Source organism: Gordonia sp. 135, from assembly GCF_009720185.1.
Taxonomy (GTDB): Bacteria; Actinomycetota; Actinomycetes; order Mycobacteriales; family Mycobacteriaceae; genus Gordonia; species Gordonia alkanivorans.
Genome location: NZ_CP046257.1, coordinates 1 through 57,671, shown reverse-complemented (window position 1 = coordinate 57,671; position 57,671 = coordinate 1). Strand labels below are relative to the sequence as shown.

The following is a 57,671-nucleotide window of genomic DNA, read 5'->3' as shown; positions in this document are numbered from 1 at the left end:
GCCAACTTGCGTACATTTGCTACGGCCGCGGGCAGGATCGTGGATCCGGAGTACTCACGCATCAAGGAGTCGGTGGCCGCGATCGCCCCGGTGATCGCGTCGATCGCCAACTCCGACATTTACTCGAAGTCCGTCACGGAGCAGGCAACGCGCGTCATCCGCGACAAACTCATTCCATTCGTGGGGTCGCCTGACATCAACCTCTCGGACATCTCCATCGATGGTCGGGACCTGGCGCGGCGTGACGCCGAATCGTTCATTACCGTGTTGAAATCGATCGGAATGATGCCGTGAACCGCAGCAGCAGCACGCTCATATCGATGGTGGCTTTGGCCGTCGTGTTCGTCGCAGGGCTCGGCTACCTCGTCGTCGGCGTGGCACGCGTCAACCCCACCCGCTCCGAGTACTCGTTAACCGCCTTCATCGACAGCTCAGGCGGTCTACTGGACACGTCGCCGGTGATGGTGCGGGGGATACCCGTCGGAAAGGTGGCCTCCATCAACGTCGTGGATTCGGCACTTAAGGTCGAGATGGCGATCGATTCCGATCACAAGATCCCCCAGGACAGCGTGATGTCGATCCTGAATCTGTCGATCGCGGGGGAACAGTACATCAACTTCGTGCCCGGGGGCACGGCCACCGGCGGGTACTTTGACAACGGAGACGTGGTGCCCGCTGAGGCGGTGCACGTGTCGCAATCGGTGCCCCAGGTGTTGCCGAAGATGGCTGCGGTGGCAGATGGGCTCGACCCGGCTTCGATCGAGTCCATCAACAAGACCGTCGCCGAGGCCGTCGCAGGACGGCAGGGAGACCTCGACATGATCGGCGACATGATGCACCGTCTAGTCGATTTCGTCGGCAAAGATGGGTCCGTCCGGGTGACCGCGGACAACGCCGAGTTCCTGCTCGGCCTCATGTCCAATGTCGGGGACGTCCTCAGTACGGCAGCTGTGCGTACCCCTGACGCCGTGAACGGATTGGCGCGAATTCAGCGGGCGTTCATCGAGTTCACAACCACCTCGTACGACAAGTGGCCTCCCGTGTTGAAGCTTGTGGACAAGCTCAGTGGCTATATCCAGATCCTGCAGCCTGATCTGGTGACGATCACCCGGGCGGTGAAACCGGCGACAGAGAAGGTCGCGGACACATACGTCGACTTCGGATCGATCGGCGACCTCCTCGCCCGAACCTTCCCGACGTCGCGACCAGGTCGCGCCGAGGTCCCCATCACCGTGTCGCAATCACCAAGATGACGGCTTGTCCGCAAGCGACTGTCACCAGCAAGTACACAGAAGGCCCCAGATGACAAATGACGAGCAGACCAGACCGCCTACTGAGGCCACTGAGGTCGAGGGCGGCGCGGCAGCAGCGACGACGGATGGCGATCTGCTGGTGGACGAGAACGCCAAAACCGCTTCCGTAGCCGCGACGGGGGTTGACGACAGCGACGTCGACTCCCCCTCGCCGAGTGGGCGTCGCTGGTCAGTATGGCCGCGATCACGTGCTGCCGTGGTCGTTTCGGCCGTGATCGTGGTGCTCGCTGTGCTCGTCGGCGTGTTCGCCTACCTCTACCTCGAGGCCGACGACGCGAAGTCGGTATTGGAAAACGACGCCGCGCAACGGGCTGCGGCGGCGGAGGCCGCCTCGGATTACACGACCAAGTCCCTGACCTACAGCTATCAGAACACCGACGCCTTTTTTGCGGCGGTCAAGGAGAACGCAGGTGAGGCGCTCGTCAAGCGTTACGACGAGGTTCGACCGACGCTGACGCAGATCATGCAGCAGGCCCAGGTGCAGGCGTCGGGACGCGTGCTGGCCACCAGCGTCACTGGTGAAACCGACGGCGAGTACACGGTGATGGTCTTCGCGAGCCAGAAGACGCAGAACGTGCAGAACCCGCAACCGAGTGAACTGCCGACGTTGTTGAAGGTGGTCGTGTCGAAAACGGCTGGGGGCTGGCAGATCCAGGACTATGGCCCAGCAGAATAAGGCGGCTGTGCCGCAGAAGGAGTATTCATGAAGAGCACGATGCAGGACGTACCTTTGACGGTGTCGTCGATCCTTCGCCACGTCGCGACGAATCACGCCGGAAGGCAGGTGATCACCTACGGCGGCGCCGAACCGGCTCGAACCACGACTTACGGGCCCCTTGAGGAACGCTGCGGTCAGCTGGCCAATGCTCTGCGTCGTGCCGGTGTGGGCGACGATGACCGTGTAGCTACTTTGCTGTGGAACAATCAGGAGCACCTAGAGGCGTACGCTGCGGTTCCCGCCATGGGTGCCGTCCTGCATACCCTGAATCTGCGGTTGTCTGCGTCCCAACTGTCGTTCATCGCGAATCACGCTGAGGACCGGGTCATCATTACGGATAGTTCGCTGGTGCCGTTGTTGGCACCGGTGCTGCCGGGCCTGTCGACCGTACGTGTCGTGTTCGTCGCCGGCGGTGGGGAGGTGTCGGCGCTGGAGGGCAACGGCGTCGAAATCATTCGTTATGAGGACGCGCTCGCTGCGGAGTCCCCGGCCTTTCCGTGGGCAGAACCCGATGAGAGATCGGCGGCGGCTATATGCTACACCAGCGGAACCACGGGAGACCCCAAGGGGGTTGTCTACAGCCACCGTTCGATGTTCCTTCACTCGATGGCAGCCTGTACCGGCAATGCGCTCGCCGTGGAGGAGGGTGACCGAGTCCTGCCGGTGGTGCCGATGTTCCACGCCAGTGCCTGGGGTCTTCCCTATGCGGCCCTTATGGCGGGTGCCGACTTGCTTCTGCCCGACCGATTCCTGCAGGCGGCGCCTCTGGCGGACATGATTCAGACACATCGGCCCACGAAAGCGGGTGCCGTTCCGACCATCTGGAACGATCTGTTGCAGTTTGGGTCATCGCATCCCGATGTGGATCTGTCGTCGATCAGTCTGGTCGCCTGCGGGGGTGCGGCGGTGCCGCAGTCGTTGATCGAGGGATTCGCGGACAGGTTCGGCGTCCCGATTATCCAAGCGTGGGGGATGACGGAAACCTCGCCACTCGCCGCGGTGAGTCGACCACCGGCCGGTGTCGCACCGGAATCCGATATGACGTATCGCAAGCGTCAGGGCCGTGCCATCTGTGGCGTCGAGATGCGTCTCACCGACGAGGCCGGTATGCCGGTTCCACGTGACGACAGGTCCGTGGGGGAACTGGAAGTGAGGGGGCCGTGGATCACCGGTGGCTATTATAATATGGACGAAGACAGCGACAAGTTCCGTGACGGCTGGCTGCGGACTGGCGATGTTGGCCACATCAGCCCGGACGGCTATCTGACGCTCACCGATCGAACGAAGGACGTCATCAAGTCCGGTGGCGAGTGGGTCTCATCGGTGGAGCTCGAGAACACCATAATGGGCCATCCTCAGGTGGCCGAGGCTGCCGTGATCGCTATCCCCCACGAGCGATGGCAGGAGACGGCCCTAGCCGTGGTCGTCCGGACGCACGGCAGCGACGTTACCGCCGATCAACTCGGCCAGTGGTTCCTCGAGAATTGCCCCGCCGAGATCCCTCGTTGGTGGATTCCCAAGAACTGGGCGTTCGTGGACCAGGTGCCACGCACCAGCGTGGGCAAGTTCGACAAAAGAGCTTTGCGTGCCCAACATGCCGACGGGGATCTCGTCGTCGTGCCGAACTGAACACATTCTCGCTGACGGCGGCGGTTCGCTGAACCGCCGCCGTCTGGTGTTCACCGCCTCGGCTGATGCTCTCAGAAGTGCTCAGGCCAGGCAGTCCGCAGCGATGACTCACACTGCGACCGAGCATTACAGCACGGGGTGTAGCGAAAGCGTTAGCGCGAATGGGCAATTGATCGTGGGGCCGTTTCACAGCAGGAACCGAGAGTTCCTGTCAACCCTCGCGCGCCTGATGTAGATTCACCCCGCCATCAGCGATTAGACGTCGTCAAAGGTCCTCTGGCATAGGGTCCTACCTCGGTGGAATCCCGGCTCACGGCCGCGCGGTGCAGCCGCCCTGGCCACCAGCTCGCCTCACCGAGCAATGCTGCCAGCGCAGGGACGACAATCGTGCGGACGAGAAAGGTGTCCAGGAGTAACCCGATACCGATGATGAAGCCGATCTGCACCATCACGTCGATCGATCCCAGCATGAGTCCGAACATGCTCGCCGCGAAGATCAAACCGGCCGAGGTGATGACCGAGCCGGTGTATGCGACGGTGCGTAGAACTCCGAGCCGGATATTGGCCACCGATTCCTCTCTGAGCCGGGAAACCAACAGCATGTTGTAGTCGGCCCCCACTGCCACTAGAACGATGAAAGACACCAGCGGGACCGGCCAGGCAATTTCATTGCCGAAAATGTGTTGCAGAACTAGGACACCGATGCCCAGAGCGGCTGCGTAGTTGAGAACGACAGTGGCCAGTAGATAGATCGGTGCGACGATCGCCCTGAGTAAGAGCATTAGGATCAGGCCGACTATCAGGATCGTTCCGAATCCGAGTAACTTGAAATCGTACGCCAGAAGTCGTTGGATGTCGGCGTTGATCGCCGGGAACCCGGCGACAGATGCGCGCGCACCCTGCAGCGTGGTGTTCGGCATGGCGTCCTCGGCCACCTTCGACAGACTGTTCGCCAACGTCATGGCATCCGCGGTATACGGATCGTAGGCGGTCTGCACTACAAAGCGAGCAGTCTTGCCATCCGGCGAGATGAACTGGCGCGCCACTTGGCTGAACTGTTGATCCTTGAACGCGTCGGCGGGTAGGTAGAACCCCGTTGCCGAGTCAGTGTTGCCGATGTCCCGGGCGGGCGCGCGTAGCTGGGCGGCCACTTGAGACAGGCCCGCCAGCAGCTGTACGTTGCTGTCCACCAATGCGCTCACACCGCCGGACAGCTGTCGGGCCCCGTCGGCGAGCGCTCGGACGCCCGTCTGGAGCTGTGACAACCGACTGCCGAGGTCCTGGCCGTTGATCGTCTGCAGAGCGGAGTCGAGGACGTTCAATGAGCTCTGCAACTGCGCGAGGTCCGCCGTTCCCGGGCCCTCGACTCCACCGAGCTGGGTAGCGAAGTCCGCGATACGACCGAGGGACTGGTTGTCGGCCAATGCGCGGATGTCCGAGGTCTGTGTCTGCAAGGCCGAACACTGCGGGATCTGGACGCACCAGGGAGCATCGAGTGCACTCAACGCCGGTGCGACGGCGTCGGCAGCCGACTGTGCTTGTCGTGCCACTCGAGACAGCTCGGGAGCTTGTTGGGAGAATTCATCAAGTGCGGGCGCCGCAGCAGCCAGCTGATCGACGAGCGGACGATACTGGCTGAGCTGCTCGCCGGCCGACGAGGCCTGCTCGAGCAACCCCGACAGCGGCGCGAGGTTGGTGGTGACCTGCTCGTTCAGCAGAGCAAGACCGTCGGCGAGTTGTGATGACCCGGTCTTTAGTAGGTCCAGGTCGCCCTTCCGTGACTGTGCGTCATCGGTCTGTTCGGTGATACCACTACCGATCTGGTCGTTCTGCCATGACAACTCAGCCTGCTCGAGCTTCTCGCCCGTCGGGCGGGTCACCCCGATGACGCGGGTGACGCCGGGCGTCTGCGCGACGCGCGACGCCATCTGTTCAAGATCGGCCAGTCCCTGGCCGGTGCGCATGTCTTCGTTCGACTCCACCAGAAGGAATTCGGAGATGATGGTGTCTTTGGGAAAGTGCCGGTTCAGCAGCGCGTATCCCTCGTTGCTTCCGGTGTCCGGCGGCTGACCTTCCCGATCGTCATAGGTGATTGTCATGGTGGTCGCGATGAGGCCGAGAGCGATCAGTGCCACCAGGCTCACCGCGAGCAGCGGGACCGGCCGCCGGATCACCCCCGTTCCCACCCGATGCCAGTACCGTCTGGTGAGGTCACGACGAGGTAGACCCGCGCCACGCTTTGCCGCGAACGACAGCACGGGGGGCAGCAAAGTGACGGTTGCCAGGAAGCCGAAGGCGATAGAGATCGCGCACGCCGGGCCGAGCGTGTTGAACACGCTGAGTTTGGCGAACGCCATCGCTAAGAAAGCAAAGGCAACTGTCGCTGCGGACGCGAGCACCACGCGACCGATCGTTGCGGTGGCGTTCGCAATGGCCACGTCAGGGGTATCGCCCGCCCGGATGCCCTCGTGATACCGGCTTATGAGGAATACGGAGTAGTCGACTCCGGCGCCGAAGATGATTACCGTCATGAACATCGAGGTGAATTGAGACACGGGCATGCCCAATTCGCCCAGACCCGAGAGCACCCCGCGGCCCACTGCCAGGCTCATGCCGACCACCAGCAGCGGCATGAGAGCGGTGAAGATCGATCGGTAGACGATCAGCAGGATCCCGGCGATCAACAGCACCGTGGCGAGCGTGATCACGACCAGATCGGTCTCACCCACCGCGAGCTGGTCGGTGAACGTGGCAGGTGGACCGGTCACCCGAACAATTGTGTCGGTACCACTGAAGATTTCGTTCGCGGTGTCACGGACCGCTTCCACGGCGTTGGCAGCGTCCGGTCCGCCCAACGTCCCGGTGACACCGATAGGCAGATACCACGCCTTCTTGTCTTTGCTCAGCGCCTGACTCTCCGTGAGCGGGTCGCCGAGCAGGTCGCGGACTGCGATGACGTGTTCCGTGTCCGCACGCAGTGCGGTCACCAATTCGTCATACCTGGCGCGGGTGGTGTCCGAGAAACCCCTGTCGTTCTCCATGGCGACGAAGACGGTGGTCTTGGCCCCCTTCTCATTGAACGCCTCACCCATCCGGTCGAGCGTCTGAAATGACGGTACGCCCGCGGGTATCGGGTCCACCGACTGCTGTCGGATCACGGACTCCAGCTGCGGGAATAGCACCGCTAAGCCGACCGCAACCACGACCCAGACCGACGCCACGAATCCCTTGCGCCGCAGCGTGAACCAGGCGACCTTTTCCAGTTGAGCGCTGTATTCACCGGTGCCGGCAGAACGCCTTGATGGACGGTTGTGAACGATCGACGACCTGGCCACGTACGAATTTCCTCTCGGACTCATTGGATTGGGGGAACGCCCCACAGGCGGCTCCGTGCGGGTCGGTCAGCTGTGATGTTCACTCTCTGCTATCGACTCCACGTCTTCGAGCGTGGTGGGGATGTGGTACGGCGGCCTGCTCGTGCCCGTAATGCGATAGCGGTCCCAGAAATCAGGATCGCCCACGACGCACTCGGCGCGGCCCTCTGGTGTCACGAAGACAGCAACCGTGCGCCTGCCCGCGAGGAGGGCGTCGAGCGCATCATTTTTGTCGATCCTGCCGTACCAGGTGTACAAGCCGTTGAGGGGCTGGAAATAGCCTTTGATTTTCACCCGGACAGCAATCTCCTTGCCGCGGCACACCAAGGTGCCCTCGCCGGAGTAGTCGAGATCGTGGTCGTCAGACACGTAAAGCTCACTTTCTTCACATCAAGCGTTGACAAAAGAACACACTGGCAGTGACACTAGCAGTATCGGGTACCCAGAGTATCGGGTATAGAGACGAGACTCAGCTCGGCCCGGAACACAACGGAGGTGTCACATGACCGTTCAGAATGTTGAGATCAAGCCCGACGTTTCGACGGAAGGGGTGTCGCGCGTCAGTGCCCGCAAGCCCGTCGACATGCAAAGGTCTGCCGGCCGACTCCTGCGGGCGGCGGCCGAAAAGTTCTACGACGCGGAGATCGACATCGATTGGGACTCGCCCTGGGAGGAGGGAAAGTACTTCCTGCCCGAGCATCGTGTCTCGCTCTACGGCACCAAGCTGTGGGAGAAAATGAGCGATGAGCAGAAGGTGGAACTCGGGCGCCATGAAATTGTCAGCATTCTCAGCTTCGGTATCTACGCAGAGAATCTGCTCAGCTCAGCGCTGCTCCGAATGTCTGCCAAAGGTGCCCTGACAGATCAAAGGGCCCTCTACGCCCTTAACGAGATCGGCGACGAGGCACGTCACTCGACGATGTTTGCCCGGTTGATCAACAAGACGGGACTGGCGCCGTACAAGTTGCCGAAGGGATTCTTGGGCTTCGCGAAGATTCTGCATTTTGTGCCTCTCGGCCCGTCTGTATCCGGCGCGACATTGCTCATCGAAGAGATACTCGACCGCGCTCAGCGTGAGGCGATGAATGACCCGAAAATGCAGCCGCAGCTGCGCCAGCTCATGAAGATCCACGTTCTCGAAGAGGCCCGCCACATCACCTTCGCGCGGCTGGAAATGGTGGAGGGGATGCAGCGTCGCGGACGCATCTCGCGCGCTTGGCATCGAGGCACGCTGGCGGTCATTGCGAACTTTGCGTACCCGTTGCTCATCAATCCGAAGGTGTACCCCGCTGTCGGAATCAACCGTCTGCGCGGGCTGTGGGCGCAGCAGACGAGCCCGAACTATCGCGTCAATTTGCAGTTCATGTCCGAGCCTATGATCCGGTTCTTCCACGAGGCCGGGATGATGGAGGGGAAATTCACGATGGCGATGTGGCGCGCAACGCGCAGCCTGCCCGACGATCTGCGCTAACACCCTCAGCCTGGCCCCCTCGGCCACTCGCCAACCCTCGACCCCACGTTCGGATGTCTCCGTTCGCGGGCTCGGGTGGATGACATTCTCACACCTGCGACGCGTTCCCGCGCCGTGCAGGTCCGTCTGCTGTATTTGATCAGGGAGCTTTTCACTCAATGCCGTCCTCCAACACCAAGCGCGCGGCGCGCGCCGCCACGGCGACAGACCCGGGAATAGCCGAGCCTATAATCACCAAGGTACTCATCATCGGCAGCGGATTTTCTGGGCTCGGTATGGCCGTGCAGCTCCGCCGGCGCGGGTATAGCGATTTCATCGTGCTGGAAAAGGCCGACTCTGTCGGTGGAACCTGGCGCGACAACACCTATCCAGGATGCGCATGCGACGTGCCGTCACTGATGTACTCCTACTCGTTCGAGAGCCGCGGTAGTTGGTCGAAGGTGTGGTCTTCGCAGCCCGAAATCGAGCAGTACCTGAAAGAGATCTCCGACAAGCGTGGTGTCACTCAGAAGATCCATTTTGGGCAGAAGTTGGTCTCCGGATACTGGAGCGAGTCCGAATCTCGGTGGCACCTGCGTACCGAGTCGGGCCGGGAGTACATCGCGCAGTACGTCGTGTCCGGTGTCGGCGCTCTGCACATCCCGAACTATCCGAACATCCCCGGAATCGATGAGTTCGCCGGCCAGGCATTCCATTCGGCAAAGTGGGACCACACGGTGGATCTCCAGGGCAAGCGGGTGGCCGTCATTGGCACCGGTGCCAGCGCGATTCAGTTCGTGCCATTCGTGCAGAAGGAGGCCGGCACACTCACGGTCTTCCAGCGAACCCCGGCTTGGGTACTTCCACGCAAGAACTTCGCGGTGCCGACGGCACTTCGGACCGTGCTCAGCAAGATCCCTATCACACGCCGCCTCGCTCGGTGGTCGGTCTACTGGGGCGCAGAGAGCCTGGCCTTCGGGCTCAACGGCCACTCCAACCTTATGCGACCAATCGAAAAAGTGGCGAAATGGAACATCGAGCGTTCTATCGCCGACCCTGAGCTACGCAGAAAGCTGATGCCGTCCTACCGCATCGGATGCAAACGCATCCTGGGATCGAACGACTACTACCCTGCACTCGCCGCGCCCAACACGACAGTGATCAGTGATCGGATTGAAAAGGTCACCGCGGATTCTATCGTCACCGCTGACGGCGTGTCACATCCTGTAGATGTGATCATTTACGCCACAGGGTTCCATGTCACAGACGGATTCGATCAACTCGCGCTCAAGGGCGCCCGGGGCGAAGACTTGCCGTCGCACTGGCACCGGACGGGCATCAACACCCACCTCGGCATCACCACCGAGGGCTTCCCGAACCTGTTCTTCCTGCTCGGGCCCAACACAGGTCTTGGACACAACTCTGTCGTATTCATGATCGAGCAGCAGATCAAGTACATCATGAAGGCCATCGACGCCGTCGACAGTCGCGGAGCGCAGCGTGTAGATGTGCGGCCCGAGGTTCAAGAACACTTCAACAAGAACATTCAGCACAAGCTCGCCAAGGGGGTATGGACCAACGGCGGGTGTACGAGCTGGTATCTGGACTCGCAGGGTGTCAACCGTACGGTGTGGCCCGGGTTCACCTGGCAGTACTGGCGAGCGACGAAGGACTTCAAGCCCGCCGAGTACGAGATCGCCTGACAACCCAGCCGTAGGTCATCGAGAAGTGAGTATTCAACAGTGAGTAGTTCGACAACAGATAACTATGCGAACCAGGTCGCAGTCGTCACGGGAGCCGCCTCAGGGATCGGCCGGTCCCTTGCGCTTCAACTTGCCGCACGCGGGGCCAGCCTTTCCTTGTCCGACGTCGACGAGGTGCATCTCGCGGAGACGGCGGCTATGTGCCGTACCGCGCATCGGGCGAAAGTCGAGACCGCCGTGTTGGACGTGGCAGATCGTGCTGCCTTCCAGGATTACGCCGAAAGCGTCCAGTCATCTTTCGGGTGCGTGAACATGGTGTTCAACAACGCCGGCGTCGCCCTCGGCGCCGACGTTGTTGACATGTCTTGGGAGGACTTTGACTGGCTGATGGGTATCAATTTCGGCGGTGTCGTCAATGGGACGAAGGCCTTCCTGCCTTATCTGATCGCCTCCGGTGATGGTCATCTGGTGAATACCTCCAGCGTCTTCGGTCTGGTCGGTATTCCCAGTCAAAGTGCTTACAACGCCGCCAAGTTCGGTGTGCGTGGCTTCACCGAAGCGCTTCGCCAAGAGATGAAGATCAGTCGGCATCCGGTCACAGTGACATGCGTTCACCCCGGCGGCGTCAAGACAAATATCGTCAATAACGCTCGGGGTGTATCCGATATGGGGGCAGATACCGCCACCATTGCCACAATGTTCAACAGCATCGCCAGGACCACTCCGGAGAAAGCGGCGTCCACCATCCTCAAGGGAATGGACAAGAAGAAGCCCCGAGTGCTGATCGGCGCAGACGCACGGGGCTTCGACTTTGTCGCACGCGTTGTGGGTCCGCGCTACCAGGACATCTCTGCGCCTATCACCCGCGCGGGCTACGCCTTCGCTCGCAAGCGGGGAATCATCAAATGACCGTCGAGCAGGAGAATCGGCCGGGCACCACCGCGCGATCGCGGACGCTGACCGTGTCGGAGGTCGTGCAAGAGACCAAGGACTCGGTGAGCATCGCCTTCGAAGTGCCTGACGAGATCGTCGACGATTTCAAGCATCTACCCGGGCAGTTCATTACGCTGAAGATCCCGTCCGACCAGACGGGCCACGTCGCACGATGCTATTCGCTGAGCAGTTCACCTCATGTCGATGACTTCCGCCTCGAGATCGGGGTGAAGCGCACCGCTGGGGGATACGCGTCAAACTGGTTGTGCGACAACGTCTCCGTCGGCATGGAAATGACCGTACTGACGCCGTCGGGAAAGTTTACCGCTAAGAGCCTCGACGTCGACATGCTTTTCTTCGCCGGCGGAAGCGGCATCACGCCGATCCTGTCGCTGGTGAAGTCGGCACTGGTGTCGGGCAGTGGGGAAGTCGTCCTGTTCTACGCGAACCTTGACGCCGATTCGATCATGTACGAGCGCCAGCTTCAGCAGATCAGATCCGAATTCCCCGAGCGGTTCACTTTGGTCGACTGGCTTGAGTCGGAGAACGGGATCCCCACATCCGAGGCTGTCGAGAAGATTATTCGTGATCACAAGGGATCGGTGATCTTCACCTGCGGCCCTTCCCCCTTCATGGATCTGGTGGAAAGGTCTGCCACCGCGTGTGGAGTGGACCATTCGGATGTACATCGGGAGGTGTTCCAGTCGCTGGCGGGTGACCCGTTCGACACCGCCACACTGCGTCGACTCAGTGACGATGAGGGTGTAGCTACCGCCACGGTTTACCTCAACGGAGAGTGCATCACCACGGAGTGGCCACGTAACACGCCGCTGCTCGATGTGCTGCTCTCACGAGGGCACAACGCCCCGTACTCGTGTCGAGAGGGCGCGTGCAGCGCGTGTGTGTGCAAGCTCATCGAGGGTGATGTCGACATGGTGCAGAACAACATCCTCGTCGACGATGACATTGAGGACGGTGAGCGACTCGCGTGCCAGGCACTTCCGCTCACCGACGCTGTGACGGTGAGCTTCGATGACCTCTGACTCGATGACCTCTGACTCTTCGGGAGCTGGCCTGTTGTCGCCGCGGTCGCGGGAGGTTCTCTCTAGTGACGGCACAAGGCTGTTCGTTGAGGAGTACGGGCTGGGTGATGATGCGCCGCTGTTGGTGTTCAGCCACGGGTGGGCTTGCCAGGGTCGGTTCTGGAGACCTCAGATCGAACACTTCGCCAACACACACCGTGTGGTGGTATATGACCAACGAGGACATGGCTGGAGTGACCGGGGTCGCGCCCCCTTCTCTTCGTCGTTGCTCGGCGACGATCTCGAGGCGGTCTTGCGCGCGGTCGTCACGTCGAGTCGTAAGGCCTTGGTGTCCGGTCACAGTATGGGCGGGATGTCCATCATGGGTTGGGCTGCCGAGCACCCGGAGTCGGTGCCCCTCCTAGCCCGTGGTGCCGTCTTGGCGAGCACTGGACCCTCCCAGTTGGTTAGCCGATCGACGTTAATAAGGTCGCCACGTCGATTCCGCGCCACACTGGAGCGAGCCTTCGCGGCTGGGCTCGCCATCGCGGGACCGGAGATGCTTGACACTCGTTTCAACCGACGGTTGGTAAAATACGGGACGATGGGTCCGCACGCGTCGGCCGACGTTATAGCGGAGTGTTCCGACATAGTGCTGCGTTGCCCCCCTGCGGTGCGGGGAATGTGGGGCAAGGTCCTGGCCTCCATCGACGTCAGCAAAGGAGTCGACTCACTTGCGGTGCCGACGACGGTGATCGTGGGTTCTGCCGACAAGTTGACACCTGAGGTTCATTCCACTGATCTCGCCGAACGGCTGCAGCAGCGCGGTCGGTTGCACGATTTCGTGGTGTTGCCGCAGATCGGTCACATGATCAACATGGAGGCACCGAAAGATTTCAACGAAGCGGCGGCGCGATTGGACGCAGCGACCGTAGAACGTTGACAGCGAAGTATCGATGCCTACGGGGTCACGCACATGGCCGCTGATAGCTTGCGGGCTTCCAGTAGGATAGTTTCCACAATGTCAGTCGTCCGCCGCGTTTCCTCCGCGCCATCTCAGGTACAGCGTCGGGTGCGTGATGCCCGCAGCACCCGGTGGGATGACCATCGCGTCGCAATACGAGCGGAGTTGGTCGATGCGGCCATACGGGCCATCGACCGCCATGGCGTAGGCGTGAGCATGGACGACATTGCTGCGGAGGCAGGCGTGTCTAAACCGAAGCTGTACCGCTACTTCGGCGACAAAGCGGGTCTAAACGGGGCAGTGGCGGCGAAGCTCGGTGCGTTGATGTGGGAGTCGGCGCAAGTCACAATCTTTGCTGAGCAAGATCATGCGTCTGTTGACGATATGATTCGCTCGTCGGTCCAGTCCTACGTCGCGCTGGTTGGGAAACACCCCGTGGTCATCAGGTTCCTTATGGCGAATCACTTGTTTCAGTACTCCGGATCGGGAAATGGTGGAGTTGCTGACCAGTTGAGGTCGGTGATGGAGGTCGTCGCCGATCGGTTCACTGAGAGTCTGCAACGTATTCACTCAGATGCCTCGATCATTCCCTTGGCAGTGGCGTCCATCCTGGGTGCTGGGCTATCTGCGACTCAGTGGTGGATTGACAGCGGTCGTGAGCAAGGGGTCAACGACAGCTATTTCGCCGCACACCTATCGGAGACGACGTGGGGAATTATCAACGGCGCAGGCGCAACAGTAGGCGTTGCCTTCTCACCTGATCTGCCGTTCAGCCATCCCGGTTTCGCGTCCCGCCTCGAAGTGAACTGACCGCGTTTGCAATCAGCCAATCGCCGAACTATCCGTAATCAGTGGCCGCGCGTCACGGGCCCGGGGTGATTGTTGTCAGTCGATCGTGCAGCCCAGGGACGGCGAGCGTTTGATACGACGAACAGCGTACCCGGCAGCATAGTGGACCCGGAGAGGCCGGCGGCGGGAATACAGAGCCAGCGGACACGCCGGGCCAACACCACATAGCAGACCCTCGCCCCGGTTGTCAACGGCCAGTTTGATGTCCCCGCTGGTGGCCAGGTGAAAGTCCCCACCCTGTGCGGGATGTTCTAGGTGGGTGGTACCTCCGTTCGGTGTGTCATGCGGTAGGAGTCGCCGTCGGTGATGACGATGGTGGCGTGGTGTAGGAGCCGGTCGAGGATGCTGGCGGCGGTGGTGTGTTCGGGTAGGAATCGTCCCCATTGTTCGAAGGGCCAGTGGCTGGCGATCGCGAGGGAGCGGCGTTCGTAGGCGCCGGCGACGAGTCGGAACAGTAGTTGGGTGCCGGTGTCGTCGAGTGGTGCGAATCCGATCTCGTCGAGGATGAGCAGATCTTGGCGTAGCAGGGTGTCGATGGTTTTGCCGACGGTGTTGTCGGCCAGGCCGCGATACAGGGTTTCCACGAGGTCGGCGGCGGTGAAGTACCGCACTTTGTGCCCGGCGTGCACTGCGGCGATTGAAACGCCCCGGGTTTGTCGGAGGCTCTCGAATCTGTGAAGGATGGAGAGCATGGCAGCACCACGGAAGTACAGCGTTGAGCTGAAGGAACGGGCGACGCGGATGGCGGTGGAGGCCCGCAAGGACCCAGCCACGCGACCAGGGGCGCTCAAACGGATCGGCGATCAACTCGGTGTGCACCCGGAGGCGCTTCGCACCTGGGTCAAGCAGGCCGAGATCGATGGCGGGGACCGCCCGGGGACCACGACCAGCGAGGCTGAGCGGATCGCGCAGCTGGAACGGGAGAACCGGGAGTTGCGGCGGGCGAACACCATCTTGAAGCAGGCATCAGCTTTCTTTGCGGCGGAGATCGACCGCCCACAGCGTTGATCGTGGAGTTCGTCGCCGCTTTCCGCGACGAACACGGAGTCGATCCGATCTGCGCGGCCCTGCGCGACACGGCCGCCCAGATCGCTCCGTCCACAGTCCGAGCCCATCTGAGCTCTCGACGAGTCGAGGCGCCACGGGTGGTCCGTGACCGCGAGATCCTCGGTGAGATCCGCACCGTGCATGCCGACAATCTCGGCGTCTACGGTGCCCGCAAAGTCCACGCCGAACTACGCAGAAAGGGTATCGGCGTGGCCCGGTGCACCGTCGAGCGGTTGATGAAAGCTGATGGGCTGCAGGGGATAACGAGATCCAAGACGCGGAAGACCACGCACAGCGAGGGGGCCGAAACTCCGCAGCCGGCAGATCGTGTCGAACGGCAGTTCACCGCGGCGGCGCCCAACGCGCTGTGGGTGGCGGACCTGACCTACATCCGCACACACTCGGGGTGGGTGTATGCCGCGTTCATCCTCGACGTCTTCTCAAGGATGGTCGTGGGCTGGCAGGTCTCGACCACCATGCACACCGACCTCGCGCTCGACGCCTTGGATATGGGGTTGTGGGCGCGGTCGCGTGCCGGCCAGGGCGTGGCCGGGCTGATTCACCACTCCGACCGCGGAGTGCGGTATCGAGCCATCCGCTACACCGAACGTCTCGCCGAAGCAGACGCAGTGACTTCTGTTGGCTCCAAGGGTGATTCGTACGACAATGCGATGGCCGAGGCGTTCAACTCGTTGTTCAAGGCCGAGTGTATCCGTAACCCAGTCATGCGCCCTCGCGGTGGCTGGGGCGGTGTCGGCGAGGTCGAGATCGCCGTCGCCGAGTACATCGACTGGTTCAACCACCGCCGCCTGCACGGCGAGATCGGGCACGTCCCACCCGTCGAGTACGAGACCACCTACTGGTCGACCCACACAGTCACCAGCTACCGTGAGAACCCGGTCCCGGCAGTCGCTGGAACCAAGTAAACGAGCCCCCAGCAAACCCGGGGCGATTCAGTGTAAGTGGCCTTACCGCCCTCGGTGTGTCGGGGCAGGAAGGTCGCATCATGACCGACACTCTGGTGGCTGTGGAGCCATCTGATGAACACGATGACGGGATCGTCGAGGTGCCTGCGGACCGCAGCGTCGATGAACTCGAGGTAGCCCGCGAGCTGGTCCGCCAGGCCCGGGAGGCCGGGGTCCGCCTGACCGGTCTGCGATGGGTTGCTCAAAGCGATGACGAAAACGGTGCTCGAGACGGCGCTCGATGAAGAGATGTCGGAGCATCTCGGTTACGACAAGCACGACCAGCGTGGTCGTGGGAGTGGCAACTCGCGCAACGGGTCTCGGTCGAAGAACGTGCTGACTGATGCGTGTGGGCAGGTCGAGATCGATGTCCCCCGGGACCGGGCGGGCACCTTCGAGCCGCAGATCGTGAAGAAGCGCCAACGCCGCTTGACTGATGTGGATGAGGTGGTGTTGTCGTTGTATGCCCGTGGGCTCACCACCGGTGAAATCAGCGCCCATTTCGCCGACATCTACGGTGCTGCGGTTTCCAAAGACACGATCAGCCGGATCACCGACCGGGTGCTCGAAGAGATGGCCACCTGGCATGCCCGTCCGCTCGAACGCGTCTACGCCGCGGTGTTCATCGACGCCATCCATGTCACAATCCGCGATGGGCAGTGAGGTGGGTCCTTCGTAGTGGTCCACCTCATTACGGCCCAGGGTTCTCGGTGGCGTTTGACGTCTGCGGCCCGTCCGGGGTGTCGTCTCCCCCCGTGGTGGCGATGACGGTGATCGCGAGCACCGCTGCGGCAGCGACGCGACCCCAAGAGGCTTCCAGCGGCGCTGCGGGACCACTATTTGGGCTAGCTTGTTGACGAGGGTGCGGGGCTGGGTGAGTGCCGAGTCAGGGGGCTCCACCTGACGACGACAGAGGTGACTCGAGGACCCCACTCCGCATTTGCGGGATGGGGTCCTCGGTGTGAGAGTTCGAGCAGTCTGGAGAGGCTACTTCTTCTTCGGCGGGGCGTTGAGCAGCTGGATGAAGGGCTGGGCGTTGGCGATGGCCGAGCCGAGTCCGCCGATGGCCGTTCCGCCCAGCGACGCGGCCGAACCCAGCAGGATCGCGCCACCGATGCAGCCTGCGAGGGGGCCTGCTCCGAACAGCAAGGCCACCGGGGCGGAGACCACACCCGCAGCGACGGCGCCGAGCAGACACCCACCGACCAGTCCCGTCGCCGCGCCGAGGAAGCCACCCACACTCGCGGTCAGGCCGATGTTGTCCTTCACGCCGGCGACGGCGGCCTGGAGGTCGACGTTGTGGCGAACCGGGTGGCCAGTGGCGAGGTGTTCACCGTCAACGTGGCCGACCGTCCGTGCACATCGGCATTCACCGGATGGGTGAAGTCGTCGACGGCCAGGGTCAGCGGGATGGAGTCCACGTTGTGCCCGTTGCGGTCACGGAGGATGAGTTGGTCACCGGTCTTGACGAATGAACCGGTGTCGGTGGAGACGACGACGCTCGAGTCGTGCCGATCCACCTTCCACTGGGTACTGACCGGGCCTGCGGTGTCGGCATAGGCGGTGCCGGTGGCCACGCCCATGGACGCGATCACCATCGCTGCGGTGGCGAGGATCTTGTTGAACTTCATCGAGTGTGCTTTCTCTCTGTGCCCCAGCGCTTCCTGGGACCACCTTCGGACCGCATGACCGTAGGAGGCCCAGACGACCACTTCGGCGGACGGCAGCGGTCCGACAGGTGAATAGAATGAGAAATGCATTGCAGAACAAGACGAATCGCGTCATCCGGACGCCACCGAGGTGTCGCGTACCGGTCATTCCGGGCGTCGAGCAAAGTTCCTGGCCGCGCCGGACCTCAGCGAGAGATCACGCGGTCTGTTCCGACGCCGGGTCAGGTCCCGTGTCGTCTGGCGGAACCGCGGCTCGTCCGGTGGACGGGACCGGCTCGCGAGACCCATCCGCCGCGGGGCCACGCAACCTTCGCGTCAACTGTCGCAGTGCCCACGCGGGCGACGGCTGCCCGGCGAGCGTCGTCACCGTGCGGTCGGCCCCCGGATGGCCGGCGAGGCGGTTGGCCAGCCAGGACACGGCCATCGGGCCCGACAGCGGCAGCAGCGAGAGGTGCTCGCTGAGCTGATCCCGGACATATGTGACAGGCACGCCCTGCTCGCGATAGCGGCCGACCAGGCGGTCGACATCGGCGACCGCGATGATCGGATCACGCACCGACTGCACGACGAGCAACGGGATTTCCGGGCGACCCATGCCGAGCTGCACGTCGGTCATCATCTCGACGATCTCGCGCTGAGCGAGGACATCGGCCAGCGGGATGTCGAGGTACCGGTCGATGTCGTGGTTACGGAACCGGCGTACCGCGTGCAGCGTCGGCATCTCGGCGATCTCGTCGAGGTGACGACGTCCGGACTCGGTGGCGTGCTGCCGGATCACCTCATCCAGCTGTGGATAAACCCGACTCAGGCCCGCTATCACCATCACCGGCAGGCCGGCGTGCAGAGTCCCGTTGAGTCTCAGGAGCGCGGAGGCCATGTCACCGACCGGCGATCCGAGCACTGCCCCGACGAGTCGCAGTTCCGGTGCGTACTCCGGCGCCATCTCCGCAGCCCACGACGTCGCCATGCCGCCACCGGAGTAACCCCACAACCCGACCGGGGTGTCGTGGGAAAGTCCGTGATCGGTGAAGGCCAGCGCCGCGCGGATGCCGTCGAGGGTGCGGTATCCAGGCTCTCGCGGAGCTCCCCAGGCGCCGAGCATGCCCTCGTGGTCGGGGATCGACACCGCCCAGCCCTTCGCGAGCGCGCGGCGAACCACGAGGAATTCGAAGGGAGCGATGGTGTGCCCGGATCGAGCGCCCTTCCGCAGCGCATACGACGGGAAGCTCTGCGAGGTGACGGCGTCGATCGCGCACTGGAATGACAGCAGCTGGAAGTGTCCGGCACCCGCTCGTCGCCGCGGCAGTACAACCGTGGTGGCAGCCACCCCTGCGACGCCACGAAGGTCCGACGATCGATACAGCAATTGCCACGCATCGGTGCGGTGCTGTGAGGCCCAGTGATCCTTGAGCTCGACCTGCCGACAGCGGATGATCTCTCCGGGGCCGAGGGCAGCCACATCGGCGGGCTCGTCGTAGAACGGATCGCGGGAAGGAAGCAGCAGGTCAACAGGCTCGTACTGTCCTCGATGAACATCGGCGGTCATCGTCAACCTCGTCTCCCGAACGCTTCCGCGTCCTATACCGGATAGTCAACGGATTCGTCACCCACGGCATTCCGGGTGACCTTCGACTTCCCTTCTACGCGGTCCCGGCAGACCCGCCACTGATCGGCAGGATCACCACCCGCGAGGATGCTGGGTCTGGCGAAGATGGGTTGGCTTGCGCATACGAAAAGAGGCCGGACCGCATTTCCGCGATCCGACCTCGTTCACCGTGTGGGCGAAGGGGGACTTGAACCCCCACGTCCCGAAGGACACTGGCACCTGAAGCCAGCGCGTCTGCCATTCCGCCACTCGCCCGTGGCCGCCGGAGTTCCGGCGGGCATGTCGTCGAACTGAGTTCGTCCGGCGACTGGACGACGATAACAGCACCGCGCCCCTACTACAAAACTCGGGTGTCCGCGGGTATTCGACGGGCTGGTGACCTGCGGCACCGGTGACTGGCCAGACCCATGAGGCAGGTGTTACACACGATGCACCAGTTGTCGCGGTGGCACAGTTGTCCGTTCTTGTCGCTATCATCAAACAAGGCCATATGCACGGCGACACGCTCGAATGCCGCGAAAGGAGGTCTCGGTGGGGATCCTGCAACGAATTGAACGCAAGCTCGAAGGCGCTGTTGACGACGGTTTTGCGCGAGTTTTCGGTGGTCAGGTGGCTCCACAGGAGATCGAGAACGGCCTTCAGCGCGAAGCCGAGGAGTCGCTGGAAGATCTCGGCGACGGTACGGTCATTGCGGCCAACAGCTACACACTGCTGTTGAGTCCGAGCGATCACGACCACATCGCTGCGGAATACGAACTGAACCGCAAGACTTTCTCGAAGCATTTGGAACACTTCATCAACGACAACGGGTGGCAGACCTACGGCAAGGTCGTCGTAGAGTTCGAGCAATCGCCATCCCTGCACACTGGGATCTTCCGTGCGCGCGGCACGGTGAACCCTGACGTGCGGCCCCGCCCGGTGCCGTCGCGTTCGGGACGACCAGACGGCGCACCATCGAAGGCCCCCCGCCCACCGGCCGGTCTCCCGGCCCCGAATCCTCGCCCGGCCGCACAAGCTCTTCCCGCCGACGCACCCGACCAAGGAGCCCCCAAGATGACTCAGAACCCCGGATACGACCAGCGCAGGGGCGCCGATCCCGAGTACGACCAGCAGGCCTACGAGCAGCAGGGCTACGGCCAGCAGGCGTATGGACAGCAGGGTTACGACCAGTACGGCCAGCAGTCCGGCTACGAGCAGGGTTACGACCAGCAGGCCTACGGTCAGCAGCCCGCCGGCTACGAGCAGCAGGGTTACGGCCAGCAGCCCGGCTACGGACAGGGTTACGGCCAGCCCGGTTACGACCACCAGGGCTACGGCCAACAGGGCTATGCACAGCCCGGCTACGAACAGCAGGGCTACAGCCAGCAGCCCGGCGGCTACGACCAGGGCTACGGCCAGCCCGGTTACGACCAGCAGGGCTACGGCCAACAGGGCTATGCACAGCCCGGCTACGAACAGCAGGGCTACAGCCAGCAGCCCGGCGGCTACGACCAGGGCTACGGCCAGCAGGGCTACGGCCAGCAGCCCCCGGCCGCCTACGACTACCAGGGTGGCTACGACCAGGGCCAGGCTTACGGTGCGGGACGTCCCGCCGCCGGCTACGCGCCGGCGTCGATCACCCTCCTCCTCGAGGACGGCAGCAACCGCACCTTCCAGCTACACGAGGGTTCCAACGTGATCGGCCGCGGCCAGGACGCGCAGTTCCGCCTGCCCGACACCGGTGTCTCGCGTCGCCATGTGGAGATCCGCTGGGACGGCACCACCGCGATGCTCACCGACCTCAACTCGACCAACGGCACCACCGTCAACGACCTGCAGGTCAACACCTGGGAACTGGCCGACGGCGACCGCATCCGCGTGGGACATTCCGACATCACCGTCCGGTTCCAGTAGTCCCGGAGAACGCCGTTCAGCGCCCGCCGAACACGGGCGGCGGTGGTCGCTGATCGAAGTGATCCGGGCGACTCCGCGGGGGCGGTTGATACTGAACTGTCATATGTGAATGAACGGGTTCCGCTCAACTGCCCATAAGATGCACACGGGGTCCGCCGGTTGCCATCGGCAGTCGAGATCGACACCCGCCCGGTACGGCTTACCGAGTACGACCGATCCGAGATGCGACGGCGCTGGAGGTGAACGCAAGACATGCAGGGCTTGGTGCTGCAACTGACCCGTATCGGGTTCCTGCTGTTGTTGTGGTTGTTCGTCTTTGCTGTGATCCGGACTCTTCGTGCCGACATCGCCTCGGCCGGCGGCATGCGCATCCCGCGTTACTCGGGAGGCGCGGAGAAGCGTCGACGCAGTGGCGGGGTCCGAGGCGCGGCGCGCTATCTGGTCGTCACGCACGGCGCGCTGGCCAACACCCGGATCAGCCTCGGCCAGCAGCCGGTACTGCTCGGTCGCGCCGACGACTCGACCCTGGTCCTCACCGACGACTACGCCTCGGAACGTCACGCGCGACTCTCCAGACGCGGTGACGACTGGTACGTGGAAGACCTCGGCTCCACCAACGGCACCTATCTCGACCGGTCCAAGGTGACGACCGCCGTCAAGGTCCCGCTGAACACGCCGATCCGCATCGGCAAGACCGTGATCGAGTTGCGCCCGTGACACTCGTGTTGCGCTACATCGCGCGCAGCGACCGCGGTCTCGTCCGGTCCAACAACGAGGACTCCTTCTACGCCGGCCCGCGCCTGCTCGCGCTCGCCGACGGCATGGGCGGACACGCGGCCGGTGAGGTCGCGAGTCAACTCGTCATCCGCGCCCTGTCCGAACTCGACGAGGACGAGCCCGGCGGAGACCTGCTGAGCCATCTCAGTCGTGCCACCCGTGCGGGCAACGAGGCCATCGCCGCACAGGTCCACGAGGCCCCCGACCTCGACGGCATGGGCACCACGCTCACCGCCATCCTCTTCGCCGGCAGCCGAATCGGACTGTGCCACATCGGCGATTCACGCGGCTACATGTTCCGCGACGGCGCCCTCACCCAGATCACCCGCGACGACACCTTCGTTCAGACCCTCGTCGACGAGGGCCGGATCACCGCCGAACAGGCGCACACGCATCCGCAACGGTCGTTGATCATGCGTGCCCTGACCGGCTCCGAGGTCGAACCGACACTCACGATGCGCGAGGCACGTGCCGGAGACCGGTACATGCTCTGCAGCGACGGCTTGTCCGACGTCGTGAGCGAGGAGACCCTCGCCGAGACCCTCGGATCCATCGCCGATCCGAAGGAGTGCGCCGACCGACTCATCGAACTCGCGCTGCGCGGCGGCGGCCCGGACAACGTGACCGTCGTCCTCGCCGACGTCGTCGACACCGAGTACGGCGACTCCCGCCCGATCGTCGGCGGTGCCGCCGGGGGCAACGAGGAGTCCTACACCCCCGACCCGGCCACCGCGGCCGGACGCGCCGCCGCGCTGCGTCCGCCGCCCGCCGAGCCGCAGCGCCCCACCGTGCTGACCGAGGCGGAGGAACCGCCGAAGCACAAGAGCACGTGGCGCCGGTGGCTGGCCGTCGGTGTCGCCCTCGCGGTCATCGCGGCACTGGTCGCCGGATTCTTCGTGACGCGGTCCATCGTGCAGAGCAACTACTACGTGGCCGCCGACTCCGACGGCGACGTCGTGATCCACCAGGGTTCACCGGCCGACGTCCTCTTCGTGTCGATGAGCAAGCCCGTCACGCGCGTGTGCGTCGAGGATCTCGACCAGGAGAAGCCGACCTACACCTTCATCCCTTATGACGACACCTGCGAGATCCCGCTCAACGTCGACGATCTGGTGTCCGGACCGGCCCAGTCGGTGAAGAACGTGATGATCCGTGACCGCAGCGCCGAGGAGATCGAGGGCGTGGTGACCAAGGAGCTCACCTTCCGCTGCGACAACGCTCCCTCGGCGACTCCCCCACCGCCCCCGTCCTCGGCGACTCCCCCGCCCCCTGCGTCGAGCGCGCCGCCCGCTCCGCGCGCCACTGCTGCACCGTCCGGCATCCCGCAGCGAGGCGCCACCGAGTCGGTGGCCCCGCCCGCCCCGGACGCCGCACCCGCCGAGAAGCCCGCACCTCCAGAGGACGCCGGTACCAGCTGCCGGCAGCAGGTGAGATGACTCAAGCCGCGCCCGCCCCGCACGCCCCGCCTCGCGAGCCCGCGACGAGCACCGGCCGGAACGCCGAGCTGCTCCTGCTGGTGTTCGCCATCGGCCTGGTGACGGTCGCCCTGCTCATCGTCCAGGCCGCCCAGGGCCAGAACCTGACGTGGGACATCTTCAAGTACGTCGCCGCGTACACGGCGCTGTTCGGGATCGCCCACCTCGTCGTCCGACGCTATGCGCCGCACGCCGACCCAATCCTGCTGCCGGTCGTCGCCGTGCTCAACGGGCTGGGTCTGGTGCTGATCCACCGCCTCGACCTCGGGTCGGGCAACACCGGCGAGTCGATCAACCCCACCCAGGCGACGAACAACGCCGATCAGCAGCTGCTGTGGGCCGGCCTGGGCATCATCGCGTTCTCCGCGGTGCTGATCCTCATCCGCGATCACCGCACGCTGTCGCGGTACGCCTACACCCTCGGCCTCGGTGGACTGGTCTTCCTGATCATCCCGGCGATCCTGCCCAGCGCGTTCTCGGAGATCAACGGCTCCAAGAACTGGATCATCACGCCGTTCTTCTCGATCCAGCCGAGCGAGTTCTCGAAGATCCTGATCATCATCTTCGCCGCGGCGGTCCTGGTGTCGAAGCGCGATCTGTTCATCACCGCGGGCCCGCATGTCCTCGGCGTCGATCTCCCGCGCGCCCGTGACCTCGGTCCGCTGCTCGCCGCATGGGCGATCGCGATCGCGGTGATGGTCGTCCAGAAGGACCTCGGCACGTCGTTGCTGATCTTCGCGACGATCCTGACGATGCTCTACGTCGCCACCTCGCGGGTGGAATGGCTGGTGCTCGGCATCGGGCTGTTCGCAATCGGTGCGGTCGTCGCGTGGTCGATCTTCTCCCACCTGCAGACCCGTGTCTCGGTGTGGCTCAACCCCTTCGAGGACTTCGACGGCTCCGGCTACCAGATCGGTCAGAGTCTGTTCGGCCTGGCCACGGGCGGTCTGTTCGGCACCGGCCTCGGATCCGGACGACCCAACATCGTGCCGTTCGCCAACACCGACTTCATCATCTCGACCATCGGCGAGGAGCTCGGCCTCGCCGGCCTGACCGCGATCCTGCTGCTGTACATGGTGTTCATCCACCGCGGCCTGCGCACCGGCATCGCCGTGCGCGACAGCTTCGGCAAGCTCCTCGCGACGGGCCTGGCGTTCACCATCGCGATGCAGGTCTTCGTCGTCGTCGGCGGTGTCACCAAGCTGATCCCGCTGACCGGTCTGACGACGCCGTTCCTGTCGTACGGCGGCTCGTCGCTCCTGGCGAACTACATCCTCGTCGCGCTGCTGATCCGGATCTCGAACGCCGCCCGCGAACCCGATCCGGTCAAGAAGCGTCCGGCGGCCAAGCCGGTCGACGCGCTGCCCACCCAGGTGGTGAAGCGCAAATGAACAAGCCGATCCGCAATGTGTCGCTCGCGGTGATCGTGATGATCGTCGCGCTGCTGGCCAACGCCACCTACGTGCAGGTGTTCAAGGCCGATGCCCTGAAGACCGACCCGCGCAACAACCGGGTCCTGCTCGACGAGTACTCGCGCCAGCGTGGCCTGATCACGACCGCCGACGGCACCGTGATCGCGCTGTCGGTGCCCATCGACAGCCGGCTGAAGTTCCTGCGTCAGTACCCGCGGGAGGGTGCCGAGGCCTTCGCGGCGGTCACCGGTTACTACTCGTTCCAGTACCTCGCGAACCAGATCGAGCACTACGAGAACTCGATCCTCAACGGCTCCGACGACCGGCTGTTCGGTCAGCGGTTCATGGACATGTTCTCCGGCCGCGACCCGCGGGGCGGCAACGTCGTCACCACGATCAACCCGAAGGTGCAGCAGGCCGCTTACCGCGCCATGCTCAACGGGCCGTGCGACGGGCCGTGCCGCGGCGCGGTGGTGGCGCTGCAGCCCAACACCGGCAAGATCCTGGCGATGGTCTCGACCCCGAGCTACGACCCCAACAAGCTGGCCAGCCACGACCAAGATGTCCGCGAGAGCAGCTGGGAGGCGTGGAACCGTCCCGGCGACACCGCGCAGCCGATGCTCAACCGCGCGATCAGCCAGCTGTACCCGCCGGGATCGACCTTCAAGGTCGTCACCTCGGCGGCCGCCCTGCGGGACAACATCACCCCGGGCATCCGTCTCACCGCGGCGCCGAGCTTCCCGCTGCCGGGCACCAACGTGTCGCTGCCGAACTACGGCGGCGAGACCTGCCCCGGTTCCTCGGGCGGGACCGTGTCGCTGGAGACGGCGTTCAAGTACTCGTGCAACACCGCGTTCGCCGAGCTGGTGACCGAGAAGATGTCGGACGCGATCCCCAAGTTCACCGAGACCGCGAGCCTGTTCGGTCTCGATCAGCCCGGCCCGGACATCCCGATGCCGGTCGTCGACTCGACCGTGGGCCCGATCCCGTCGCTCGATGTCCTCGCACAGGCATCCATCGGACAGCGGGACGTGCGGCTGACGCCGCTGCAGAACGCCATGATCGCGGCGACCGTCGCCAACGGAGGGGTGCGAATGCAGCCGTACCTGGTCGATAAGCTTCAATCAGCTGATCTGCGCACGTTGCAGACCACACCGCCGACCACCGCCAACAAGCCCATCACGCCCGAACAGGCGGCTGAGCTGACCTCGATGATGATCGAGTCCGAGCGCTCCACCTCGGGTGCCGGCGGGCCGGTGACGATCGCGTCGAAGACCGGCACCGCCGAGAGCGGTTCCAGCACCGACACCCCGTACTCCTGGTACATCGCGTTCGGACCTTCGTCGAACGCGCAGATCGCGGTGGCCGTGGTGGTGGAGAATGGACAATTCGGTGCGGACTCGGTCGGTGGGACCGTGGCGGCGCCGATCGGACGAGAAGTGATCAATTCGCTGGTGGGAGGTGGCAGTCGATGACCCTGCAGAACGGCACCACCATCGGTGATCGTTACCGGCTCATCCGTCTGATCGCTACGGGCGGTATGGGCCAGGTGTGGGAAGCCCTCGACACGCGGCTCAACCGTCGTGTCGCGGTGAAGGTCCTCAAGGCCGAGTACACCAACGACCCGGAGTTCATCGCACGGTTCCGTGCGGAGGCCCAGACGACGGCGAAACTCAACAACCCGGGCATCGCCAACGTCTTCGACTACGGCGAGACCCCGGACTACAACGGCGGCGATCCGCTGGCCTATCTGGTGATGGAACTGGTCGACGGCGAGCCGTTGAACTCGGTGATCTCCCGACTCGGTCGGCTGTCGCTGACCAACACGCTCGACATGCTCGAGCAGACCGGCCGGGCGTTGCAGGCCGCGCACAGCCAGGGTCTGGTGCACCGCGACGTCAAGCCGGGCAACATCCTCATCACGCCGGCCGGCCAGGTCAAGATCACCGACTTCGGCATCGCCAAGGCCGTGGACTCCGCCCCGGTCACCAAGACCGGGATGGTGATGGGCACCGCCCAGTACATCTCTCCCGAGCAGGCCACCGGTGACGAGGCGACCGCCGCGTCGGACGTGTACTCGCTCGGCGTCGTCGGCTACGAGGCCCTCACCGGCCGCCGACCGTTCCTGGGCGACGGTGCGATCACCGTCGCGATGAAGCACATCCGTGAATCGCCGCCGCCGCTGCCGCCCAACCTGCCGTCGGGTGTCCGCGAGCTCATCGAGATCACGATGGCCAAGGATCCGCGCCAACGCTATGCGAACGGCGGCGAGTTCGCCGACGCGGTGGCCGCCGTCCGGGCAGGTCGCCGACCCCCGCGTCCGGGAGCCATCGCCGGTGCCGCAGCAGGTGCCGCCGGTGCCGCGGCGCTGGGCAACACCGTCGCGACCCGCGCCACCACGGCGCCGGGTACCGCATCACGTCCCGTGACCCCGCGTCCGACGTCCCGCACCGCGGTCGCACCTCCGCCGGACAACAGTTGGACCACCGGGCAGAAGGTTCTCGCCGGTGTCGCCGCAGCCCTGCTGGTCGGTGCGATCGGCCTGATCGGCTTCTACCTGGTCAGCAGCGGTGGCAACGATGCCTCCCCGACTGCACCGTCGACCTCGTCGGCGGTCACCCGGACCACCACCGTGGTCCCGACCCAGGAACCCGACGAGACCACGACCACGCGACGTCCGACCCGCACGACCACGAGCGAGGAGACGACGACCACCAGCGAGCAGACGACGGAGACCACCGCGCCCGGTCCGCCGACGACCACCGACGACACGACGGACACCGGTGCCGCCACCGGCACCCCGTGCTTCCCCGGCGTGCCGTTCCCCCTGTGTTAGGTCACCGCGCCATGCTGATACCACCCCCGACGACCCGCTGAGCCGAGATCCCAGGCTGACCCGAGGCAGATGACGACACCACACCACCTCTCCGACCGCTACGAACTCGGCGAAACGCTGGGTTTCGGTGGCATGTCCGAGGTGCACTATGCCCGCGACCTGGTGTTGCACCGGGACGTGGCGATCAAGGTGTTGCGCGCCGACCTCGCGCGCGATCCGTCGTTCTACCTGCGCTTCCGGCGTGAGGCCCAGAACGCGGCGAAGCTGAACCACCCGACGATCGTCCAGGTCTTCGACACCGGCGAGGCCGAGACCGAGGACGGTCCGCTGCCGTTCATCGTCATGGAGTACGTCGACGGCGACACCCTGCGAGACGTGTTGCGCGCCAACGGTCCGATCGCGCCGCGGCAGGCGATGACGTGGATGGCCGATGTCGCCGCCGCGATGGACTTCTCGCACCGCAACGGCATCGTGCACCGAGACATGAAGCCGGCGAACGTGATGATCGACAAGTCCGGCGCGGTGAAGGTGATGGACTTCGGCATCGCGCGCGCGATGAGCGACTCCACGTCGACGATGACGCAGACCTCCGCCGTCATGGGCACCGCCCAGTACCTGTCGCCCGAGCAGGCCCGCGGCATCAAGGTCGACCCGCGCAGCGACATCTACTCGATGGGCTGCGTGCTGTTCGAGCTGCTCACCGGGGAGCCGCCGTTCACCGGTGATTCGCCGGTCGCGGTCGCCCACCAGCACGTGCACGAGGACCCGCCGTGGCCGTCGCATGTGCGTCCCGACATCCCGCGCGAGCTCGACTCGATCGTGCTCAAGGCGATGAGCAAGAACAAGGACAACCGGTACCAGTCGGCCGCCGATCTGCGCGCCGACCTGATCCGGGTGCTCGCCGGCGGCAAGCCGTCGGCACCGATGCTGCTCACCGACGAGGAACGCACCGAGTTCATCGACACCGGCCCCCGACGCCCCGTCCGGTCGGAAACGACCGGACCGCGGCGCGCCATCCCCGCCCGTGCCGGTGGGAGCCACCGACGCGACGCCGACTACCGGTCCGACTCCGACGACGATCCGCCGCGTCGGCGGTCCCGCCGGCTGATGGCCGGCGCGATCGCCGCGGTCGTGCTGCTGGTCGGAACGCTCTTCCTGTGGTCTCCGTGGAGTTCGGGCTCCGATCCCGACGTCAGCGTGCCCGCGGTCGCCGGACTGAGTTCCGAGGATGCGCAGTCGGCCCTCGAACGAGCCGGTTTCGAGGTGCGTGTCCTCGAGGAACCCAGCCTCGACGTCGGGCCGGGTCTCGCAACCCGCTCGACGCCCGGCGAGGGTGTGCTGGCGGCCGAGGGCTCCGAGGTCGCGCTGTACATCTCGACCGGTCCGCAACGGCACCGGATACCGTCCGACCTGGTCGGCAAGACTCCGGCCGAAGCCCTGGATGCCCTCAAGGTGCTCGGGTTCACCAACGTCAAGACCGAACGTGTGGATTCGACCGTCGACATGAAGGACAAGGTCGTGTCGACCGCGCCGAAGATCGGCACCGAGGTGCCCGTCAACGGACCGGTGGTCCTCAACGTGGGCAACGGCCCCAGGGAGATCACGGTCCGCGACGTCATCGGCATGCCGGCCGACCGCGCCCGCGCGGTCCTCGAAGAGCTCGGCATGACGGTCGACGAGGTGGCGGTCGACTCCGACCAGCGCGCAGGCGAGGTCCTCTCCACCTCTCCCGGTCCCGGTTCGACGGCCGAGCAGGGCAGCACGGTGCAGATCTCGGTGTCTCGGGGCAACCTGTTCACCGTCCCGAGCCTGCGCGGTAAGACACCCGCCGAGGCCCAGGCATCCCTGGAACAGGCCGGCTGGGAACGGTCGACGCTGACGCGTCAGACGCGGAACGTGCCGCTGAACAGTCCCGACAACGGACGGGTCGTCGGACAGGAACCGCCGGCGGGCTCGAAGGCGCGCAAGAGCGGCGCGGTCACGATCATCATCGGCCAGGCCAGCCTGCTGCCGAACTAGAGCGGCCGCCGGCTCCCCGGGGTGCGAGCGAAGCGCCGCGCTCCTCGCACCTCAGACACCAGTGGATCGGCGCTCAGCCGACCGCGCCGGCCATCTCCGCTTCGAGCGCCGCGACGCGCGCCTCGTCGATCTCGATGCCGCACGTCTTGAGCCAGTTGGCGAGCATCCGGTGCCCGCCCTGGGTCAGGACGCTCTCCGGGTGGAACTGGACGCCGTGGATCGGCAGCTCGCGGTGGGCCATCGCCATGACGATGCCCGACTCGGTGCGTCCGGTGACGACGAGTTCGTCCGGGATGGTCTCGGGCAGCACCGTCAGCGAGTGGTAGCGGGTCGCGGTGAACGGATCCGGCAGGCCCGCGAGCACACCCTTGTCGTCGTGGAAGACCAGCGACGTCTTGCCGTGCAGGAGTTCCGGTGCGCGGTCGACGGTTCCGCCGAACGCGGCACCGATCGCCTGATGACCCAGGCAGACACCCAGCAGCGGGAGTGCCTCGGCGGCGGCCACCTCGACCATCGGCATCGTCGCGCCCGCGCGCTGCGGGGTTCCGGGTCCGGGGCTGAGCAGCACCCCGTCGAATCCCGAGACCGCCTCACGCAGATGTTCGGCATCGAACGGGGTGAGCCGGGGGTCGTCGTTGCGCCACACGACGGCCTCGACGCCGAGCTGACCCAGGTATTGGACCAGGTTGTAGACGAAGCTGTCGTAGTTGTCGATGACCAGGATGCGACTCACGCAGAAAAGGCTACCGCCGAAAGCGGGTACCTCGGTCAGCGACCTGGTGAGATACCGTAGAAGTCGAGTGTTTCCGAACCCGGACCGATCGTCCACACGACGTTCGGACTCCCGGGCACGCGTACGACCGCTGCTGCGGTACAGCACAACAGAGGATGTCATGCCGAAGTCAAAAGTCCGGAAGAAGACCGACTACACGATCAACGCCGCGAGTAGGACTCCGGTCAAGGTCAAGGCCGGAGCTTCCAGCACCATCTACGTGAGCGTGATGCTCGGCCTGATGCTCCTCGGGCTCGCCTGGCTCGTCGTCTACTACCTCGCCGCCACCCCGACCGCGTACGGCGCCGAGGGTCAGGTCCTCCACTGGATGGCCGAGCTCAACTCCTGGAACTTCCTCATCGGGTTCTCCCTCATGGTGGCCGGCCTGTTGATGACCATGCGGTGGCGCTGATCCGATTCACGATCATTTTCGCGTGTCACGCTCTGAGCTGCGAAAACACATGTGTGTAAGTTGTCCACACTGTGGAAATAACATGTGTGTAAGTAGTCCCCACTGTGAGTAACTCCTGTGGATAACTCTGCCGACCCATCCACGCACGCATGGTCGACGCCGGTCGGTGCGGGTATCGCGGGCTGCATCGGCGGCGTGATTCTGCTCGGCGGCGCGGTCGTGGTGTCCAACGACCCCGCCGGATCAGTGCTCATGGGGATCGCCGGCGTGCTGCTGGTCGCGCTGGGCGTCTACACGCTTCTGGTCCGGCCGCGGCTCGAACTCTCCGCGGGACGCCCGGCGACGCTGACCGTGCGCGGTCTGACCGGACGACGCAGCTACACACCCGACCGCGTCGAACGCATCCGCCTGCTGTCGATGCGCCGCGTCGGGCGCCGGGTGGGACAGCTCGAGATCGACGTCCTGGACGACGACGCCGACACCTTTCGTCGGGATGACGGATCCGCGGGACCGCGCGCCGACACCCGGCTGCTCGTCTTCAGCCGCTGGGATCTCGGTACCGACCTCATGTCGGTGGTCGACGCACTCCGCGCAGCGGGATTCCACGTCGACGATGACCGCTGACCGGGCCGGCTCTCGACGCCTGGCCCGTCAGCGGATGTAGGTCAGTCCGTCGTAGGTGATCCCGCCGGCGACCCCCAGGCCGAGCGCGACGACGGCCAGCGCGGCGAGCGCGATCCAGCCGACCCGGCTGGCCGCCTCCGGGGTCCGACGCCTCTCCGGCAGGACCATTCCCGGGAGATAGACGATGGCGGCGGTGGCCGCGGCGCCGAAGGCGAGTCCACCGAGGTGCCCGAGGACCGAGATCCCGGGCAGCGAGAACGACAGCACCACGTTGAACCCGATGATCAACAGGACGGGCACCGGCGAGACGCGGGCCTTGAGGATGACCACCAGCATCGCGCCCATCAGGCCGTAGATGGCGCCCGAGGCGCCTGCGGTGAGGGCGCGATCGTTCTCGAAGAGCATGACGGCGGCACTGCCGCCCAACAGTGCGATCAGATAGACCGCGAGGTAGCGGGACATTCCCAGCGCGAGCTCGAGGTCGCGGCCCAGGATGTAGAGCGAGAGCATGTTGACGGCCACGTGCATCACGCTGAAGTGCAGGAAGCCGGACGTCAGCAGGCGCCAGTACTCACCGGCGGCGACGTCGCTCTTGAGGAGATCTCCGGAGCTGAATATGGTGGCGGCCCCGGGGTCGCCGAAGCTGCCCGCCTGAACGGCGCACAGCAGGAAGATCAGGATGTTGATCCCGATCAGGGTGTAGGTGACGTACGGCTTGCCCGCGGACAGGCGAGTGGTCGCCATCCGTCGCACTCCGCGGTCACCGAAGGCCGGCGTCTGTTGGAAGCCCCTCTGAACGCCACTGTCCCGAAGACATTCGAGACAGTGCTGGCCGACCGACGCCGGTCGAAGGCAGTCCGGACACGCCGGCCGCCCGCACCGGCTGCAGGACAGGCCGGTGGGGCGGTCGGGATGCCGGTAACACACCGCCCGTTGCGGGACGGTGTGTTCCGGAGAAGTCAGTTGACCTCGATCTTCTCGATGACGACGGCGTCGAGCGGACGATCCTGACGATCGGTCGACGTGGTCGCGATGGCGTCGACGACCTGCTGCGACTCGGGGTCGGTGACCTCGCCGAAGATGCTGTGGCGACGGTTGAGGTGCGGGGTCGGGCCGACGGTGATGAAGAACTGCGAGCCGTTGGTGCCCGGGCCGGCGTTGGCCATGGCCAGCAGGTACGGACGGTCGAACTGAAGCTCGGGGTGGAACTCGTCACCGAACTGGTAGCCGGGACCGCCCATGCCGGTGCCGGTCGGGTCGCCGCCCTGGATCATGAAGCCGGCGATCACACGGTGGAAGACCGAGCCGTCGTAGAACGGGCCGGAGTTGCCGCCGGATGCGTTCGGCTTGCTGTAATCCTTGCTTCCGTCGGCCAGGCCGACGAAGTTCTCGACGGTCTTGGGCGCGTGGTTCGGGAACAGGTCGACCTTGATGGCGCCGCGGTTGGTGTGGATGACTGCGGAGGTTTTCTGAGTGGTCACCCCTCCATCCAACCACTTGTGCAGTTTTCAATGGTCAAGACGTGGCTCTCGACCGCACATGCGCGCGCAGGGTCACATCGCCGGAGGTGGCATCGGCGGGGGCCGGGCTGGCAGTCTGGTCGACATGCCGAAGAACTACCTCGTCGCCGCGTTGGCTGTGCTCGCAGCGGCGCTCACCGCCGGTGTCGGCGCTGTCATCCTGCGTCGTGCACGTCAGGATCCGCCGCCGGTCTCGCCGACCGTTCCCCGCGTCGAAGAGGTCCGTGAGGCCCTCGCGGAGAGCACGGAATCACAGGCCTCGTGACGACACCGCCGACGGTCGATCCGGGCGCCGGCGGCATCCACAGGTAATTTGAACACGTGACCTCAGACGACGAGCGCTCTCCGAACACGCCCACTTCCCTCGGTGGCGCGTCCGAGCGGGCACGCGAGCTGTGGTCGATGTCCGACGACGCGAAGCCCCGCGACCCCGAACCCGCCCGGCCCGGTCCGACCGGCCCCGGTTCTTCGGGCCCGGCTCCCACCGGTGGATCCCACGGCACCGCGCCCTGGGAGCGCGTACCGAGCGCGCCGATCAGCGCTCCCTCCCCGCCCCGCGGACGCGACCTGCCCGATTCGGGACGACCCGGCCCTCGCGGGCCCTTGCCGCCCGCGCCCGGTGGTCCGGCAGGCCCGGCATCGTCTCAGCGACCCGGTCCCCCGCCCGGCGGTCCCCGTCCGCCCGGTCCGGGCGGCCCCGGTCAGCCCGCCGGCCCCCGTCCGCAGCCTCCCCCGCGTCCGGCCGGCGCCTACACGACCGGCCCACGTCCGCGACCGGTTCCCGGCAGTTCGCCGGGCAACCCCGGACCGATGAATCCAGCCGGTCGCCCCCCGGCCGGACACCGCCCACCGCCGGGTACCAATCCTGTTGCGTCACAAGGGAATCTGCCACAGGGCAATCCGACGCAGAGGACCGGCGTTCCGGGACCCGACGCCCTCGGTGCCCGTCCGGGACCGGCACCGTCGCGGCCGGAACCTCCCCGGTCACGCCCTGCTGCGCTCGACGACGAGACCCGACGTTCCGACGCGGCCGACGCCACCATGTTCGTCAAGCCGCCGGCCGCTTCGGCAGCCCCCGCCAAGCAACACGACGACGAGACGCCCGGCTCCGACCACCACACGGTCTTCACACCCGTGTCCCAGGCCTACTCTGCAGACAACAACTCAGCATTCGAGGACGATCCGGAGGACAACGTGGCTCCCCAGTCCGGCCCACGCCTCAATCGCCTGGCCGTGTGGGCCCTGATCCTCTCGGGGCTCGGCATCACGTTCCCCATCGGACTCGTGCTCGGCTACCGCGCCCGTGGCCAGATCAGACGCACCCGGGGACAGTCCGGTCTGCCGTTCGCCGACGTCGCGATCTGGCTGGGCTGGGCGTACCTCGGCGTGTTGGTGTTCGGCCTGCTGATCTACAGCTGGATTCTCTTCGCCGCCTGACCCGCACCCGGCCGGTGCCGCAACCTTCGTGACCCCGGTCACAGTCGGTACGGCACGAATTCGCCGATCGGAGATCGCAGATCGGCACCGAATCGCAATCTGTTTCGGTAGGAAGATCTGATAGCCGAAAAGGGTCTCCACCCAGCACGTTCCCGGTCCAGGTGAGCCGCTGGGTCGCGACGACCCGATGCCGACGCGCGTGAACGTACTCGCGCGTAATGGCTTCGGTCCGCAACTATCGACCTGTTGAACCACCTCGCGTGTGCCGAACACATCCTCGGCACGACGAACCGAAGGAGTCGGTGATGTTCTCCCGAATCGCCATCGTCAACCGTGGCGAGGCCGCAATGCGCCTCATCCATGCCGTCCGTGGCCTGTCCGCCGAGACGGGGCAGCCGATCGAGGTCATTGCCCTGCACACCGATGTCGATGCCGCCGCCACGTTCGTGCGCGAGGCCGACATCGCGTACGACCTCGGTCCGGCGGCGTCGCGCCCGTACCTGAACATGAAGGTGCTCGAGCGCGCCCTCCTCGAGACCGGCGCCGACGCGGCGTGGGTCGGCTGGGGCTTCGTCGCCGAGGACCCGGTCTTCGCCGAACTCTGCGAGCGGATCGGCGTCACCTTCGTCGGCCCGTCGCCCGACGCGATGCGCAAGCTCGGCGACAAGATCGGCGCCAAGCTGATCGCCGAGGAGGTCGGCGTGCCGGTCGCTCCGTGGAGCCGCGGTGCCGTCGACACCATCGACGACGCGCTCGCCGCAGCCGCCGACATCAGCTACCCGCTGATGCTGAAGGCCACCGCCGGTGGTGGCGGACGCGGTATTCGCGTGGTCAACAACGACGAGGAACTGCGCGACGCCTACGAGCGCACCCGTGACGAGGCCGCCCGAGCCTTCGGCAGCGGCGTCGTCTTCCTCGAGCGCCTGGTCACCGGTGCGCGCCACGTCGAGGTGCAGGTCATCGCCGACGGTCAGGGCACCGCATGGGCGCTCGGCGTCCGCGACTGCTCGGTCCAGCGTCGTAACCAGAAGGTCGTCGAGGAGTCGGCGTCGCCCGTTCTCGGTGAGGAGCAGGTCGCCGAGCTGAAGGCTTCCGCCGAGCGCCTCGCCGTCGCCGTCGGTTACCGCGGTGCCGCCACGGTCGAGTTCCTCTACCACCCGGGCGAGAAGCTCTTCGCGTTCCTCGAGGTCAACACCCGCCTCCAGGTCGAGCACCCGATCACCGAGATCACCAACGGCTTCGACCTCGTGCGTGCCCAGCTGCACGTCGCCTCGGGCGGCAAGCTCGAGGGCGAGCCGCCGACCGAGCGCGGCCACGCCATCGAGGCCCGTCTCAACGCCGAGGATCCCGACCGCGACTTCGCTCCGGCGCCGGGACGCATCAACCTCCTCGAACTACCGGCCGGCCCTGGTATCCGCGTCGACACCGGCGTCAGCGAGGGCGACACCATCCCCGCCGACTTCGACTCGATGATCGCCAAGATCATCGCCTACGGCCGCGACCGCGACGAGGCACTCGGACGCCTCCGCCGCGCTGTGCGCGAGACGCGCGTGATCATCGCCGGCGGCTCGACCAACAAGTCCTTCGTGCTCGAGTTGCTCGACCAGCCCGAGGTCATCGACGGCAGCGCCGACACCGGCTGGATCGACCGGGTCCGTGCCGAGGGCGGCCTGGTCGCCAACCAGCATTCGGCGATCGCGCTCACCGCGGCGGCCATCGACGCCTACGAGGAAGAGGAGAAGGTCGAGCAGCAGCGCCTGATGTCGACCGCCTCGGGCGGCCGCCCGCAGGTCCAGCACGAGAGCGGCCGTCCCCTCGACCTGAAGCTGCGCGGCGCCAATTACCGCGTCCGCGTCGCCCGCATCGGCGCACACCGCTTCCGTGTGAGCATCGAGGCCGGCACCGAGACCCGCACCGCCGACGTCGAGCTCGAGCGCTTCGACGAACATGCCGCCCAGCTGGTGGTCAACCGTGAACGGTTCCGTCTCGTCACCGACACCCACGGACCCGTCCACCTCGTTGACGTCGACGGCATCACCCACCGCGTCAGCCGGGACGAGGGCGGCGTCGTCCGCTCGCCGGCACCCGCACTCGTGGTCGCCACTCCGCTGCAGGTCGGCGACGAGGTCGAGGCGGGCGCACCCGTGCTGGTCCTCGAATCGATGAAGATGGAGACCGTGCTGCGCGCACCGGTCCGCTCACGGCTCAAGGAGAGCCTGGTGTCGGTCGGCACCCAGGTCGAGACCGGCGCGACGCTGCTGCGTCTCGAGCCGCTGACCGAGGACGACGGCGACGAGGCCCCGGAGGAGGTCGCGGGCGTCGATCTCGACCTGCCCACCGAACCCGAGGTCGAGGCGCACGAGCGCACCACCCGCACCCAGGAGGACCTGCGTGCGCAGCTCCTCGGCTTCGACGTCGACTCGAACGAGGCCACCCGTCTGCTCGACGACTACCTCGCCGTGCGCCGTGCCGTGATGGCCAGCGGTCGCCGGCCTCTCGCCGACGAGCTCGAACTCATCACCGTGTTCGCCGACCTCGCCGAGCTGAGCCAGAACCGCCCGTCGAGCGACGAGCTCGGCGTCGAGCACGTGCACAGTGCCCGCGAGAACTTCCACACCTACCTGCAGAGCCTCGACGTGGAGCGCGACGGGCTCCCCGCCGCCTTCCACGACCAGCTCAGCCGGGCGCTGCGTCACTACGGCGTCACCGAGCTCGACCGGACCCCGGAGCTGGAAGCCGCGGTCTTCCGCATCTTCCTGGCCCTGCAGAACCCGGCCGGATCGGTCACCGTCATCACCACCCTGCTGCGGGAATGGCTGCAGGAGCCGACGCCGCGCGACGAACTGCGCGACGACGTGGGCCCCGCCCTCGACCGACTGATCGCCGCCACCCAGATGCGCTACCCGGCCATCGCCGACCTCGCCCGCGGTGTCGTCTACGCCTGGTATGGCCAGCCGCTGCTGCTCCGCGACCGTGCCCGCGTCTACAGCAACGTCCGCAAGCAGCTGCGCTACCTCGACGAGAACCCGAACGCCGCGGACCGCGACGAGCGAGTCGACAACATGGTGCGCAGCACCGAGCCACTCGTCCGCCTCCTCGGTCAGCGCATCGAACGCGGCACCACCGACAACCAGGTGATGCTCGAGGTCCTGACCCGTCGCTACTACGGCAACAAGGGTCTCTCCGACATCCGCAACCACGAGGCCGGTGGCACCACCTTCGTCGTCGCCGACCGTGACAGCGGCAGTCTGATGTCCGCGGCCGTCGGTTTCGCGGGCCTGCCGGCAGCGCTGAACGGTCTCGGCGAACTCGCCCGTGGCGCCGCCGCGGTCGACGCCGACATCTACCTCAGCTGGGAGCAGCAGCCGAGCGGCTTCGACGCCCTCGCCGAGACCCTGCACGAGACCATCTCGAACGCCGCACTCCCACCGCAGGTCCACCGGGTCACCATCACGGTGGCCGGCCGCGGCGACGCGCGAATGCATCATCACGTCACCTTCCGTCAGTCCGCGACCGGCATGGCGGAGGAACGCCTCATCCGCGGTCTGCACCCGCACATCGCGCAGCGGATGCGGATGGAGCGGCTGCGGAAGTTCGACCTCACCCGACTCCCGTCGGCCGACGACGAAGAGGTGTACCTCTTCCGTTGTGTCGCACGGGAAAACCCGTCCGACGAGCGACTCATCGCCTTCGCCCAGGTCCGCGACCTCACCGCGGTCCGAGAGCCCGGCGGACGTCTGCTGACGCTTCCCACCGCCGAGGCGACACTCGCCTCGTGTGCCGACTCGATCCGCCGCGCCCAGCGCGGGGCGGCCCGGCCGTCGAGCACCAACCGGATCGTCCTCTACGTCTGGCCGCCGATCGACGACGACGCGTCGATCCTCGACACGATCGCCGATCACATCAGCGGAGTCACACGCGGAATCGGCCTGGAAGAGGTCCAGGTGATCGCCCGTCGCCGCAATCCCGACTCCGGCGAGCTGACCAAGGTCTCGGTGCACTTCTCGCTCACCGCGACCGGCGAGTTCGAGGTGAAGGTCACCGCACCGACCGACGCGCCCATCGAGCCCGTCGACGAGTACCGCCAGAAGGTCAAGCGCGCCGCGGCACGCAACACCGTCTACCCGTACGAGCTGGCCGAGATCCTCGGTGACTTCACCGAATACGACCTCGACGCCGAGCATCGCCTGGTCCCGGTCGACCGGCCCAAGGGTCGTAACACGGCGGCGATGGTCGCCGGTGTCGTGACCACTCCGACCGAGAAGTTCCCGGAGGGCGTCACCCGCGTGGTCCTGCTCGGTGATCCGACGAAATCGCTTGGCGCACTGTCGGAACCGGAGTGCAGCCGCGTCATCGCCGCGCTCGATCTCGCCGAGCAGATGCAGGTGCCGCTCGAGTGGTACGCACTGTCCTCGGGTGCCCGGATCTCGATGGACTCCGGTACCGAGAACATGGACTGGGTCGCCCGCGCACTGAAGCGCGTCGTCGAGTACACCCAGGACGGCGGCGAGATCAACATCGTCGTGGCGGGTATCAACGTCGGTGCGCAGCCGTATTGGAACGCCGAGGCAACGATGCTCATGCACACCAAGGGCATCCTGGTGATGACCCCCGATTCGGCGATGGTCCTCACCGGCAAGCAGTCGCTGGACTTCTCCGGCGGCGTCTCGGCCGAGGACAACTTCGGCATCGGCGGCTTCGACCGCGTCATGGGCCCGAACGGCCAGGCACAGTATTGGGCGCCGAATCTCGGTGCGGCCCGCGACGTCCTGATGTCCCACTACGAGCACACGTACGTGCTGCCGGGCGAGGGCACCCCGCGCCGGGCGGACACGGCCGATCCGTCGGACCGCGACGTCTCGGACTACCCGCACGTCCTCGCGGGCAGCGACTTCACCACGGTGGGTCAGATCTTCTCGCGCGAGCACAACCCGGATCGCAAGAAGCCCTTCGACATCCGCACCGTCATACGCGCCGTCGCCGACCAGGACCACGTCGTCCTGGAACGCTGGGCGGGCATGGCCGACGCCGAGACGGCCGTCGTGTGCGACGTCCACCTGGGCGGCATCCCGGTGTGCATGCTGGGCATCGAGTCGCGTGAGGTCGCGCGTCGTGGCTACAAGCCGACCGACGGTCCGGACACCTACACCGCCGGCACGCTGTTCCCGCAGTCGTCGAAGAAGGCCGCCCGGGCGATCAACGTGGCCAGCGGGAATCGTCCGCTCGTCGTGCTCGCGAACCTGTCCGGCTTCGACGGTTCGCCGGAGTCGATGCGCAAGCTGCAGCTCGAGTACGGCGCCGAGATCGGTCGCGCGATCGTCAACTTCCGCGGCCCGATCGTGTTCTGCGTGATCTCGCGCTACCACGGCGGTGCGTTCGTGGTGTTCTCGAAGGCTCTGAACCCGAACATGACCGTGCTGGCCATCGACGGTTCGTTCGCCTCCGTGCTCGGTGGCGCGCCCGCCGCCGCAGTGGTGTTCGCCGGTGAGGTCGCCAAGCGCGTCGCCGCCGATCCGCGCGTCCGCGAGCTGGAGACGAGCGTCGCCGAGTCCTTCGGCACCGATCGCTCGAGCCTGAACGCCGAGCTCGCCGACATCCGGCAGTCGGTCCGTGCGGAGAAGATCAGCGAGATCGCCGCCGAGTTCGACAAGGTGCACAGCATCCAGCGCGCCGTCGAGGTCGGTTCGGTCGACGCCGTCATCCGCGCCGAGGAGCTGCGCCCGCGGATCATCGGTGCGATCGAGAACTCCCCGGCCTGGGGCAAGAAGGACTCGCACGCCGTGAGTTCTTGACACACAACGCAATTCGCCGCCCCCGGTTCGAATCCGAACCGGGGGCGGCGTTGTGCTGTGTCGGCACCTAGCGTGAGTTGTACGGCAGTAACGCCATCTCCCGGGCGTTGCGGATCGCGGTGGCGACCTGGCGCTGTTGCTGTGGTGTGAGGCCGGTCAGCCGTCGACTCCGGATCCGTCCCTTGTCACTGAGGAACTGTCGGAGAAGTTGAACGTCTTTGTAGTCCACCGGGTTCCGGCCGTCGGTCCGGATGCCGAGCGCGGACAGCTGATTCTTCTTGCGGGCCGGACGTTCGTCGTCGCGGCGTGGTCTGCGTTTCATGAACGCCTCCTGTTCGGGTCTTTCACCAGCTGGATTTGTGGATGCCGGGCAGCTCACCGCGATGCGCGAGTTCGCGGAACCGCACCCGCGACAACCCGGCCTTGCCGATGTAGCCGCGGGGCCGGCCGTCGATGGCGTCCCGGTTGCGCAGGCGCGTCGGGCTGGCGTCGCGTGGCAGGGCGTGCAGGCGACGCTGGGCCTCCGCCCGTTCGGCGCCGGTGGAGTCGGGTGCGACGATGGTCCGCTTGAGTTCCGCGCGGAGGTCGGCGTATCGGGCCACCACCTCGCGACGCTGTTCGTTGCGGACGATCTTGGACTTCTTCGCCATCAGCGGTCCTCCTTGAAGTCGACGTGGGCGCGGATGACCGGGTCGTACTTGCGGAGCACCATGCGATCCGGATCGTTGCGGCGGTTCTTCCGGGTGACGTAGGTGTAACCGGTGCCGGCCGTGGACCGGAGCTTGACGATGGGTCGGATCTCATTGCGCGCCATCAGATCTTCTCCCCTCGTGCACGCATGGTGCGCAGCACGGATTCGATCCCGTACCGGTCGATGGTCGAGATCCCCTTCGCACTGACCCGAAGGGTGATGTACCGCCCCTCGCTGGGTACGAAGTACCGCTTGCGCTGGATGTTCGGGTCCCAGCGACGAGACGTGCGTCGATGGGAATGCGAGACCTGCTTACCGAAGCCCGGTTCGCGCCCGGTGACTTGGCATCGTCGTGACATGCCGTCCTCCTTATTGACAATGATTGGCATTAGCGTCGTCGACACGTTACCGTCGACCAGACCTAAATGGAAATGATTCTCAATAGTCTGGAGTGTGGACGTGGCCGACCTGAATCCCGAGGACGGGCAGATGCGATTCCTCCCTGCCGACAACCGAACGCCCGTCATCCTGGTGACCGGCCTGGACCGACCCACATCTCGCCGGATCGGAGACGCGTTGACGTCCGATCCCGGCACGGTGCAGGTCCACCACGACCTCAGCGGAGTCGGGGACGGGCGCGTGATCCGGACCCTGACCTGGCGGGAATCCGACGGCCGCCGCCGTGAGGTGGTCACGGTGATCGAACTCGCTCACGGTTGTGTGTCGTGCACGCTGCGCGAGGATCTGCTGCCCCTGCTCAGACGGCTTCACCGGCGATCGTCGGTTCGACGCATCGTCCTCACCCTCGACCCGATCCTGGAACCGGAACGGATCGCGTGGTCCATCGAGCATGTGGTCGTCGACGACGAGCCCGACACGCCCGCGGCACCGGCGGCCCTCGACGTGCGGGTTGAATCGACGATTGTCTCTGTCGCAGAGGAACTGTGGCTGCACCATGCGACGGGCGATCTCGGGTTGTGCGAGGTGTTGCCCGTACCGCCCGACGACGAGCGCACCCTCGCACAGGTTGCGGTGGGTCAGGTGGCCTTCGCCGACGCCCTCGTCGTCGTCGGCAGCGATCCCGCCGCCCGGGACGCCTGGGAGTCCGCTCGCCTCATGGCGGTCCTCAAGCGGTTGTCACCGAGGGCGCCGATGATGTTCGAGTTGCCGGAGCGGCCGCTCACTCCCCTGCTCGTCGAGCAGCTGGTCGCCGCGATCCCGCCTTCGTCGCGGCGCGGGCGCATCGACGGGCCGCACGACCCGCTCCTGGTCGACCAGCCTTCCCTCGATCCCGACTGCGGTGTCACCTGGATGGAGTTCCACACCGACCGGCCCCTGCACCCGGGCCGCCTGCACGATGCGATCGACTCACTGTTGGACGGAGTGGTCTGCGCACGAGGACGCCTGTGGGTCGCGACCCAGCCGGACGAGGCGCTGTGGCTGGAGTCGGCCGGCGGCGGGCTACGCGTCGCGCCGGGTGGTCGGTGGCTCGCCGCGATGGACGACGACGAGCTCGCCCGGGTCTCACCCGAACGGAGAGCACTCGGGGCCTTGCGTTGGGACGACACGTTCGGGGATCGCCACTCTTCTCTGGTGGTGCTCGTCCACCGCGGCGACCCCGACGAGATCGACGAAGCGCTGCGTGCCGCCTGCCTGAACGAGGTGGAACTGGCCGCGGGACAGGATTTCTGGGACACCTTGGACGATCCGTTCGGCCGGTTTCACGCGGACCCGTGCGACGACGTCGACGTCGAGGCGCCGATGGTCGACGCCCCGGCCGCCGACCGCCGATCCGGCAACGGGCGAACCGAGGACCACCACGACGACCGGTGACGTTTCGCCGATCCTCAGGCATGGTGGAGGGATGGCCGACAACGAGCAGCCCGAGTGGACGACGACCGAGGACGACCTGAAGATCGACCCCGACATGCCCGAGCAGCCCGCGGAGCGTGATGGTCCGGACTCGGTGCTGCCCACGTCCGGCGACGCCCCCGTCGGTGAGACCAAGCGCATCGAGGAGGAGAGGGCTGCTTACGACGCGGCGCCGGCCGACACCGATGCTCCGAAGGATCACGCGGTCGGCGGATCGGAGGGCACGGCAGATGGCCAGTGAGAAGCGGACCATCGTCCTCACCGGTGCCAGCGACGGCATCGGTGCCATCGCGGCCCGCGCGCTGTCCGGACCGTCGACGAATCTGATCCTCGTCGGCCGGTCCCCGCAGAAACTCGCGCCCATCGCGGCCGAGACCGGCGCGACGTCGTTCACCGCCGACTTCGCCGACCTCGCCCAGGTGCGTGATCTGGCCGCGCAGATCTCCGGCAGCGTCGAGTCCATCGACGTCCTGATGAACAACGCGGGCGGCACCTTCGATCACAAGGACCGCACGGCGGACGGCCACGAGCCGAACTTCCAGATCAATCATCTCGCTCCGTTCCTGCTGACCCACCTGCTGCGCGACCGGCTGGCCGCGGCCGGCTCGTCACTGGTCCTGAACACGGCGAGCGTCGGCAATCTGGCCGGCAGCGTCGACTTCGACAATCTCGACTTCGAGAAGCGCCGAGCGCTGGCCCTCCGCCCCTACGGCACGGCGAAGTTGATGAACATCCTGTTCACCCGCGGCATCTCACAGCGGTGGTCCGACGACAAGATCTATTCCGCCGCAGTACATCCCGGTCCCGCCGCGACGAGCTTCGGACGCGACTCCCGGTTCGTCGGACTCGCCTATCGCTCACCGATCACCCGATTGGTGACCATCACTCCCGAGCAGGGCGCCGCACCGCTGATCGCCCTCGCCGAACGCGGTGCGGATCCGTCGGTCAACGGCGTGTACTTCAGCCGGCACAAGCCGAACGGGCTCGAGAACCGGCAGGCACACGACCAGAAGCTCATCGACGGACTGTGGGAGAAGTCAGCGGAACTCACCGGGCTCAACTGACCCGCCCCGGGTCACCCCAACCGAAGGAGCGCAAGATGACGCACAACATCCTCTTCGTCATGACCGGCGCCGACGCATGGACGCTGAACGACGGATCGAGTCACAAGACCGGCTTCTGGGCCGAGGAGGCGGTGGCACCACTCGAGGTGTTCCGGGAGGCCGGATACCCGGTCACCGTCGCGACCCCGGGCGGCGTGCGTCCCCCGGTCGACGAGGGCAGCCTCAGCCCGGATGCGGTCGGATCCGTGGAACGGGCCGAAGAGATCCGGAACGTGCTCGACACCGCCCCCGAACTGCAGAAACCGATCGCCCTGACCGACGTGAACGTCGCGGACTACGACGCGGTGTTCGTACCCGGCGGGCACGGGCCGATGGAGGACCTCGCGGTGGACGCTGACGCGGGTGCGCTCCTCATCGCCGCCGACCAGGCCAAGAGAACCATCGGCATCGTGTGCCACGGACCCGCGATCCTGTTGGCCGCCAAGGGCGAGGACGGCGTGAACGTGTTCTCCGGTCGTACGGTCACCTGCTTCGGCAACGCCGAGGAGCAGCAGGCCGGACTCGCCGACAAGGCGCCCTGGCTACTCGAGAACCGGCTCACCCATGAGGGTTTCAAGGTCACGCTCGGCCTGCCGTGGACGGTGCACACCCAGGCCGACGGCAACCTGCTGACCGGACAGAACCCGGCGTCGTCGGAGAAGCTGGCCCGCGAGGTCTTGCACCGCGTGAAGAAGGTCGCGGAGGAATCCGCGTAGCGGCCTCTAGGCCGGGAGCAGTCCGTCGACCAGCGCGTCGACGATGTCGTCGAGCGATTCCTCGGGCATCAGCGGTCCGGTCAGCCGGTCGAGGACCAGGCCGTCGACGGCGTAGTGGAAGAGCGCGATCTCGCGAGCGGACCCGGGCAGGCCCGCCTGCTCGTTGAACGCCACGTCGCCGGCGAAGCCCGTTCGACGCCATTCCCCGATGATCTCGGCGACCTCGGGTCGGCGGATGCCCTCGAGTCGTAATTCGATGAGGGCGATCGTCACCTCCCGGTTGGCGAGGAGTCGTTCGACGATGTTGCGAAGATACTCCGCGAACAGCTTCTGACTGGGCGACTGGCCTGCCCGTGCGGCGATGAACTCGTCGCTGGGCGCCAGTCGCTCACCGATGCGCTCCACGAGCCCCTGGAGCAACGCTGCGCGGTTGCGGAAGTAGTTCGTCGTCGTGCCCTGCGGAACGCCCGCCTCCCGGTCCACGGCGCGATGGGTGAGTCCGCGTGCGCCCGCTGTCGCGAGCACCGTCAGTCCCGCGTCGGCGAGGGCGCGGCGTCGTTCGTCGTTTCGGGCCATAGCGAAAACGATAGCGCCGACCACTGCAGCTGCTGTACATTCCTAACCACTACATCTGAAGTGATTGGAGTGAGCATTGCGAGAACTCGTGTACTACGTGGCGGTGAGCCTCGACGGGTACATCGCGGGGCCGAACGGCGAGTTCGACGCCTTTCTCGTCGAGGGCGACCACATGGTCGGCATCAACGAGCGCTTCGCCGACACGATCCCGACCGATTACGCGACGGCCCTCGGGATCGACCAGAGCGGCGGCGGCTTCGACACCGTCCTCATGGGCGCCGACACCTACGCGGTCGGCCTGCCGGAGGCGCCGAGTCCCTACCGGCATCTCGACCAGTACGTGTTCACCCACCGAAAGCCGGAACCGGTCGACGGCGTGACGTTCACCGACCGCGATCCCGTGGAACTCGTGCGGGAGCTGAAGTCCCGGAGCGGCAAGGACATCTGGCTCTGCGGGGGCGGGTCGCTGGCGACGCAGTTGATCGGCGAGATTGATCGCCTGGTGCTCAAACGGCAACCGCTGCTGTTCGGGGACGGGATCTCGCTGTTCGCGCCCGGAACGTACGCACCGGGACGGTTCGAACGGGTCAGCAACCGGGAGTTCGAGACCGGGGTGTCGTTCACCGAGTATGTCCGCGCCTGAGTGCGGAGAATATGCCCGAGAAGCAAAACGCACCACCGGGGTCCGGTGGTGCGTTGCGGTTCTTGCAGTGGTGGAGCCTAGGAGATTCGAACTCCTGACATCTGCCTTGCAAAGGCAGCGCTCTACCAACTGAGCTAAGGCCCCGTGCCGACCGGAATCGGTCGACGGGATGCGAATTGGGAGTCCGAAAACTTCCGTCGCAGTGGGCCTAGGAGGACTTGAACCTCCGACCTCTTCGTTATCAGCGAAGCGCTCTAACCGCCTGAGCTATAGGCCCTTGAACCGAGAAGTGAGGTTACCCGACGGATCCCCCACCAACCAAAACAGCTGGTCAGAGGCTCGATTCAGTCGAGATCCGCGAGCGTCACCTCGGCACCGCCGACGAGGTCGGCACAGATGTTGTAGATGTAGCTGCCGACCGTCGCGATCGCCGTCAACAGGATGGCGTTCACGGCCCCCAGAAGAGCCGCCACGCCGAAAACGGTACCCGCCCCGATGACATCCCCCGCGGTGCTCGATTCGTCCGCCACGAGCGTTCCGAAGCTGTTGTTCACCTGATCCCAGATGCCCATGCCGTCGAAGATCAGGTACAGCACCGCGACCGCGATCATCCAGATGAAGAATCCGACGAACGACAGCACCGCGGCGATCTTGAACGTCGCCCACGGATCGATCCGACGCAGCTGCACCGCGGCGCGCAGAGCCGAACCCGCCCCGACCTGACGCGGTGCCGACCGGGGCGCGACCTTCGACGGTGCCGCGGCCGGCGGCGCCTCCGGAGGACGCTTCAGATCGGCCGTGTGGTGGATCTGATCGAGATCCGGCAGATCGTGTCCGGGCAGGTTCTCCCGGTCGATGGTGCTCGTCGGCGACTCGACGAAACCGGGCTCCTCGGTCGCGACGGCGGAGCCCGGCCGACGCGGACTGTCGAGCTTGGTGACGGGAGCCTGCTGACCGCTCATGCTGGCCGCGGCCGTGCCGCTGTTGGTCACGATGCCCCGCGGCGGCGGGCCGCCCCGAGATTCCGGCGGCGGGCCGCCCCGAGACTCCGGCGGCAGGCCGCCGGGGTTGTCCTGCGCGTTCGGGCGCGAGTCGTCCTCACGCCCGAACGCCTCGGTCGGCGCGGAACCGGACGATTCCTCGACCGGTCCGCGCTGCCACGGCGGCACCAGCCCACCGGTCGGTGTCCCCGTTCCGGGACCGGACGGGTTCCCGGACGGGCGCCCGTTCTGCTCCTGGCTCGGCTCGTTCGGTGTGCTCACAGGCAATCCCTCACTCTGGCGTCACTGCCGATGGACATCGACGCGTCGGGTCACTTTCTACCGCCACCGACTGGTCGGCTGCACGTGTTCTCAACCCTAACGCCTACTCCGAGGCGTCCGTCTCCTCCGGCTCGTCGGCGTTGCGGGCGATCGCGATGACGGTGGTGCCCTCGTCGAGGTTCATCAGACGCACACCCTTGGTCTGGCGTCCCGCCTTGCGGACCTGCTTGGCCGCGGTGCGGATGACACCGCCGCCCGAGGTGATCGCGTACAGCTCCGAGTCGTCGTCGACGATGAGCGCGCCGATGAGTTCACCGCGCCGGCGATCGTGGGCGATGGTGAGCACGCCCTTGCCGCCGCGACCCTGGACCGGGTAGTCGTCCATGCCGGTGCGCTTGGCGTAGCCACCCGACGTCGCGACGAGCAGGTAGGTGTCCTCGCGAACCACGTTGAGCGACAACAGGGTGTCGTCGGCGTTGAACCGCATGCCCTGTACACCCGAGGTCTGCCGGCCCATGGGGCGCAGGGTCTCGTCGTCGGCGTGGAACCGGATCGACTGGCCCTTCTGCGACACCAGCAGCAGATCATCGTCTTTGCTGCACAGCTGGGCGCCGACGAGTTCGTCCTCGCCGCGCAGGTTGATCGCGGCGATACCGCCGGAGCGGTTGGAGTCGAAGTCGACGAGCTTGGACTTCTTCACCAGACCGTTGCGGGTGGCGAGTACCAGGTACGGGGCGTCCTCGTAGGTCTTGAGCTGGATGACCTGGGCGATGCGCTCCTCCGGCTGGAAGGCCAGGAGGTTGGCGACGTGCTGGCCACGCGCGGTGCGATTGGCCTCGGGCAGCTCGTAGGCCTTCGCCCGGTAGACCCGACCCTTGGTGGTGAAGAACAGGATCCAGTCGTGGGTCGAGCAGACGAAGAAGTGCTTGACGATGTCGTCCTGCTTGAGGCCCGCGCCCTGCACGCCCTTGCCGCCACGACGCTGACTGCGGTAGAGGTCGGTCTTGGTGCGCTTGGCGTAGCCGGTCTCGGTGATCGTGACCACGACGTCCTCGCGGGCGATCAGATCCTCGTCGCTGACGTCGCCGTCGGCCGCGATGATCTTGGTACGACGCGCGTCGCCGTACTTCTCCACGACCTCCTTGAGCTCGTCACGCACGATGGCGCGCTGACGCTCCGGCTTGTCGAGGATGTCCTTGTAATCGGCGATCTCGAGCTCGATCTCGGCCAGTTCGTCGACGATCTTCTGGCGTTCCAACGCCGACAGACGACGCAGCTGCATCGCCAGGATGGCGTCGGCCTGGATCTCGTCGATGTCGAGCAGCTCGATGAGGCCCGTGCGCGCGGTGTCGGTGTTGGCCGACCGGCGGATCAACGCGATCACTTCGTCAAGTGCGTCAAGGGCTTTCACCAGACCGCGCAGAATGTGCGCGCGTTCCTCGGCCTTGCGCAACCGGTACCGGGTGCGGCGCACGATGACGTCGATCTGATGCGCCACGTAGTAGCGGATCATCTGATCGAGACGCAGGGTGCGGGGCACGCCGTCGACGATGGACAGCATGTTGGCGCCGAAGCTGGTCTGGAGCTGGCTGTGCTTGTACAGGTTGTTCAGCACGACCTTGGCGACCGCGTCACGACGCAGCGTGACCACGATGCGCATGCCGACGCGGTCCGAGGACTGGTCCTCGATCCGGCTGATGCCCTTGAGCTTTCCTTCGTTGACCTGCTCGGCGATCGACTGGATCAAGTTGTCCGGGTTGACCTGGTAGGGCAACTCGGTGACCACCAGTGTGGTGGTTCCCTTGTTCTCCTCGATGTCGACGACGCTGCGCATGCGGATGCTGCCGCGGCCGGTGGTGTAGGCGTCCTTGATGCCCTGGCTACCGACGATCAGTGCAGCCGTGGGGAAGTCGGGTCCCTTGATGCATTCCATGCAGGCGGCGAGAGTCGTCTCGTCGTCGGCGTCGTGGTGCTCGAGCGCCCAGAACACCGCATCCGCAACCTCGTTGAGATTGTGCGGCGGCATGTTGGTGGCCATACCGACGGCGATACCGCCGGAGCCGTTGATCAGCAGGTTCGGGATCCGGGCCGGCAGTACCGTCGGTTCCTGGGTCTTGCCGTCGTAGTTCGGCGTGAAATCGACTGTCTCCTCGCCGATGTCACGGAGCATCTCCATCGCGAGCGGCGTGAGGCGGGCCTCCGTGTAACGCATGGCGGCCGCGCCGTCGTTACCGCGTGAACCGAAGTTGCCCTGTCCGTCGATGAGCGGGTAGCGCATCGACCACGGCTGTGCGAGGCGCACCAGGGCGTCGTAGATCGCGGTGTCGCCGTGGGGATGGTAGTTACCCATCGTTTCCGCAACGGGTTTCGCCGACTTGACGTAGCTGCGGTCGGGACGGAAACCGGCATCGAAGGATGCGTAGAGCAGGCGGCGGTGCACCGGCTTGAGACCGTCGCGCACCTCGGGGAGGGCGCGGCCCACGATCACGCTCATCGCGTAATCGATGTAGCTCTTCTGCATCTCCTGGCCGAGATCGACAGGTTCGATCCGGTCGCCTTCACCGTCGGCAGGCGGCAGGGTGGTGTCAGTCATTGTGTGTTCTTTCTCCGATCACTGCGAATCCATTCGATCCGTGATCAGACATCAAGGAAGCGAACGTCTTTCGCGTTACGGGCGATGAAGCTTCGACGTGCGGCGACGTCCTCACCCATGAGGATGGAGAACAGTTCGTCGGCGGCCGCGGCGTCGTCGAGCGTCACCTGACGCAGGACGCGCACCGCCGGGTCCATGGTGGTCTCCCACAGTTCCTTGGCGTTCATCTCGCCGAGACCCTTGTAGCGCTGGATACCGTCGTCGGTGTTGATCTTCTTGCCGGCGGCACGTCCCGCCTCGAGGAGACCGTCACGTTCGCGGTCGGAGTAGGCGAACTCCGGAGCCGACTTCTGCCACTTCAGCTTGTACAGCGGCGGCTGCGCCAGGAAGACGTGACCGTGCTCGATGAGCGGTCGCATGAAGCGGAACAGCAGCGTCAACAGCAGCGTCGAGATGTGCTGGCCGTCCACGTCGGCGTCGGCCATCAGCACGATCTTGTGATACCGCAATTTGGCGATGTCGAACTCGTCGTGGATGCCGGTACCGAAGGCCGTGATGATCGACTGGACCTCGGCGTTCTTGAGAACTCGGTCGATACGGGCCTTCTCGACGTTGATGATCTTGCCGCGCAGCGGAAGGATCGCCTGATACATCGAGTCGCGGCCGGACTTGGCGCTACCGCCGGCCGAGTCGCCCTCCACGATGTAGACCTCACACTTGGTGGGGTCGTTGCTGCGGCAGTCGGCGAGCTTGCCGGGGAGGCCGCCGATGTCGGTTGCGGTCTTGCGGCGCACCATCTCTCGCGCACGACGCGCGGCCATGCGGGCCTGGGCGGAGTCGGCGGCCTTCTTGATGATGATCTTGGCCTCGGCGGGGTTCGCCTCGAACCAGTGACCGAGGTGCTCGTTGCAGGTGCGCTGGACGAAGCCCTTGATCTCGGTGTTGCCGAGCTTGGTCTTGGTCTGGCCCTCGAACTGCGGGTCGGAGACCTTCGCCGAGATGACGGCGGCGAGACCCTCGCGGATGTCGTCGCCGGTGAGCTTGCCGTCCTTCTCCTTGATGAGCTTCTTCTCGAGGGCGTACTTGTTGACCGTGCTGGTCAGCGCCGCGCGGAAGCCCTCTTCGTGCGTGCCGCCCTCATGGGTGTTGATCGTGTTGGCGAAGGTGTGGACCGACTCCGAGTAACCCGCGTTCCACTGCATCGCGATCTCGACCTCGTGTCCCTCGCCCTTGGCGCTGAACCCGATGACCGTGTTGTGGATCGACTGCTTCGTGCGGTTGAGGTGCTTGATGTAGTCGACGAGCCCGTCCGGGTAGTGGTACGTCCGGGTCTTCGGCTTGGCTGCGGCCTGGGCCTTCTCGGTCTCCGACAGGACGACCTCGGCGACATCGGTCGTGGGTGCGTCCTCGTCGCCGTTGGGATCGCCGGGCGGCTCGACGGCCTGGGGGCGCTGATCGGTCAGCGTGATGGTCAGACCCTTGTTGAGGAAGGCCATCTCCTGCAGACGACGCGCCACGGTTTCGGCGTTGAATCTGGTGGTCTCGGTGAAGATGTCGGGATCCGGCCAGAACCGCACCGTCGTACCGGTCTTGCGAGTGGCATCGCCCTGCTCCAGGGCACCCGGCTTGGCGTAGGAATAGGTCTGTGTCCAGTTGTGACCGTCGCGCGCGATCTCCAGCTCGACCTTGGTCGAGAGGGCGTTCACCACGGAGATGCCGACGCCGTGCAGACCACCGGACACCGCATAGGAATCCGAGTCGAACTTGCCACCGGCGTGCAGCTGGGTCATGACGACCTCGACGGTGGGCACACCGGTCCGATGCTTCTCCACCGGGATGCCACGACCGTCGTCGACGACCTGGACTCCGCCGTCCTCGAGGAGGGTCACGTCGACGCGGCTCGCGAAGCCGGCCATCGCCTCGTCGACCGAGTTGTCGACGACCTCCCAGATCAGGTGGTGCAGGCCGCGTTCACCGGTGGAACCGATGTACATGCCGGGCCGTTTGCGGACGGCTTCCAGACCTTCGAGGATGTTGATCGAGTCCGCGCCGTACTCCGACGGCTTCTTCTTGCTCTTCTTGGGTCCGGTGTCGTTGGTGTCGGCCACGAGGTGCGTCCGCTCCTGTTCTGCTCATCGGCGGATCCCAGGTACCCGAGATCCGTCTTCGATCTACTCGACCAGGGGGCGGGCAGGTCGATGCGCACACAGGTATGCCCGGGACTTCCCGGGTTGCCTGAAGGCGGCGGTCGTTCTGCCGTTTGGTGGTCCCCTGTCGGGACAACACCTCACAGTGTACTGCCTGACTTGCCCAGGAACGTGCATCCGGGGCCGCTAACAGGCCCTCAGATCGATTTTCTTGGGACTAGCCCGGTTCGATCGTGGCTTGGGGAGGAAAGTCGGCTCACGGGGCACATCGACTAGTAATGTGCGGACGAGTCTGCTAAGCCCGGCCTAGCCGTAGGTGTCCCGCGGGCCTCTCCCCCGCACATGACGTTCGCCTTTACGCCACGACGGACCCTTGGGGCCGCTGATGCGCAGGGACTTCACCACGCCGTCTCCGACGGCCGCCGCGATCTTCGCCAGGATCTGCGACTGCACGTACCGCAGCTGCGTGGCCCATGCCGTGGACTCGGCCTGCACGTGAAGTACGTTGTCCCGCAACTCGATCGGCTTCGCGTGTGCGGCGATGTCGGCTCCCACGATCTGGTCCCACATGCCGAACAGGGTGCCTTCGCCGATCTTCTCCTGCCAGCCGCGGTCCTTCGCCAGACCGCCGACGAGACGACCGAAGGGCTGCGGATCCCGCGCATCGGGACCCGACCCTGACCATCGCTTACGTGTCTGGGCACCCCGCGGTGTGCGGCGCACGGGTGACGCGCGACCGCGTCCCACCGACTTCCCGGCCGCCCGCGCCGCGGCGCGGGCCTCCTCCAGAGCCTTCCGGGCACGTTCGTATCCGCCGAGTTCGCCCGGTTCGATCGGCCGGTTCGACGGCTCCCCGGCTGCGTCGGGACGCGACGAAGGTGCTTCGTCACTCATCGGAGACCCCGCTCACCGGTTCCCCGACGCGTTCGGGCGGTGAATCCGACTCGTCTCCGACGACCGTCGACCGGCGACCGTCTGCGTCCTCGACGACGTCGACGAGGATCCGACGGCCACCGATCTCGCCCGGGATGTCGTCGGCGACCGCTGCGGTGATCAGCAACTGCTCGGCGCCGGCGGTGAACTCCACCAGTTTCTCCCGACGCTTGGCGTCGAGTTCGGCGAAGACGTCGTCGAGCATGATGACCGGTTCGATCCCCTCGGCGCGCGTCAGTTCGACGGAGCCCAACCGCAGAGCGAGTGCGAGCGACCACGATTCACCGTGGGAGGCAAAGCCTTTCGCTACGTCGGTGCCGAGCACGATGTCGATGTCGTCACGGTGCGGACCGACCAGGCACATACCGCGATCGATCTCCTTGTCGCGCAAGTCGCTCAGACGAGCGGTGAGGATCTCGCTGATCGACTCGGCCGTGGCCGTCTCGACTTCGACGCCGCCGGCGGGCCGATAGCGCAGGGTCGCGGGCCGCGAATGCGGCGCGATCGACGCGTAGGAGCGGGTGAAATGTGGTTCCAGCTCGGCCAGGACCTGCAGCCGTGCCGCGGTCACCTGTCCGCCCAGATCGGCGAGCTGACCGTCCCATACATCGAGCGTGCTGATGACCGACTCGGCCTGGTCACCGCCGCGCCGCAGCGCCGCGGCCGCCGTCTTGAGCAGCGCCGACCGCTGTCGCAGCACCCGGTCGTAGTCGGCGCGAGCGGCCACCCACCGTGGACCGCGCTGGGCGACGAGTTCGTCGATGAAACGTCGCCGGTCGCCGGGATCCCCCCGGACGAGCGAGAGATCCTCGGGAGCGAACAGCACGGTCCGCAGGATCCCGAGCAGATCGCGGGATCGTCGGGCGGGACTGCGGTTGATCGACGCCTTGTTGGCACCTTCGGCGTTGATGCGCAGTTCCGCGGTCAGCTCCCGGCCCTCGTTCTCGACGGTGGCGGTGACCAGGGCCGACGCGGATCCGGAATGCACCAGCGGAGCATCGGAACTCACCCGGTGCGACCGCAGGGTCGCCAGGTAGAACAGCGCCTCGAGCAGGTTGGTCTTGCCGAAGCCGTTCCGGCCGGTGAAGACCGTCGGGCCGGGCCGCAGATCGAGGTCGACGGCCTGCCACGAGCGGAAATCCCTCAGGTGCAGCTCACGTACGAACACGGTCGGTTGCGGTGATCGGCTGGGTGCGCGGCGCGGGTCAGCCCGGCAGGCGGACCGGCATCAGCAGGTAGCTGAACGCGCTCTCGGGGGCCACGTAGGCGCCGGACTCGTCGGCGACCGGATCCTCGCCGCTGGCCGGACGCAGGACCGCCGGACGGCTCGGGGTGGTGAAACCGAAGTCGACGCTGTCGGCGTTGATCGCCGACAGACCGTCCTGCAGGTAGCCAGGGTTGAAGGCGATGGTCAGCGGCTCGCCGTGGAACGACACGGGCAGCTCTTCCTCGGCCTTGCCCGCCTCGTCGCCACCGGCGGTGAGGAGCACGGATCCCTCGGTGAACTCCATCCGGACCTGCGCACCGCGCTCGGCGACCAGAGCGACGCGGCGGATCGCCTCGATCAGCGGAGCGCTGTCGATGGTCGCGACCGCGGTGTGGCTGGCCGGCAGCAGCTGGCGGAACTTCGGGAACTCCGCGTCGAGCAGGCGGGTGGTGGTCTTCTTGGTCTCGCCGAGGATGCCCAGGATGCCGTCGGATCCGATGGCCGCACCGCTGCCGAAGGCCAGCGAGACGACGCCGGTGCCCTCGGCGCCCGCGGTCTTGGCGCTTTCGGAGAGCGTCTTGGCCGGGACCAGAACCGCCCCCTTGGTGTCGGGGTCCGAAGGCTCCCACTGCAATTCGCGCACAGCAAGGCGGAAACGGTCGGTGGCCGCGAGGACCACGGAGTTGCCCTCGATCTCGACGCGCACGCCGGTCAGCATCGGCAGGGTGTCGTCCTTGCCGGCGGCGACGGCGACCTGGGAGATCGCCTCGGCGAACAGCTGTGAGGGGATCGTGCCGGTGATGGCCGGGACGTCGGGCAGCTGCGGGTAGTCCTCGACCGGCATCGTCGGCAGGGAGAATTTGGCGCTACCGCAGGTGATCGCAACGCGGGAGCCGTCAAGGGTCACGTCGACGGGCTTGTTGGGCAGGGCCTTGGTGATGTCGGCCAGCAGGCGACCGGAGACCAGCACCTGGCCGGGCTCGGCCACCTCGGCACCCAGGTTCTCCTGGGCCGAGACCTCGTAGTCGAATCCCGAGACGGTCAGACCGGTCTCGCCGACGTTGAGCACCACACAGCCCAGAACCGGTACCGGCGGACGAGAGGGCAGGCTTCGAGCAACCCAGGCGACGGAATCAGCGAACTCGTCACGTGCGACACGGAACTTCATGCTGGGAGATTGCCCTTCTCTCTCGTGCGGATCGTCGGCATGCCGGAGCCGAAACGACGGCATGGTCGATCACGTCCCACATCCGGGAATCCCACTGTAGAACGCGACCGCCGATGCCGGGATGGTTGGGGCCAACTCAGTCCATCCGGGAGGACGGGCCTGCAGGGCCCGCGGATGGGTGTTTGTGCACAGTCCTTCTTACAAAAGATTTCTCTTTAGAGAGGGATCCATCTCAGTAATAGGAACTGTGGAATCTGTGGACAACAGTTACATCGGGCCAGTCGGACGGGGTGCGCGGGTGTGCATGACCGGTGGAGCGTCGTTGAGTCGAATCCAAAGAGTCTGTGGACAAAACTTGTTGTTCGCGCGGCGTCCACCGTCGGTGCACAGGTCTTCGGCTGTTATCCCATGCCGATCCACAGCCTCAGGACCTGAAAATTGTCATTCCAGACGGCCGATCCGAGTGTGCGAGAACACAGAAGATCGACGTGTCAGTCTCGACCCGGGGAACAGAGTTGTGGTTCTCGGTGATGGATCCGACGTCCGTGCGGGGCCGGCGGACAGTGGTGTCATCTCTTCCCGGGTGGTGCGAGGTGCGAGAGCCGGCTACCGCTGCCTGAGGTGCGAGGAGCGAGGTGCGAGAGCCGGCTACCGCTGCCTGAGGTGCGAGGAGCGTGGCGACGAGCCTCGAAGGCCCAGTGCGCCGTCTCGCCCCTCTGAGGCTCCCCCACGCTCGCACCTCAGGAATCGGGATATGACGGCGTCCAGGCCTGCACACGCCCTTGACACACGAAACGCGCCTCCCGTGCAAGGCACGAGAGGCGCGTGGAGAGCAGAGAAGAGGAGTGTCAGCCCACCGCACGCTGCTTGATGCGGGCGGTCAGCTCCTGGACGTGGTCGTACACCTTGCGGCGCTCGGCCATCTCCTTGCGGATCTTGCGTTCGGCGTACATGACCGTGGTGTGGTCACGGTCGAACGTCTCGCCGATCTTCGGCAGCGACAGGTCGGTGAGCTCGCGGCACAGGTACATCGAGATCTGACGTGCCTGGGCGATGGATCGCGTCTTGCCGGGGCCCCGCAGTTCTTCGACCGAGATGTCGAAGTACTCGGCGGTGATCGCGAGGATGCTGGCGGCGCTGACCTCGAGGGTGCCCGAGTTGGGCAGCAGCGCCTGCAGCACGACGTCGGCAAGCGACTTGTCGAGGGCGGCGTCGTTGAGTGAGGCGAACGCCGTCACGCGGATCAGCGCACCTTCGAGCTCCCGGATGTTGCGCTCGATCTTCGACGCGATCAGCTCGAGGACGTCGTCGGGCACGGCGATGTTGTCCATCTGCGCCTTCTTGCGCAGGATGGCGATGCGGGTCTCCAGATCCGGCGGCTGGACGTCGGTGATCAGTCCCCACTCGAATCGCGTACGGAGCCGATCTTCAAGTGTTGCAAGCTGTTTCGGCGGGCGATCGGACGAGATGACGATCTGCTTGCTCGCGTTGTGAAGCGTGTTGAAAGTGTGGAAGAACTCTTCCTGGATACCCTCTTTACCCACGAGGAACTGGATGTCGTCGACCAGCAGCACGTCGACGTCGCGGTAGCGACGCTTGAACGCCACCCGCCGGTCGTCGCGCAGCGAGTTGATGAAGTCGTTGGTGAATTCCTCGGTCGAGACGTACTTGACGCGCATCCCGGGGAACAGGCGCTGGGCGTAGTGCCCGGCCGCGTGGAGCAGATGGGTCTTGCCCAGTCCCGACTCTCCCCAGATGAACAGCGGGTTGTATGCCCGTGCCGGAGCCTCGGACACCGCGACCGCCGACGCGTGCGCGAAGCGGTTCGACGCACCGATGACGAAAGTGTCAAAGGTGTACTTGGGGTTCAGGTTTGCGCCCGACGGCGACGGCGTACTGGTCGGCCGCTCGGCGAAATACGAGGCCCAGTCGCCCGACGGCCGGCCGGTGTCGCCACCCGGCGCGGGTCCGGCGCCCGGGGTCGCCGGGAAGCCGGCACCGATCGCCGCGCCCGGGACCGCGGAGTAGTCGACCGGCGCCGCGCCGTTGACCACGCGGGGTTCGGGCGCGGCCGGCTCGGGCATCGGCTCGTCGTTGCGGGGTGTCTGGATTCGGACGCCGAGATCGACCGGCTCGTTCAGGTGACGGCTCAGCACGGAACGGATCGTCTCGCGCAGATTCCGCTCGATCTGTTCCTGGACCAGAGCGGTCGGCACGGTGAGGAGGGCGAAACCCTCGGTCAGGGTGAGGGGTCGGACCAGTGACAGCCACGCCTTCTGCTGGCGGGTCAGTGGTTCGTGGTCACGTGCGGCTTCGTCGTCGTTGAGTTCGGCGACGACCTGTTGCCACACCTCACCGAATGTGTCGCGGTCTGAAGTCACGGGGCTGGCCTCCTGACCCGGAAAACTACCAGCGTTGACGCGGGCCGGGGCACCCCACGTCATCGACCGCATCTCTCCACAGAGTTATCCACACCTGTGTACAACGGTGATGACGAACTTTGGACTTTGGTCGGTAACCTCGGATCCCGGCGACACTTCGTTGGTGT

46 protein-coding genes, 3 tRNA genes, 4 pseudogenes and 1 other annotated feature (1 of these 54 running past the window's edge) are annotated in these 57,671 nt (G+C 65.8%); of the genes and pseudogenes, 29 read left to right on the top strand and 24 right to left on the bottom strand.

Annotated features, from left to right (window positions below):
• The 4 genes in view from GKZ92_RS00260 to GKZ92_RS00245 are tightly spaced (at most 49 nt apart) and all read left to right on the top strand, a layout consistent with a single transcriptional unit that may run on beyond the window.
• On the top strand, positions 1-294 hold the 3' end of the coding sequence (locus GKZ92_RS00260; protein WP_230461845.1) for an MlaD family protein. The gene continues 711 nt to the left of window position 1, outside the view; the window shows 294 of its 1,005 coding nt (coding positions 712-1,005); the start codon falls outside the window, past its left edge; the stop codon is at positions 292-294.
• 26 nt (positions 295-320) lie between these two features.
• On the top strand, positions 321-1,253 hold the full coding sequence (locus tag GKZ92_RS00255; RefSeq protein WP_075863799.1) for an MlaD family protein: 933 nt from the start codon (positions 321-323) through the stop codon (positions 1,251-1,253).
• Positions 1,254-1,302: 49 nt separating this feature from the next.
• Positions 1,303-1,989: a hypothetical protein gene (locus tag GKZ92_RS00250; protein ID WP_230461844.1), complete on the top strand. Its 687-nt coding sequence runs from the start codon at positions 1,303-1,305 to the stop codon at positions 1,987-1,989.
• Between the two features lie 27 nt (positions 1,990-2,016).
• On the top strand, positions 2,017-3,660 hold the full coding sequence (locus GKZ92_RS00245) for a fatty acid--CoA ligase (protein ID WP_006357955.1): 1,644 nt from the start codon (positions 2,017-2,019) through the stop codon (positions 3,658-3,660).
• A 248-nt stretch (positions 3,661-3,908) separates the two neighbouring features.
• On the opposite strand, the gene GKZ92_RS00240 is transcribed toward GKZ92_RS00245, so the two are convergent.
• Both GKZ92_RS00240 and GKZ92_RS00235 read right to left on the bottom strand, forming a co-directional pair.
• Positions 3,909-7,019 carry an MMPL/RND family transporter gene (locus GKZ92_RS00240; protein ID WP_419773333.1) on the bottom strand — a complete coding sequence of 1,037 codons (3,111 nt, stop codon included), beginning with the start codon at positions 7,017-7,019 and terminating at the stop codon, positions 3,909-3,911.
• Positions 7,020-7,061: 42 nt separating this feature from the next.
• Positions 7,062-7,403 carry a DUF4873 domain-containing protein gene (locus GKZ92_RS00235; protein WP_006361213.1) on the bottom strand — a complete coding sequence of 114 codons (342 nt, stop codon included), beginning with the start codon at positions 7,401-7,403 and terminating at the stop codon, positions 7,062-7,064.
• Between the two features lie 133 nt (positions 7,404-7,536).
• Here GKZ92_RS00235 and GKZ92_RS00230 point away from each other — a divergent pair, with 133 nt between their 5' ends.
• The 5 genes from GKZ92_RS00230 (at position 7,537) to GKZ92_RS00210 (ending at position 13,085) form a co-directional block, all read left to right on the top strand.
• Positions 7,537-8,505, top strand: coding sequence for an AurF N-oxygenase family protein (locus GKZ92_RS00230; RefSeq protein WP_006361212.1), 969 nt, complete (start codon positions 7,537-7,539; stop codon positions 8,503-8,505).
• Between the two features lie 158 nt (positions 8,506-8,663).
• Complete coding sequence (locus GKZ92_RS00225; RefSeq protein WP_006361211.1) at positions 8,664-10,187, top strand: flavin-containing monooxygenase; 1,524 nt, start codon at positions 8,664-8,666, stop codon at positions 10,185-10,187.
• A gap of 39 nt (positions 10,188-10,226) precedes the next feature.
• Complete coding sequence (locus GKZ92_RS00220; protein WP_006361210.1) at positions 10,227-11,096, top strand: SDR family NAD(P)-dependent oxidoreductase; 870 nt, start codon at positions 10,227-10,229, stop codon at positions 11,094-11,096.
• Positions 11,093-12,163: a ferredoxin--NADP reductase gene (locus GKZ92_RS00215; protein WP_035756060.1), complete on the top strand. Its 1,071-nt coding sequence runs from the start codon at positions 11,093-11,095 to the stop codon at positions 12,161-12,163. The genes GKZ92_RS00220 and GKZ92_RS00215 overlap by 4 nt, the downstream gene beginning before the upstream one ends.
• A 4-nt stretch (positions 12,164-12,167) precedes the next feature.
• The gene (locus GKZ92_RS00210; RefSeq protein ID WP_155225667.1) at positions 12,168-13,085 is read left to right on the top strand and encodes an alpha/beta fold hydrolase; all 918 of its coding nucleotides are present in this window, start codon (positions 12,168-12,170) and stop codon (positions 13,083-13,085) included.
• A gap of 81 nt (positions 13,086-13,166) precedes the next feature.
• Here the strand turns inward: GKZ92_RS00210 and GKZ92_RS23610 are convergent, their stop codons facing one another.
• On the bottom strand, positions 13,167-13,307 hold the full coding sequence (locus tag GKZ92_RS23610) for a hypothetical protein (protein WP_230461868.1): 141 nt from the start codon (positions 13,305-13,307) through the stop codon (positions 13,167-13,169).
• A 15-nt stretch (positions 13,308-13,322) separates the two neighbouring features.
• Between GKZ92_RS23610 and GKZ92_RS00205 the strand changes: the two genes are divergently transcribed.
• Entirely contained in the window at positions 13,323-13,916 is a 594-nt protein-coding gene (locus GKZ92_RS00205) for a TetR/AcrR family transcriptional regulator (protein ID WP_230461977.1), read from the top strand.
• Between the two features lie 290 nt (positions 13,917-14,206).
• Here GKZ92_RS00205 and GKZ92_RS00200 read toward each other — a convergent pair.
• Positions 14,207-14,602: pseudogene (locus GKZ92_RS00200) on the bottom strand (ATP-binding protein); the annotation flags it as partial.
• A gap of 43 nt (positions 14,603-14,645) precedes the next feature.
• On the opposite strand from GKZ92_RS00200, the pseudogene GKZ92_RS00195 reads away from it, so the two are divergent.
• Positions 14,646-15,928, top strand: a pseudogene (locus tag GKZ92_RS00195) (IS3 family transposase).
• Positions 14,924-15,052 (top strand) — a sequence feature (AL1L pseudoknot). (Overlaps the previous pseudogene by 129 nt.)
• Before the next feature lie 80 nt (positions 15,929-16,008).
• A pseudogene (locus tag GKZ92_RS00190) lies at positions 16,009-16,627 on the top strand (IS256 family transposase); the annotation flags it as partial.
• Between the two features lie 327 nt (positions 16,628-16,954).
• On the opposite strand, the pseudogene GKZ92_RS00185 reads toward GKZ92_RS00190, so the two are convergent.
• The 3 genes and pseudogenes from GKZ92_RS00185 to GKZ92_RS00175 form a co-directional block, all read right to left on the bottom strand.
• Positions 16,955-17,598, bottom strand: a pseudogene (locus GKZ92_RS00185) (hypothetical protein).
• Between the two features lie 235 nt (positions 17,599-17,833).
• Entirely contained in the window at positions 17,834-19,183 is a 1,350-nt protein-coding gene (locus GKZ92_RS00180; RefSeq protein WP_155224887.1) for a lipase family protein, read from the bottom strand.
• A gap of 232 nt (positions 19,184-19,415) precedes the next feature.
• Positions 19,416-19,498: transfer RNA gene (locus GKZ92_RS00175), tRNA-Leu, on the bottom strand.
• A 276-nt stretch (positions 19,499-19,774) separates the two neighbouring features.
• Between GKZ92_RS00175 and GKZ92_RS00170 the strand changes: the two genes are divergently transcribed.
• The 7 genes from GKZ92_RS00170 to pknB all read left to right on the top strand — a co-directional run bounded on the left by GKZ92_RS00170 (position 19,775) and on the right by pknB (position 29,655).
• The gene (locus tag GKZ92_RS00170; RefSeq protein WP_155224886.1) at positions 19,775-21,136 is read left to right on the top strand and encodes a DUF3662 and FHA domain-containing protein; all 1,362 of its coding nucleotides are present in this window, start codon (positions 19,775-19,777) and stop codon (positions 21,134-21,136) included.
• Between the two features lie 252 nt (positions 21,137-21,388).
• On the top strand, positions 21,389-21,853 hold the full coding sequence (locus GKZ92_RS00165; protein WP_005200436.1) for an FHA domain-containing protein FhaB/FipA: 465 nt from the start codon (positions 21,389-21,391) through the stop codon (positions 21,851-21,853).
• Positions 21,850-23,349, top strand: a complete 1,500-nt coding sequence (locus GKZ92_RS00160; RefSeq protein WP_006361199.1) for a PP2C family protein-serine/threonine phosphatase — start codon at positions 21,850-21,852, stop codon at positions 23,347-23,349. The genes GKZ92_RS00165 and GKZ92_RS00160 overlap by 4 nt, the downstream gene beginning before the upstream one ends.
• The gene (locus GKZ92_RS00155; RefSeq protein WP_006361198.1) at positions 23,346-24,779 is read left to right on the top strand and encodes an FtsW/RodA/SpoVE family cell cycle protein; all 1,434 of its coding nucleotides are present in this window, start codon (positions 23,346-23,348) and stop codon (positions 24,777-24,779) included. The genes GKZ92_RS00160 and GKZ92_RS00155 overlap by 4 nt, the downstream gene beginning before the upstream one ends.
• A complete protein-coding gene (locus tag GKZ92_RS00150) occupies positions 24,776-26,275 on the top strand; it encodes a peptidoglycan D,D-transpeptidase FtsI family protein (RefSeq protein WP_006361197.1) in 1,500 nt (499 codons plus the stop codon). Before GKZ92_RS00155 ends, GKZ92_RS00150 begins: the two co-directional genes overlap by 4 nt.
• Positions 26,272-27,636, top strand: coding sequence for a protein kinase domain-containing protein (locus GKZ92_RS00145; protein ID WP_035753874.1), 1,365 nt, complete (start codon positions 26,272-26,274; stop codon positions 27,634-27,636). Before GKZ92_RS00150 ends, GKZ92_RS00145 begins: the two co-directional genes overlap by 4 nt.
• A 69-nt stretch (positions 27,637-27,705) precedes the next feature.
• Positions 27,706-29,655, top strand: coding sequence for a Stk1 family PASTA domain-containing Ser/Thr kinase (gene pknB, locus GKZ92_RS00140; RefSeq protein WP_006361195.1), 1,950 nt, complete (start codon positions 27,706-27,708; stop codon positions 29,653-29,655).
• A gap of 73 nt (positions 29,656-29,728) precedes the next feature.
• Here the strand turns inward: pknB and GKZ92_RS00135 are convergent, their stop codons facing one another.
• Positions 29,729-30,388, bottom strand: coding sequence for an aminodeoxychorismate/anthranilate synthase component II (locus tag GKZ92_RS00135; RefSeq protein ID WP_006361194.1), 660 nt, complete (start codon positions 30,386-30,388; stop codon positions 29,729-29,731).
• Between the two features lie 160 nt (positions 30,389-30,548).
• On the opposite strand from GKZ92_RS00135, the gene crgA reads away from it, so the two are divergent.
• On the top strand, positions 30,549-30,839 hold the full coding sequence (crgA, locus tag GKZ92_RS00130) for a cell division protein CrgA (RefSeq protein WP_006361193.1): 291 nt from the start codon (positions 30,549-30,551) through the stop codon (positions 30,837-30,839).
• Positions 30,840-30,956: 117 nt separating this feature from the next.
• The gene (locus GKZ92_RS00125) at positions 30,957-31,463 is read left to right on the top strand and encodes a PH domain-containing protein (protein WP_035753877.1); all 507 of its coding nucleotides are present in this window, start codon (positions 30,957-30,959) and stop codon (positions 31,461-31,463) included.
• A 27-nt stretch (positions 31,464-31,490) separates the two neighbouring features.
• Here the strand turns inward: GKZ92_RS00125 and GKZ92_RS00120 are convergent, their stop codons facing one another.
• Both GKZ92_RS00120 and GKZ92_RS00115 read right to left on the bottom strand, forming a co-directional pair.
• Positions 31,491-32,207, bottom strand: coding sequence for a rhomboid family intramembrane serine protease (locus GKZ92_RS00120; RefSeq protein ID WP_035753878.1), 717 nt, complete (start codon positions 32,205-32,207; stop codon positions 31,491-31,493).
• Positions 32,208-32,422: 215 nt separating this feature from the next.
• Complete coding sequence (locus GKZ92_RS00115) at positions 32,423-32,944, bottom strand: peptidylprolyl isomerase (RefSeq protein ID WP_005200422.1); 522 nt, start codon at positions 32,942-32,944, stop codon at positions 32,423-32,425.
• Between the two features lie 124 nt (positions 32,945-33,068).
• Between GKZ92_RS00115 and GKZ92_RS00110 the strand changes: the two genes are divergently transcribed.
• From GKZ92_RS00110 to GKZ92_RS00100, 3 genes are all read left to right on the top strand, one after another.
• Positions 33,069-33,248, top strand: coding sequence for a hypothetical protein (locus GKZ92_RS00110; RefSeq protein ID WP_035754030.1), 180 nt, complete (start codon positions 33,069-33,071; stop codon positions 33,246-33,248).
• Between the two features lie 56 nt (positions 33,249-33,304).
• Positions 33,305-34,420 carry a DUF4190 domain-containing protein gene (locus tag GKZ92_RS23605; RefSeq protein WP_230461866.1) on the top strand — a complete coding sequence of 372 codons (1,116 nt, stop codon included), beginning with the start codon at positions 33,305-33,307 and terminating at the stop codon, positions 34,418-34,420.
• Positions 34,421-34,725: 305 nt separating this feature from the next.
• Positions 34,726-40,212 carry an ATP-binding protein gene (locus tag GKZ92_RS00100; protein ID WP_006361187.1) on the top strand — a complete coding sequence of 1,829 codons (5,487 nt, stop codon included), beginning with the start codon at positions 34,726-34,728 and terminating at the stop codon, positions 40,210-40,212.
• A gap of 67 nt (positions 40,213-40,279) precedes the next feature.
• On the opposite strand, the gene rpsR is transcribed toward GKZ92_RS00100, so the two are convergent.
• The 4 genes from rpsR to rpmB are packed head-to-tail and all read right to left on the bottom strand — an operon-like array spanning position 40,280 to position 41,262.
• On the bottom strand, positions 40,280-40,534 hold the full coding sequence (gene rpsR, locus GKZ92_RS00095; RefSeq protein ID WP_006361186.1) for a 30S ribosomal protein S18: 255 nt from the start codon (positions 40,532-40,534) through the stop codon (positions 40,280-40,282).
• 22 nt (positions 40,535-40,556) lie between these two features.
• Positions 40,557-40,862, bottom strand: coding sequence for a 30S ribosomal protein S14 (rpsN, locus tag GKZ92_RS00090; protein ID WP_005200415.1), 306 nt, complete (start codon positions 40,860-40,862; stop codon positions 40,557-40,559).
• Positions 40,862-41,026 carry a 50S ribosomal protein L33 gene (rpmG, locus tag GKZ92_RS00085; RefSeq protein ID WP_005200413.1) on the bottom strand — a complete coding sequence of 55 codons (165 nt, stop codon included), beginning with the start codon at positions 41,024-41,026 and terminating at the stop codon, positions 40,862-40,864. The genes rpsN and rpmG overlap by 1 nt, the downstream gene beginning before the upstream one ends.
• A complete protein-coding gene (rpmB, locus tag GKZ92_RS00080) occupies positions 41,026-41,262 on the bottom strand; it encodes a 50S ribosomal protein L28 (protein ID WP_035753882.1) in 237 nt (78 codons plus the stop codon). Before rpmB ends, rpmG begins: the two co-directional genes overlap by 1 nt.
• A 94-nt stretch (positions 41,263-41,356) precedes the next feature.
• Here rpmB and mrf point away from each other — a divergent pair, with 94 nt between their 5' ends.
• From mrf to GKZ92_RS00060, 4 genes are read left to right on the top strand one after another with little or no spacing between them, the layout of a single operon-like run.
• Positions 41,357-42,736 carry a ribosome hibernation factor-recruiting GTPase MRF gene (mrf, locus tag GKZ92_RS00075; protein WP_035753884.1) on the top strand — a complete coding sequence of 460 codons (1,380 nt, stop codon included), beginning with the start codon at positions 41,357-41,359 and terminating at the stop codon, positions 42,734-42,736.
• 31 nt (positions 42,737-42,767) lie between these two features.
• Positions 42,768-43,016, top strand: coding sequence for a hypothetical protein (locus GKZ92_RS00070; RefSeq protein ID WP_006361183.1), 249 nt, complete (start codon positions 42,768-42,770; stop codon positions 43,014-43,016).
• Positions 43,006-43,839: an SDR family NAD(P)-dependent oxidoreductase gene (locus GKZ92_RS00065; RefSeq protein WP_042378133.1), complete on the top strand. Its 834-nt coding sequence runs from the start codon at positions 43,006-43,008 to the stop codon at positions 43,837-43,839. Before GKZ92_RS00070 ends, GKZ92_RS00065 begins: the two co-directional genes overlap by 11 nt.
• Positions 43,840-43,874: 35 nt before the next feature.
• Positions 43,875-44,594: a type 1 glutamine amidotransferase domain-containing protein gene (locus tag GKZ92_RS00060; protein ID WP_042378131.1), complete on the top strand. Its 720-nt coding sequence runs from the start codon at positions 43,875-43,877 to the stop codon at positions 44,592-44,594.
• 6 nt (positions 44,595-44,600) lie between these two features.
• On the opposite strand, the gene GKZ92_RS00055 is transcribed toward GKZ92_RS00060, so the two are convergent.
• A complete protein-coding gene (locus GKZ92_RS00055; protein WP_006361179.1) occupies positions 44,601-45,170 on the bottom strand; it encodes a TetR/AcrR family transcriptional regulator in 570 nt (189 codons plus the stop codon).
• Between the two features lie 76 nt (positions 45,171-45,246).
• Here GKZ92_RS00055 and GKZ92_RS00050 point away from each other — a divergent pair, with 76 nt between their 5' ends.
• Positions 45,247-45,813 carry a dihydrofolate reductase family protein gene (locus GKZ92_RS00050; RefSeq protein ID WP_006361178.1) on the top strand — a complete coding sequence of 189 codons (567 nt, stop codon included), beginning with the start codon at positions 45,247-45,249 and terminating at the stop codon, positions 45,811-45,813.
• 68 nt (positions 45,814-45,881) lie between these two features.
• Here GKZ92_RS00050 and GKZ92_RS00045 read toward each other — a convergent pair.
• The 9 genes from GKZ92_RS00045 to dnaA form a co-directional block, all read right to left on the bottom strand.
• Positions 45,882-45,957, bottom strand: a tRNA-Ala gene (locus GKZ92_RS00045).
• Positions 45,958-46,016: 59 nt separating this feature from the next.
• Positions 46,017-46,090: transfer RNA gene (locus GKZ92_RS00040), tRNA-Ile, on the bottom strand.
• A gap of 67 nt (positions 46,091-46,157) precedes the next feature.
• A complete protein-coding gene (locus GKZ92_RS00035) occupies positions 46,158-47,075 on the bottom strand; it encodes a DUF3566 domain-containing protein (RefSeq protein WP_006361177.1) in 918 nt (305 codons plus the stop codon).
• A 103-nt stretch (positions 47,076-47,178) separates the two neighbouring features.
• Entirely contained in the window at positions 47,179-49,668 is a 2,490-nt protein-coding gene (gene gyrA, locus GKZ92_RS00030; protein WP_006361176.1) for a DNA gyrase subunit A, read from the bottom strand.
• A gap of 44 nt (positions 49,669-49,712) precedes the next feature.
• Entirely contained in the window at positions 49,713-51,776 is a 2,064-nt protein-coding gene (gene gyrB / locus GKZ92_RS00025) for a DNA topoisomerase (ATP-hydrolyzing) subunit B (protein WP_035753888.1), read from the bottom strand.
• A gap of 345 nt (positions 51,777-52,121) precedes the next feature.
• On the bottom strand, positions 52,122-52,709 hold the full coding sequence (locus tag GKZ92_RS00020; protein WP_006361174.1) for a DUF721 family protein: 588 nt from the start codon (positions 52,707-52,709) through the stop codon (positions 52,122-52,124).
• Positions 52,702-53,916: a DNA replication/repair protein RecF gene (gene recF, locus GKZ92_RS00015; protein ID WP_006361173.1), complete on the bottom strand. Its 1,215-nt coding sequence runs from the start codon at positions 53,914-53,916 to the stop codon at positions 52,702-52,704. The genes GKZ92_RS00020 and recF overlap by 8 nt, the downstream gene beginning before the upstream one ends.
• 37 nt (positions 53,917-53,953) lie before the next feature.
• Positions 53,954-55,123: a DNA polymerase III subunit beta gene (gene dnaN / locus GKZ92_RS00010; protein WP_006361172.1), complete on the bottom strand. Its 1,170-nt coding sequence runs from the start codon at positions 55,121-55,123 to the stop codon at positions 53,954-53,956.
• Positions 55,124-55,971: 848 nt separating this feature from the next.
• Positions 55,972-57,504 carry a chromosomal replication initiator protein DnaA gene (dnaA, locus tag GKZ92_RS00005; RefSeq protein WP_006361171.1) on the bottom strand — a complete coding sequence of 511 codons (1,533 nt, stop codon included), beginning with the start codon at positions 57,502-57,504 and terminating at the stop codon, positions 55,972-55,974.
• Positions 57,505-57,671: the final 167 nt, after the last annotated feature.

Coding starts and splice junctions, on each gene's coding strand:
- GKZ92_RS00255 (WP_075863799.1), top strand. CDS start 321: ATGGTGGCTTTGGCCGTCGTGTTCGTCGCAGGGCTCGGCTACCTCGTC.
- GKZ92_RS00250 (WP_230461844.1), top strand. CDS start 1,303: ATGACAAATGACGAGCAGACCAGACCGCCTACTGAGGCCACTGAGGTC.
- GKZ92_RS00245 (WP_006357955.1), top strand. CDS start 2,017: ATGAAGAGCACGATGCAGGACGTACCTTTGACGGTGTCGTCGATCCTT.
- GKZ92_RS00240 (WP_419773333.1), bottom strand. CDS start 7,019: ATGAGTCCGAGAGGAAATTCGTACGTGGCCAGGTCGTCGATCGTTCAC.
- GKZ92_RS00230 (WP_006361212.1), top strand. CDS start 7,537: ATGACCGTTCAGAATGTTGAGATCAAGCCCGACGTTTCGACGGAAGGG.
- GKZ92_RS00225 (WP_006361211.1), top strand. CDS start 8,664: ATGCCGTCCTCCAACACCAAGCGCGCGGCGCGCGCCGCCACGGCGACA.
- GKZ92_RS00215 (WP_035756060.1), top strand. CDS start 11,093: ATGACCGTCGAGCAGGAGAATCGGCCGGGCACCACCGCGCGATCGCGG.
- GKZ92_RS00210 (WP_155225667.1), top strand. CDS start 12,168: ATGACCTCTGACTCTTCGGGAGCTGGCCTGTTGTCGCCGCGGTCGCGG.
- GKZ92_RS23610 (WP_230461868.1), bottom strand. CDS start 13,307: ATGGCGGTCGATGGCCCGTATGGCCGCATCGACCAACTCCGCTCGTAT.
- GKZ92_RS00205 (WP_230461977.1), top strand. CDS start 13,323: ATGGACGACATTGCTGCGGAGGCAGGCGTGTCTAAACCGAAGCTGTAC.
- GKZ92_RS00180 (WP_155224887.1), bottom strand. CDS start 19,183: ATGACCGCCGATGTTCATCGAGGACAGTACGAGCCTGTTGACCTGCTG.
- GKZ92_RS00165 (WP_005200436.1), top strand. CDS start 21,389: ATGCAGGGCTTGGTGCTGCAACTGACCCGTATCGGGTTCCTGCTGTTG.
- GKZ92_RS00155 (WP_006361198.1), top strand. CDS start 23,346: ATGACTCAAGCCGCGCCCGCCCCGCACGCCCCGCCTCGCGAGCCCGCG.
- GKZ92_RS00150 (WP_006361197.1), top strand. CDS start 24,776: ATGAACAAGCCGATCCGCAATGTGTCGCTCGCGGTGATCGTGATGATC.
- GKZ92_RS00145 (WP_035753874.1), top strand. CDS start 26,272: ATGACCCTGCAGAACGGCACCACCATCGGTGATCGTTACCGGCTCATC.
- pknB (WP_006361195.1), top strand. CDS start 27,706: ATGACGACACCACACCACCTCTCCGACCGCTACGAACTCGGCGAAACG.
- crgA (WP_006361193.1), top strand. CDS start 30,549: ATGCCGAAGTCAAAAGTCCGGAAGAAGACCGACTACACGATCAACGCC.
- GKZ92_RS00120 (WP_035753878.1), bottom strand. CDS start 32,207: ATGGCGACCACTCGCCTGTCCGCGGGCAAGCCGTACGTCACCTACACC.
- GKZ92_RS00110 (WP_035754030.1), top strand. CDS start 33,069: ATGCCGAAGAACTACCTCGTCGCCGCGTTGGCTGTGCTCGCAGCGGCG.
- GKZ92_RS00100 (WP_006361187.1), top strand. CDS start 34,726: ATGTTCTCCCGAATCGCCATCGTCAACCGTGGCGAGGCCGCAATGCGC.
- rpsR (WP_006361186.1), bottom strand. CDS start 40,534: ATGAAACGCAGACCACGCCGCGACGACGAACGTCCGGCCCGCAAGAAG.
- rpsN (WP_005200415.1), bottom strand. CDS start 40,862: ATGGCGAAGAAGTCCAAGATCGTCCGCAACGAACAGCGTCGCGAGGTG.
- rpmG (WP_005200413.1), bottom strand. CDS start 41,026: ATGGCGCGCAATGAGATCCGACCCATCGTCAAGCTCCGGTCCACGGCC.
- rpmB (WP_035753882.1), bottom strand. CDS start 41,262: ATGTCACGACGATGCCAAGTCACCGGGCGCGAACCGGGCTTCGGTAAG.
- GKZ92_RS00070 (WP_006361183.1), top strand. CDS start 42,768: ATGGCCGACAACGAGCAGCCCGAGTGGACGACGACCGAGGACGACCTG.
- GKZ92_RS00065 (WP_042378133.1), top strand. CDS start 43,006: ATGGCCAGTGAGAAGCGGACCATCGTCCTCACCGGTGCCAGCGACGGC.
- GKZ92_RS00060 (WP_042378131.1), top strand. CDS start 43,875: ATGACGCACAACATCCTCTTCGTCATGACCGGCGCCGACGCATGGACG.
- GKZ92_RS00055 (WP_006361179.1), bottom strand. CDS start 45,170: ATGGCCCGAAACGACGAACGACGCCGCGCCCTCGCCGACGCGGGACTG.
- gyrA (WP_006361176.1), bottom strand. CDS start 49,668: ATGACTGACACCACCCTGCCGCCTGCCGACGGTGAAGGCGACCGGATC.
- GKZ92_RS00020 (WP_006361174.1), bottom strand. CDS start 52,709: ATGAGTGACGAAGCACCTTCGTCGCGTCCCGACGCAGCCGGGGAGCCG.
- dnaN (WP_006361172.1), bottom strand. CDS start 55,123: ATGAAGTTCCGTGTCGCACGTGACGAGTTCGCTGATTCCGTCGCCTGG.